This window comes from Aminobacter sp. J44, assembly GCF_007829415.1.
Taxonomy (GTDB): Bacteria; Pseudomonadota; Alphaproteobacteria; order Rhizobiales; family Rhizobiaceae; genus Aerobium.
On record NZ_VLJG01000015.1, the window covers coordinates 1 to 56,141 of the forward strand.

Annotated in this window: 57 protein-coding genes (1 of these 57 running past the window's edge); 32 read left to right on the top strand and 25 right to left on the bottom strand. The window is 63.9% G+C overall.

Going from position 1 to position 56,141, the window contains the following annotated elements; all coding sequences use genetic code 11:
- The 3 genes from L610_RS07635 to L610_RS07645 all read right to left on the bottom strand — a co-directional run.
- On the bottom strand, positions 1-449 hold a 449-nt coding region (locus tag L610_RS07635; RefSeq protein ID WP_246658960.1), incomplete at its 3' end, for an amidase.
- Between the two features lie 66 nt (positions 450-515).
- The gene (gatC, locus tag L610_RS07640) at positions 516-803 is read right to left on the bottom strand and encodes an Asp-tRNA(Asn)/Glu-tRNA(Gln) amidotransferase subunit GatC (RefSeq protein ID WP_024846933.1); all 288 of its coding nucleotides are present in this window, start codon (positions 801-803) and stop codon (positions 516-518) included.
- Positions 804-893: 90 nt separating this feature from the next.
- Positions 894-1,601, bottom strand: coding sequence for a metal-dependent hydrolase (locus tag L610_RS07645; protein ID WP_144703958.1), 708 nt, complete (start codon positions 1,599-1,601; stop codon positions 894-896).
- 74 nt (positions 1,602-1,675) lie between these two features.
- Here L610_RS07645 and ruvX point away from each other — a divergent pair, with 74 nt between their 5' ends.
- Positions 1,676-2,146 (top strand): Holliday junction resolvase RuvX, encoded by a 471-nt coding sequence (gene ruvX / locus L610_RS07650; protein ID WP_034329267.1) that lies wholly within the window; start codon positions 1,676-1,678, stop codon positions 2,144-2,146.
- Here the strand turns inward: ruvX and L610_RS07655 are convergent.
- A complete protein-coding gene (locus L610_RS07655; RefSeq protein WP_144703961.1) occupies positions 2,100-2,417 on the bottom strand; it encodes a DUF6105 family protein in 318 nt (105 codons plus the stop codon). The two genes, ruvX and L610_RS07655, sit on opposite strands and share 47 nt — an antisense overlap.
- A gap of 222 nt (positions 2,418-2,639) precedes the next feature.
- Here L610_RS07655 and L610_RS07660 point away from each other — a divergent pair, with 222 nt between their 5' ends.
- Positions 2,640-3,575: an AEC family transporter gene (locus L610_RS07660; RefSeq protein WP_144703964.1), complete on the top strand. Its 936-nt coding sequence runs from the start codon at positions 2,640-2,642 to the stop codon at positions 3,573-3,575.
- Here L610_RS07660 and L610_RS07665 read toward each other — a convergent pair.
- A complete protein-coding gene (locus tag L610_RS07665) occupies positions 3,560-5,176 on the bottom strand; it encodes an acyl-CoA dehydrogenase family protein (protein ID WP_144703967.1) in 1,617 nt (538 codons plus the stop codon). The two genes, L610_RS07660 and L610_RS07665, sit on opposite strands and share 16 nt — an antisense overlap.
- Before the next feature lie 137 nt (positions 5,177-5,313).
- Here L610_RS07665 and L610_RS07670 point away from each other — a divergent pair, with 137 nt between their 5' ends.
- The 10 genes from L610_RS07670 (at position 5,314) to rpmG (ending at position 17,335) form a co-directional block, all read left to right on the top strand.
- Positions 5,314-6,279, top strand: a complete 966-nt coding sequence (locus L610_RS07670) for an aspartate carbamoyltransferase catalytic subunit (protein WP_144703970.1) — start codon at positions 5,314-5,316, stop codon at positions 6,277-6,279.
- Positions 6,276-7,568 (top strand): dihydroorotase, encoded by a 1,293-nt coding sequence (locus L610_RS07675; protein ID WP_024846939.1) that lies wholly within the window; start codon positions 6,276-6,278, stop codon positions 7,566-7,568. The genes L610_RS07670 and L610_RS07675 overlap by 4 nt, the downstream gene beginning before the upstream one ends.
- A gap of 24 nt (positions 7,569-7,592) precedes the next feature.
- Positions 7,593-8,180, top strand: coding sequence for a glycerol-3-phosphate 1-O-acyltransferase PlsY (gene plsY, locus L610_RS07680; RefSeq protein ID WP_024846940.1), 588 nt, complete (start codon positions 7,593-7,595; stop codon positions 8,178-8,180).
- On the top strand, positions 8,177-9,319 hold the full coding sequence (dprA, locus tag L610_RS07685) for a DNA-processing protein DprA (RefSeq protein WP_144703973.1): 1,143 nt from the start codon (positions 8,177-8,179) through the stop codon (positions 9,317-9,319). The genes plsY and dprA overlap by 4 nt, the downstream gene beginning before the upstream one ends.
- Positions 9,320-9,731: 412 nt before the next feature.
- Complete coding sequence (gene topA, locus L610_RS07695; protein ID WP_144703979.1) at positions 9,732-12,356, top strand: type I DNA topoisomerase; 2,625 nt, start codon at positions 9,732-9,734, stop codon at positions 12,354-12,356.
- 6 nt (positions 12,357-12,362) lie between these two features.
- Complete coding sequence (gene rnr / locus L610_RS07700) at positions 12,363-14,645, top strand: ribonuclease R (RefSeq protein WP_024846943.1); 2,283 nt, start codon at positions 12,363-12,365, stop codon at positions 14,643-14,645.
- Positions 14,645-15,079, top strand: a complete 435-nt coding sequence (locus tag L610_RS07705) for a DUF983 domain-containing protein (protein WP_024846944.1) — start codon at positions 14,645-14,647, stop codon at positions 15,077-15,079. Before rnr ends, L610_RS07705 begins: the two co-directional genes overlap by 1 nt.
- A gap of 26 nt (positions 15,080-15,105) precedes the next feature.
- Positions 15,106-15,840 (top strand): NUDIX domain-containing protein, encoded by a 735-nt coding sequence (locus L610_RS07710; protein WP_144704094.1) that lies wholly within the window; start codon positions 15,106-15,108, stop codon positions 15,838-15,840.
- 27 nt (positions 15,841-15,867) lie between these two features.
- Positions 15,868-17,064 (top strand): MFS transporter, encoded by a 1,197-nt coding sequence (locus L610_RS07715; RefSeq protein ID WP_024846946.1) that lies wholly within the window; start codon positions 15,868-15,870, stop codon positions 17,062-17,064.
- 103 nt (positions 17,065-17,167) lie between these two features.
- On the top strand, positions 17,168-17,335 hold the full coding sequence (gene rpmG / locus L610_RS07720; protein WP_024846947.1) for a 50S ribosomal protein L33: 168 nt from the start codon (positions 17,168-17,170) through the stop codon (positions 17,333-17,335).
- A 346-nt stretch (positions 17,336-17,681) separates the two neighbouring features.
- Here the strand turns inward: rpmG and L610_RS07725 are convergent, their stop codons facing one another.
- The gene (locus tag L610_RS07725) at positions 17,682-19,052 is read right to left on the bottom strand and encodes a PleD family two-component system response regulator (protein WP_024846948.1); all 1,371 of its coding nucleotides are present in this window, start codon (positions 19,050-19,052) and stop codon (positions 17,682-17,684) included.
- Positions 19,052-19,423, bottom strand: a complete 372-nt coding sequence (locus L610_RS07730) for a response regulator (RefSeq protein ID WP_024846949.1) — start codon at positions 19,421-19,423, stop codon at positions 19,052-19,054. Before L610_RS07730 ends, L610_RS07725 begins: the two co-directional genes overlap by 1 nt.
- Positions 19,424-19,579: 156 nt before the next feature.
- Here L610_RS07730 and L610_RS07735 point away from each other — a divergent pair, with 156 nt between their 5' ends.
- Both L610_RS07735 and L610_RS07740 read left to right on the top strand, forming a co-directional pair.
- Positions 19,580-19,888, top strand: coding sequence for a DUF3572 domain-containing protein (locus L610_RS07735; protein ID WP_024846950.1), 309 nt, complete (start codon positions 19,580-19,582; stop codon positions 19,886-19,888).
- A 66-nt stretch (positions 19,889-19,954) separates the two neighbouring features.
- On the top strand, positions 19,955-21,271 hold the full coding sequence (locus tag L610_RS07740) for a DNA polymerase IV (protein WP_144703982.1): 1,317 nt from the start codon (positions 19,955-19,957) through the stop codon (positions 21,269-21,271).
- A 17-nt stretch (positions 21,272-21,288) separates the two neighbouring features.
- On the opposite strand, the gene L610_RS07745 is transcribed toward L610_RS07740, so the two are convergent.
- From L610_RS07745 to L610_RS20840, 5 genes are all read right to left on the bottom strand, one after another.
- On the bottom strand, positions 21,289-22,101 hold the full coding sequence (locus L610_RS07745; RefSeq protein ID WP_144704097.1) for a L,D-transpeptidase: 813 nt from the start codon (positions 22,099-22,101) through the stop codon (positions 21,289-21,291).
- A 218-nt stretch (positions 22,102-22,319) separates the two neighbouring features.
- Positions 22,320-22,607, bottom strand: a complete 288-nt coding sequence (locus tag L610_RS07750) for a hypothetical protein (RefSeq protein ID WP_144703985.1) — start codon at positions 22,605-22,607, stop codon at positions 22,320-22,322.
- Positions 22,608-22,710: 103 nt separating this feature from the next.
- A complete protein-coding gene (gene cckA / locus L610_RS07755; protein WP_144703988.1) occupies positions 22,711-25,317 on the bottom strand; it encodes a cell cycle histidine kinase CckA in 2,607 nt (868 codons plus the stop codon).
- 258 nt (positions 25,318-25,575) lie between these two features.
- Positions 25,576-25,866 carry a hypothetical protein gene (locus L610_RS20835; RefSeq protein ID WP_371712971.1) on the bottom strand — a complete coding sequence of 97 codons (291 nt, stop codon included), beginning with the start codon at positions 25,864-25,866 and terminating at the stop codon, positions 25,576-25,578.
- A 122-nt stretch (positions 25,867-25,988) separates the two neighbouring features.
- Positions 25,989-26,270: a hypothetical protein gene (locus tag L610_RS20840; RefSeq protein ID WP_371712972.1), complete on the bottom strand. Its 282-nt coding sequence runs from the start codon at positions 26,268-26,270 to the stop codon at positions 25,989-25,991.
- On the opposite strand from L610_RS20840, the gene L610_RS20845 reads away from it, so the two are divergent.
- The gene (locus L610_RS20845; RefSeq protein ID WP_371712973.1) at positions 26,257-26,466 is read left to right on the top strand and encodes a hypothetical protein; all 210 of its coding nucleotides are present in this window, start codon (positions 26,257-26,259) and stop codon (positions 26,464-26,466) included. The two genes, L610_RS20840 and L610_RS20845, sit on opposite strands and share 14 nt — an antisense overlap.
- A gap of 175 nt (positions 26,467-26,641) precedes the next feature.
- Here the strand turns inward: L610_RS20845 and dksA are convergent, their stop codons facing one another.
- Positions 26,642-27,058: an RNA polymerase-binding protein DksA gene (dksA, locus tag L610_RS07765; RefSeq protein ID WP_024846957.1), complete on the bottom strand. Its 417-nt coding sequence runs from the start codon at positions 27,056-27,058 to the stop codon at positions 26,642-26,644.
- 261 nt (positions 27,059-27,319) lie between these two features.
- Between dksA and L610_RS07770 the strand changes: the two genes are divergently transcribed.
- The 4 genes from L610_RS07770 to L610_RS07785 all read left to right on the top strand — a co-directional run bounded on the left by L610_RS07770 (position 27,320) and on the right by L610_RS07785 (position 31,086).
- Positions 27,320-27,823, top strand: coding sequence for a histidine phosphatase family protein (locus L610_RS07770; RefSeq protein ID WP_144703994.1), 504 nt, complete (start codon positions 27,320-27,322; stop codon positions 27,821-27,823).
- A 75-nt stretch (positions 27,824-27,898) separates the two neighbouring features.
- Positions 27,899-29,347 carry a YcjX family protein gene (locus L610_RS07775; protein ID WP_144703997.1) on the top strand — a complete coding sequence of 483 codons (1,449 nt, stop codon included), beginning with the start codon at positions 27,899-27,901 and terminating at the stop codon, positions 29,345-29,347.
- Positions 29,344-30,408, top strand: a complete 1,065-nt coding sequence (locus L610_RS07780; protein WP_144704000.1) for a YcjF family protein — start codon at positions 29,344-29,346, stop codon at positions 30,406-30,408. Before L610_RS07775 ends, L610_RS07780 begins: the two co-directional genes overlap by 4 nt.
- A 126-nt stretch (positions 30,409-30,534) precedes the next feature.
- Entirely contained in the window at positions 30,535-31,086 is a 552-nt protein-coding gene (locus L610_RS07785) for a hypothetical protein (RefSeq protein ID WP_034329317.1), read from the top strand.
- Positions 31,087-31,119: 33 nt separating this feature from the next.
- On the opposite strand, the gene L610_RS07790 is transcribed toward L610_RS07785, so the two are convergent.
- On the bottom strand, positions 31,120-31,554 hold the full coding sequence (locus tag L610_RS07790) for a pseudoazurin (RefSeq protein WP_246658961.1): 435 nt from the start codon (positions 31,552-31,554) through the stop codon (positions 31,120-31,122).
- Positions 31,555-31,635: 81 nt separating this feature from the next.
- Positions 31,636-32,100 (bottom strand): group III truncated hemoglobin, encoded by a 465-nt coding sequence (locus L610_RS07795; RefSeq protein ID WP_144704006.1) that lies wholly within the window; start codon positions 32,098-32,100, stop codon positions 31,636-31,638.
- A 229-nt stretch (positions 32,101-32,329) separates the two neighbouring features.
- Between L610_RS07795 and L610_RS07800 the strand changes: the two genes are divergently transcribed.
- The 4 genes from L610_RS07800 (at position 32,330) to hpaR (ending at position 38,187) form a co-directional block, all read left to right on the top strand.
- Complete coding sequence (locus L610_RS07800; protein WP_144704009.1) at positions 32,330-34,132, top strand: adenine deaminase; 1,803 nt, start codon at positions 32,330-32,332, stop codon at positions 34,130-34,132.
- Positions 34,133-34,246: 114 nt separating this feature from the next.
- Positions 34,247-35,275: a deoxyribose-phosphate aldolase gene (deoC, locus tag L610_RS07805; RefSeq protein ID WP_144704012.1), complete on the top strand. Its 1,029-nt coding sequence runs from the start codon at positions 34,247-34,249 to the stop codon at positions 35,273-35,275.
- Positions 35,276-35,289: 14 nt separating this feature from the next.
- Positions 35,290-37,662 (top strand): aldehyde dehydrogenase family protein, encoded by a 2,373-nt coding sequence (locus L610_RS07810; protein WP_144704015.1) that lies wholly within the window; start codon positions 35,290-35,292, stop codon positions 37,660-37,662.
- A gap of 42 nt (positions 37,663-37,704) precedes the next feature.
- Positions 37,705-38,187: a homoprotocatechuate degradation operon regulator HpaR gene (gene hpaR / locus L610_RS07815; protein WP_144704018.1), complete on the top strand. Its 483-nt coding sequence runs from the start codon at positions 37,705-37,707 to the stop codon at positions 38,185-38,187.
- A gap of 3 nt (positions 38,188-38,190) precedes the next feature.
- On the opposite strand, the gene L610_RS07820 is transcribed toward hpaR, so the two are convergent.
- Complete coding sequence (locus L610_RS07820; RefSeq protein ID WP_144704021.1) at positions 38,191-39,471, bottom strand: DUF445 domain-containing protein; 1,281 nt, start codon at positions 39,469-39,471, stop codon at positions 38,191-38,193.
- A 77-nt stretch (positions 39,472-39,548) separates the two neighbouring features.
- A complete protein-coding gene (locus tag L610_RS07825) occupies positions 39,549-40,094 on the bottom strand; it encodes a GNAT family N-acetyltransferase (RefSeq protein WP_024846969.1) in 546 nt (181 codons plus the stop codon).
- Between the two features lie 234 nt (positions 40,095-40,328).
- On the opposite strand from L610_RS07825, the gene rirA reads away from it, so the two are divergent.
- Positions 40,329-40,790: an iron-responsive transcriptional regulator RirA gene (gene rirA / locus L610_RS07830; RefSeq protein ID WP_144704024.1), complete on the top strand. Its 462-nt coding sequence runs from the start codon at positions 40,329-40,331 to the stop codon at positions 40,788-40,790.
- A 93-nt stretch (positions 40,791-40,883) separates the two neighbouring features.
- Here rirA and hemP read toward each other — a convergent pair whose 3' ends face one another.
- Together hemP and L610_RS20725 are read right to left on the bottom strand one after the other, a co-directional pair.
- A complete protein-coding gene (gene hemP / locus L610_RS07835) occupies positions 40,884-41,099 on the bottom strand; it encodes a hemin uptake protein HemP (protein WP_024846971.1) in 216 nt (71 codons plus the stop codon).
- A 58-nt stretch (positions 41,100-41,157) separates the two neighbouring features.
- Positions 41,158-41,286, bottom strand: coding sequence for a hypothetical protein (locus L610_RS20725; RefSeq protein ID WP_256366545.1), 129 nt, complete (start codon positions 41,284-41,286; stop codon positions 41,158-41,160).
- On the opposite strand from L610_RS20725, the gene L610_RS07840 reads away from it, so the two are divergent.
- Positions 41,273-41,587 carry an antibiotic biosynthesis monooxygenase gene (locus L610_RS07840; RefSeq protein WP_144704027.1) on the top strand — a complete coding sequence of 105 codons (315 nt, stop codon included), beginning with the start codon at positions 41,273-41,275 and terminating at the stop codon, positions 41,585-41,587. The genes L610_RS20725 and L610_RS07840 overlap by 14 nt on opposite strands.
- Before the next feature lie 21 nt (positions 41,588-41,608).
- Here L610_RS07840 and putA read toward each other — a convergent pair whose 3' ends face one another.
- The gene (gene putA / locus L610_RS07845; RefSeq protein WP_144704030.1) at positions 41,609-45,205 is read right to left on the bottom strand and encodes a bifunctional proline dehydrogenase/L-glutamate gamma-semialdehyde dehydrogenase PutA; all 3,597 of its coding nucleotides are present in this window, start codon (positions 45,203-45,205) and stop codon (positions 41,609-41,611) included.
- A 139-nt stretch (positions 45,206-45,344) separates the two neighbouring features.
- Between putA and L610_RS07850 the strand changes: the two genes are divergently transcribed.
- Complete coding sequence (locus L610_RS07850; RefSeq protein WP_034329277.1) at positions 45,345-45,797, top strand: Lrp/AsnC family transcriptional regulator; 453 nt, start codon at positions 45,345-45,347, stop codon at positions 45,795-45,797.
- A 4-nt stretch (positions 45,798-45,801) separates the two neighbouring features.
- On the opposite strand, the gene L610_RS07855 is transcribed toward L610_RS07850, so the two are convergent.
- Both L610_RS07855 and L610_RS07860 read right to left on the bottom strand, forming a co-directional pair.
- Positions 45,802-46,989, bottom strand: a complete 1,188-nt coding sequence (locus tag L610_RS07855; RefSeq protein WP_144704033.1) for a cytochrome-c peroxidase — start codon at positions 46,987-46,989, stop codon at positions 45,802-45,804.
- 9 nt (positions 46,990-46,998) lie between these two features.
- Positions 46,999-47,430, bottom strand: coding sequence for a FixH family protein (locus L610_RS07860; protein ID WP_144704036.1), 432 nt, complete (start codon positions 47,428-47,430; stop codon positions 46,999-47,001).
- 86 nt (positions 47,431-47,516) lie between these two features.
- Between L610_RS07860 and L610_RS07865 the strand changes: the two genes are divergently transcribed.
- The gene (locus L610_RS07865; RefSeq protein WP_144704039.1) at positions 47,517-48,437 is read left to right on the top strand and encodes a sugar kinase; all 921 of its coding nucleotides are present in this window, start codon (positions 47,517-47,519) and stop codon (positions 48,435-48,437) included.
- On the opposite strand, the gene L610_RS07870 is transcribed toward L610_RS07865, so the two are convergent.
- From L610_RS07870 to L610_RS07880, 3 genes are all read right to left on the bottom strand, one after another.
- Positions 48,438-49,457 (bottom strand): aldose epimerase family protein, encoded by a 1,020-nt coding sequence (locus L610_RS07870; protein WP_144704042.1) that lies wholly within the window; start codon positions 49,455-49,457, stop codon positions 48,438-48,440. It abuts the gene before it with no gap.
- A 1-nt stretch (position 49,458) separates the two neighbouring features.
- Positions 49,459-50,916, bottom strand: coding sequence for an NAD-dependent succinate-semialdehyde dehydrogenase (locus L610_RS07875; RefSeq protein ID WP_144704045.1), 1,458 nt, complete (start codon positions 50,914-50,916; stop codon positions 49,459-49,461).
- Positions 50,917-51,007: 91 nt separating this feature from the next.
- On the bottom strand, positions 51,008-51,958 hold the full coding sequence (locus L610_RS07880) for an AEC family transporter (RefSeq protein ID WP_144704048.1): 951 nt from the start codon (positions 51,956-51,958) through the stop codon (positions 51,008-51,010).
- 122 nt (positions 51,959-52,080) lie between these two features.
- Between L610_RS07880 and L610_RS07885 the strand changes: the two genes are divergently transcribed.
- From L610_RS07885 to L610_RS07905, 5 genes are all read left to right on the top strand, one after another.
- A complete protein-coding gene (locus L610_RS07885; RefSeq protein ID WP_144704051.1) occupies positions 52,081-52,641 on the top strand; it encodes a histidine phosphatase family protein in 561 nt (186 codons plus the stop codon).
- A gap of 137 nt (positions 52,642-52,778) precedes the next feature.
- Positions 52,779-53,060 carry an acyl carrier protein gene (locus tag L610_RS07890; protein ID WP_024846982.1) on the top strand — a complete coding sequence of 94 codons (282 nt, stop codon included), beginning with the start codon at positions 52,779-52,781 and terminating at the stop codon, positions 53,058-53,060.
- A 28-nt stretch (positions 53,061-53,088) separates the two neighbouring features.
- Positions 53,089-54,276, top strand: a complete 1,188-nt coding sequence (locus L610_RS07895) for a beta-ketoacyl-ACP synthase (protein WP_144704054.1) — start codon at positions 53,089-53,091, stop codon at positions 54,274-54,276.
- A 10-nt stretch (positions 54,277-54,286) separates the two neighbouring features.
- Positions 54,287-55,561 (top strand): beta-ketoacyl-ACP synthase, encoded by a 1,275-nt coding sequence (locus tag L610_RS07900; RefSeq protein WP_144704061.1) that lies wholly within the window; start codon positions 54,287-54,289, stop codon positions 55,559-55,561.
- Positions 55,562-55,688: 127 nt separating this feature from the next.
- A protein-coding gene (locus L610_RS07905) for a zinc-binding dehydrogenase (protein WP_144704064.1) crosses the window boundary here: on the top strand, positions 55,689-56,141 show its 5' portion. It continues 576 nt past the right edge of the window; 453 of the gene's 1,029 nt are visible here — the first part of the coding sequence; it begins with the start codon at positions 55,689-55,691; its stop codon lies off the right edge, out of view.

The following is a 56,141-nucleotide window of genomic DNA, read 5'->3' on the forward strand; positions in this document are numbered from 1 at the left end:
GAGCCATTGGCGCGCCACGGGTTCTTCACCGGGCCGTAGTAGCTGGTCTCGTTCGACGAGCCCATCGCGAACTCGTCCATGTTGAGTTTGCCGAGCATCACGGCGCCGTCGGCCCAGAGGTTTGCCGTGACGGTCGACTCATACGGCGGTTGGAAGCCGTCGAGGATGTGGCTGGCCGCCTGCGTGTGCACACCCTTGGTCGCGAACAGATCCTTGATGCCGAGGGGAATGCCCTCGAGCGCACCGCCCTTGCCCGCGGCAAGGCGTTCGTCCGAGGCCTTGGCCATCTCGCGCGCCTGATCGTGCGTCACTGCAACGTAGGCGTTGAACGTCTCGTTGTAGGCGTCGATGGCAGCCAGATAGGCTTCCGTGAGTTCTGTTGCGGTGATCTCCTTGGCCTGCAGCTTGGCGCGGGCTTCGGCGATTGTGAGTTGCGTCAGGTCGGTCATGAAACGTCCGTTGGGTAGGCCTGCGTGCGGCTCGGGTTCCGGTCGCGGATGGACCAGGGCGGTCGATTACTCAACCACCTTGGGCACGAGGAAGAAGTTCTCCTCGGACGCCGGCGCATTGGCGACGATGATGTCGGCGATGTTGCCGTCGGTCACTTCGTCCTGGCGCTTGCGCATCGCCTGAGGGATGACCGAGGTCATAGGCTCGACGCCCTCGACATCGACTTCACCAAGTTGTTCCACGAAACCCAGGATGGCGTTCAGCTCACCGGTCATCCGGTTGGCTTCTTCCTCGGTCACGGCGATGCGGGCGAGTCGCGCCACACGCTTGACGGTGTCGATGTCGACGGACATGCGATGCTCCGGCCAGTTGCAGGGAAAACCTTTGAAGGCGCTATAGCCGCGCCGCTCGCGCGGCGCAACATTGAACGGCCTGTTGTGGTGTCACACCTCGAAAGGTTTTCCGACTTCGGGAACCACGACCTCGGTTCCGGATCCCTCCATGCCTTCCACGAATTTGTCGGCGGTCGGGTCGACCTGCGGGAAGGTGGCGTAGTGGCACGGTACCACCTTGCTGAACTTGAAGAAACGGCGGCAGGCAAGTGCGGCCACGGCGCCACCCATGGTGAAGCGGTCGCCGATCGGCACGATGCCGACGGCAGGCTGATGCAGCTCGTTGATCAGCGCCATGTCCGAGAAAATGTCGGTATCGCCCATGTGATAGAGCGACTCGCCGTTCGGGAAGTGCAAGACAAGGCCGTGCGGGTTGCCGAGATAAACGTTGTTGCCGCCCTCGCCCGGCATCGACGACGAATGCAGCGCCTGGGTGAAGGTGACAGTGAAGCCGCCGCAGTCGACGGTGCCGCCGCTGTTGCCCGGATTAATCTTGCCCTGGTCGACGCCCTGACCAACGAGATAGCGGCAGATCTCGAAGTTCGACACGACCATCGCGCCAGTCTTCTTCAGGATCGCGACCGAGTCGCCGATGTGGTCGCTGTGGCCGTGCGTCAACAGCACGTGCGTCACGCCTTCGGCCACTTCCTCCCAGCCCCTGCCCCATGACGGATTGCCCGACAGGAACGGGTCGATCAGGATGGCGGCGTCACCGACTTCGACGCGAAACGCGGAATGACCGTACCAGGTGAGCTTCATCTTCAGCCTCCTCGCTTTATCATGATGTTCGGGTTAGAACCCGCGCAGATCAACGCCTGCGGATTGGACGAAACGTGCCTGTGATCGACATAGCAGAGGTGGCCGAACTGGCAACACCCGGCAGCAAGCTGGCCGGGATCGATCTCGGCACGAAAACCATTGGCCTTGCAATTTCCGATGCGGGTCTTTCCTTCGCGCATCCGCGCCCCGTCATCCTGCGCAAGAAGTTCACGCTCGACGCCCAGGCGTTGCTCTCGGTCGTCGAGAAGGAAAACGTCGTCGCCATCGTCATCGGCTTGCCCGTCAACATGGATGGAAGCGAGGGTCCGCGCGTGCAGGCCACCCGCGCTTTCGTGCGCAACATGGAGAAGCTGACGGCGATTCCCTTCGTCTACTGGGACGAGCGGCTGTCGACGGTCGCCGCTGAGCGGACGCTGATCGAGATGGATGTGTCGCGCCGCAAGCGCGAAGACCGCATCGATTCGGCCGCCGCGGCCTTCATTCTGCAGGGTGCACTGGACCGGGTTCGGTCACTGCGTTCATAGAACGCCTCCTCCACCACGCCAGAATATCTCGCCGGCGGCGGAACGCGTAGATCGAGAAGATCACGAGCGTATCAACGACACAGGCCCGCGCGACCATTGGCCCGATTTCTGCGGGGTCGATTCCGAGCAGATTGCCGTAAAACTCGAACGCGAAGTCGTGCAGCACGCGGGAGAAGAAAAGCAGGCCGAAGTTGATGTCGTTGTAGGAGAGGAAATACCAGCCCCAAAAGAAGGCCATCGGCAGTCCCCAGAAGATAAGGATGTATCGCATCGGCCTTTGGTCCGGCGCCGTCCAGCTGATCCGACGGGCGCATTGGTCTGGTTTCGGAAGTTGCAGCTCCGCCACTGTGGAACGGGTTAAGCTTAACGGCAATTTAAACCATTTATTAAGGTTAATTTTTACCACTGAGCTCCACTGGCCCAGCGCTAGCTGCTTTACTGGCGGCCCTCCTCAGCCTAGAGCCCGAGGGTATTCATCAGCCAGCGGCCACTCATGCTGACGATCTTCGAGAGCATCCTTCCGGTCTTCCTGCTGATCGGATCTGGCGTCGTCCTGCGCCGCCTTCCGGTCATCTCGAAGGATGTCTGGCCGGGCGTCGAGCAGCTGACCTATTGGTTCCTCTATCCGGCTCTTCTGTTCGTCACGATCTACGACGCGGACTTCTCGCCGCTGCGCCTCGATGCCCTGCTCCTGTCGCTGCTTCTCGCTGTCGCCGCGATGTGCGTGCTGCTGCTGGCCGCCTGGCCCATCTTCCAGAAGACCGGTTGGGTCGCCCACAGTGAATTCTCTTCGGTGTTCCAGACCTCGATCCGGTGGAACGGCTTCATCGCCCTTCCCGTCGCACAGGCAATCTTTCCCCCGCAGGGCGCTGCGGTCGTGGCGCTTGCGATGGCCTCGATCATCATTCCGATCAATATCGTTGTCGTGCTGGTCATCACGCGCTTTGCCGACCGCGACGCGAGCATCGGCATCCTGCTGCGCCGCATGGCGCTGAACCCCTTCATCATCTCGACCGGCGCCGCGGTTCTGGTTCGTATGCTGCCGTTCGAGATCTACGAGCCGGTCAGGGTGACGCTGAAGCTGGCCGGCACCTCGGCGCTCGGCATCGGACTGATGGCAATAGGCGCCGCGCTGCGAACCGAGCGCCTGTCGCTGAAGCGCAGCTCGATCTGGCCGCCCGTAATTGCCAAGCTGCTCGTCTACCCGGCGGTAATTGCCATCATCGCCTGGTGCATTGGTGTGTCGGGGCTGGAGATCCAGTACCTTGTCCTCTGCGCCGCCGTACCGACAGCGGCCAACGGCTACCTGCTCGCTCGCCTGCTCGGCGGCGACGCAGAGCTCTATGCCGAGGTCAAGACGCTGCAGACGGCACTGTCGTTCCTGACAATGCCGCTGGTGCTCTCAGTCGCGGCTCAGTCGCTCGGATAAAGCGTGTCGACGATCGCGCGGGCATCATGCCGCGCATCGAGCATGCCGTAGGTTGTGCGCCACTGGCCCGCGAGCCGCGTTTCCACGAAAGCATCGGCAATGCGCCCTGCCCCCATTCGCCGCAGCTCGGCAGCCGAAATCGCCAGCTGCTCGGTCAGAATGCGGGCCGAACCTTCGTCGGAACCAGCGACCTGTAGGGCGGCGCGGAGCACGCCAACAGTTCCCTTGCCGGCCGGGCCGAGATCGCGGCCGATCCCAGCCAGCACTTCCTCGAACAACTGCGGCGCGCGTCCCAGCACCCGCAGCACGTCGAGCGCCATCACATTGCCGGAACCTTCCCAGATCGCGTTGACCGGCGCCTCGCGGTAGTGGCGTGCAAGCGGGCCGTCCTCAACATAGCCGTTACCGCCGACGCACTCCATCGCCTCGTAGACGAGCGCCGGAGCGATTTTGCATGCCCAGTATTTCACGACAGCCGTCATCGCCCGCGCGAATGCGGCTTCGGCCGGGTTGTTGGCGGCCTCGTCGAACGAGCGGGCAAGGCGCATCGACAGAGCGGTAGCGCCGGCCACATCCAGTGCCATGTCGGCAAGCACGCGCGTCATCAGCCGCTGGTCGATCAGCGGCCGGCCGAAGACGTGCCGGTAGCGCGTGTGGTGCACCGCCTCAGCAAGAGCAGCGCGCATGATGCCGGAATTCGCCACGGCGCAGTCGAGCCGCGTCAGCGTCACCATGTCCATGATCGTGCGCACACCGGCGCCCGGCTCACCGACCATTTCCGCCAGCGCGCCCTCGAACTCGACCTCGGATGAGGCATTGGAGCGGTTGCCGAGCTTGTCCTTCAGCCGCTGGAAGCGAAGGCCGTTATCGACCCCGTCCTTCAGCAGGCGCGGGACTAGAAAACAGGACAAGCCCTCGTCCGCCTGCGCCAGCATCAGGAACGCGTCCGACATGGGCGCGGACATGAACCATTTGTGGCCGGTGAGGCGGTAAAAATTGCCTTCGCGCACCGCGCGGCTGGTGTTGGTGCGGACGTCCGTTCCGCCCTGCTTCTCGGTCATCCCCATGCCGAGGGTGAGGCCGGCCTTTTCGACCGGAGCCTTCTGCGCCGGGTCATACTTGCGCGTGGTGATGCGCGGTGCCCATTCGCGAAACAGCTGTGGGCTTGCCATCAGCGCGGCGAGCGACGCGCTGGTCATGGTGATGGGGCAGAGATGCCCGCACTCAAGCTGAGCGGTCAGATAAAAGCGTGCGGCGCGCACCTGGTGCCGCTTGCCGGCTTCGGCCGGATTGTTCTCCCAGATCGACGAATGCAGGCCGATCTGGATCGAGCGGCGCATCAGCGCGTGATAGGCCGGGTGGAATTCGACGAGGTCGATGCGTTTTCCCTGCCGATCGTGCGTGCGCAGCTTGGGCGTCTCGCTATTCGCAAGTCGCGCCAGATCCTGCGCTTCGGCCGAGCGAACGTAGCGGCCGAGCTGGTCGAGATCCTTGCGGACCGCATCGGAAAATTCGTCGGCGAGCTGCACGAGCAGGGGATCAGTGCGCCACGCGCTGGTGCCAGTAAGTGGCAGGCTCTGGTTCGTGACCTCGTGCGTCAAAGCAAAACTCCGTTTTCCGCCGAATCCGGCAGCCAAACTGTTACAGGCAAAGCACGCCGATTTGCGAGGAAAATCCCCCGAAATTCTCGCTGGCTCCTTGCAGGGAACCGGACGCTTCCCTATAGCACAGCTTTAACATGACTGAGCGCACCGCCCTTCCCCTATTTCCGCACCGGCATCTGCTCGGCATCAAGGGCCTTTCTCCGCTGGACATCGAAATGCTGCTCGACCGCGCCGACGCGGCCGTCGCCATTTCGCGCCAGTCCGAGAAGAAGACCTCGACGCTGCGCGGCCGTACCCAGATCAACCTCTTCTTTGAAGCGTCGACCCGCACGCAATCGTCGTTCGAGCTCGCAGGCAAACGCCTCGGCGCGGACGTGATGAACATGTCGGTCGCCTCGTCCTCCGTAAAGAAGGGCGAGACGCTGATCGATACGGCAATGACGCTGAATGCCATGCGGCCGGATATCCTGATCATCCGCCACTCGCAGGCCGGCGCGGCAGCCCTGCTCGCGCAGAAGGTCGGATGCTCGGCGGTGAATGCCGGCGACGGCGCGCATGAGCACCCGACGCAGGCGCTGCTTGATGCGCTTACCATCCGCCGCGCCAAGGGCCGCATCGCCGGCCTGACGGTCGCGATCTGCGGCGACATTTCCCACTCCCGCGTCGCGCGCTCCAACATCCTGCTTCTCAACGCCCTAGGCGCACGCGTCCGCGTCGTGGCACCTTGCACGCTCCTGCCGGCGGGCATCGCGCAGATGAGCGTCGAAGTCTTCAATACGATGAAGGAAGGCCTCGCTGGCGCCGACGTCGTCATGATGCTGCGCCTGCAGCGCGAGCGCATGGAAGGCGCAATGGTTCCGTCGGTCCGCGAGTACTTCCGCTACTGGGGCCTCGACGCCGAGAAGCTGAAAGTCGCAAAGGAAGACGCCCTGGTCATGCACCCAGGCCCGATGAATCGCGGCGTCGAGATTGCCTCGGAGATCGCCGACGGGCCGCAGAGCGTCATTCAGGAACAGGTTGAGATGGGCGTTGCCGTTCGCATGGCCGTGATGGAGGCGCTGCTGGATCCGCGCCGCAATCCGGAAGGAGCAGCGGCATGAGCATCACCGTCTTCCAGAACTCCCGCATCGTCGACCCTTCCCGCAGCATTGATGAAGTCGGCACCGTCATCGTCGACGCCGACAAGATCGTTGCGGCAGGCGCTGACGCACTAAATCAGGGCATCCCCGCCGGCGCAGAGGTCATCGACTGCTCTGGCAAGGCGATTTTCCCGGGTCTCGTCGACGCCCGTGTCCACATTGGTGAGCCAGGTGCCGAGCACCGCGAGACCATCGCCTCGGCCAGCATCGCCGCGGCCGCCGGCGGTATCACCACCCTTGTCATGATGCCGGACACCGATCCGGTCATCGACGACATCGCGCTCGTTGAGTTCGTCCTGCGCGCCGCGCGCGACACCGCCGTCGTCAATGTCCTGCCCGCCGCTGCGGTCACGCGCGGCCTCAGGGGCAGCGAGATGACCGAGTTCGGCCTGCTGCGTGAGGCGGGCGCCGTCTTCTTCAGCGAAGGTCGCCACACGCTGGTCAACTCGCTGGTTATGCGCCGCGCCCTCACCTACGCCCGCGACTTTGGCGCCGTCATTGACCACGCCGGCCAGGACCAGCATCTCGCGGCTACCGGCGTCATGAACGAAGGCCTCTACGCAAGCTGGCTCGGCCTTGCCGGCATCCCGCGCGAGGCGGAAGCCATTCCGCTGGAGCGCGACCTGATGCTCGCGCGACTGACGAAGGGCGTCTATCACGCCGGCAAGCTGTCGACCGAGCTTTCGGCCAACGCCATCCGCCGCGCCAAGGCAGATGGCGCGAACGTCACCGCGGGTGCCGCCATCGCCAATCTCTCACTCAACGAGAACGATGTCGGCGAGTACCGCACCTTCTTCCGCCTGACGCCGCCGCTGCGCGCCGAGGAAGATCGCCTTGCGATGATCGAAGCCCTGCGCGACGGCACCATCGACATCCTCGTCTCCTCGCACGATCCTCAGGACGTCGATACCAAGCGCCTGCCGTTCGGCGACGCCGCTTCCGGTGCGATCGGCCTCGAGACGCTGTTAGGCGCGGCCCTGCGCCTCTACCACAACGGCGAGGTCCCCCTGCTGCGCCTCATCGATGCGCTGTCGACTGCCCCGGCCAAACGTTTCAGCCTGCCCGGCGGGACGCTGAAGCCCGGTTCGGCTGCCGACCTTATCGTCGTGGACCTGAACGAGCCGTGGGTCGTTCGCGAGCAGGACATCCTTTCCCGCTCCAAGAACACCTGCTTCGAGGGCGCGCGCATGCAAGGCAAGGTCTTGCAAACGCTCGTCGCTGGACGCACAGTCTACCGGGCCGACAGCTAGGGCCATCGGGGGAGCAATCCGACTATGCCGACCGCAACCATCCTGGCGCTCGTGCTCGGCTATCTGCTGGGCTCGATCCCGTTCGGCCTCGTCATCACGCGCGCGGCCGGACTCGGCGACGTGCGCAAGATCGGCTCTGGCAACATCGGCGCGACCAACGTGCTGCGCACCGGCAACAAAAAGCTGGCTGCGCTCACCCTCCTCTGCGATGCGCTGAAGGGCACCGTCGCGGTTCTCATCGGCTACCAGTGGGGCACCGAAGCCGGCATCGCCGCTGGCTTTGCGGCCTTCCTCGGCCACCTGTTCCCGGTCTGGCTCGGCTTCAAGGGCGGCAAGGGTGTCGCCACCTATCTCGGTGTCCTGATCGCCTTTGCCTGGCAGGGTTTTCTCGCGTTTGCCGTGGCCTGGCTCGCGACCGCCTTCATCAGCCGCTACTCGTCCCTCTCGGCCCTCGTCGCCTGCGTCGTCTGCCCGATCGTCCTCTACTTCATCGGCCTGCCCACGCACGCACTGATCATCGCCGCGATGAGCGTGATCGTCTTCATCAAGCACCGGCCCAACATCCAGCGGCTGCTGGCAGGGACCGAGTCGAAGATAGGATCCAAGGGATGAACCGGTCGCCGGCGGAGAGCTTGCAGCTGACCGACCGGCAACGGCTCCACTGGCTCCGGCTGATCCGCAGCGAGAATGTCGGTCCCGCCACCTTTCGCGACCTCATCAACCGCTTCGGCTCTGCCGAAGCCGCGCTTGCGGAACTTCCCCGGCTTGCGGCAGCCGGTGGCGCCGGAAAATCCATCCGCGTCTGCACCGAGCAGGAAGCCGACGCCGAACTTGAAACGGGGGACCGCATCGGCGCACGGCTCATTGCCCATGGCGAGCGTCATTACCCGCCGATGCTGCGTCAGGCAGACCATCCGCCTCCCCTCGTCTGGATTCGTGGCAACCCGGAAATCTTCCAGCGGCCCGCCATCTCGATCGTCGGTGCGCGCAACGCATCCGTGAACGGCCTGGCCCTTGCCCGCCGGCTTGCCAGCGACCTTGGCAGCGAAGGGCACGTGATCGTGTCCGGCCTCGCCCGGGGCATCGACTCAGCTGCACACACGGGCAGCCTCGATAGCGGGACGATCGCCGTCTACGCAGGCGGCCTGAAAGAGCCCTACCCGCCTGAAAACGAGCAGTTGAGCGAAGCGATTGCGGAGAGGGGCGCGCTGATCTCCGAGATGCCGATCGACTGGGAGCCGCGCTCCCGCGATTTCCCGCGCCGCAACCGGCTGATCGCCGCGCTCGGCCTTGCACTTGTCGTCGTTGAAGCTGCACAGCGTTCCGGCTCACTAATTACAGCCCGCCTCGCTGCCGAGATGGGACGACTCGTCTTCGCCGTGCCCGGTTCGCCGCTAGACCCACATGCCAGCGGCACCAACGGCCTTATCCGCAATGGGGCGACTCTCGTCACCTGCGCAGCTGACGTCCTGGAAGATCTGACGCCTCTCGCGCAGGCCCAGAGACCACGGCGCGAGTTGGAGGTGCTTGAGGAGCCGCCCATCTCCTCAAGCACGCCCCCGCCTCTAGACAATGAAATGTCAGTAGTACTGGAAGCACTTGGGCCGGCACCGACCCAGATAGATGACGTTCTGCGACATACCGGAATACATCCGGCGCAACTCATGACGATTCTACTGGAACTTGACCTTGCGGGTCGTCTTGAACGCCACGGTGGTGGCGCTGTCTCGCTCATGGTCCCTGATGTTTAGCGGGCGCTCGCCGCGTATGATGTCGCTGACCTCGAGATAGGCCATCTCGATCAGGTACGCGAGCATGTCGCAACGCTCTGCCTTGGCCATCGTACGTATCTGGCCCAGCATTGCCTGCATGTAATCAAGGGCGTCCGTGCGTCAACGCCTAGTATGCGTATGCATGACTTGCCTCCGCCACGGTGGTTGTACCCATCTACTTTTGGACAACCAGTAATGGCATTAGTAATTACTTAACTTATAGGCAATTGCAATCCGGCTGCGTGCAATTTTTGGTTGTGCCCAATTTTGCAGAGATGCCAAAATCGCCTCTGCCTCTTGACCGTGAACGAAAGCGCGGCCATGTGACGGGCTGTTTTCCGAGATGCAACGGCGGCAAGGGGCTGCCGCACGAGGGGTAATTCACCGAGACATGGACGTCGTCGTCGTCGAGTCGCCTGCAAAGGCAAAGACAATCAACAAGTACCTTGGATCGGGCTACACGGTCCTGGCGTCGTTCGGCCATGTGCGCGATCTGCCGGCCAAGGACGGCTCCGTGCGTCCGGAAGAAGACTTTGCCATGTCGTGGGAAGTCGACGGGGCTTCCTCCAAGCGCCTGTCCGACATCGCCAAGGCGGTGAAGGATGCCGATACCCTCATCCTAGCAACCGACCCTGATCGCGAGGGTGAGGCCATCTCCTGGCACGTGCTCGACGTGTTGAAGCAGAAGAAGGTCCTGAAGGACAAGCCGGTTCGCCGCGTGGTCTTCAACGCGATCACCAAGCAGTCGGTGCTCGACGCGATGGCGAACCCACGCGACATCGACGCGGCACTGGTTGATGCCTATCTCGCGCGCCGTGCCCTCGACTATCTGGTCGGCTTCACCCTGTCGCCGGTCCTGTGGCGCAAGTTGCCGGGCGCGCGTTCCGCCGGCCGTGTGCAGTCGGTTGCGCTACGCCTCGTCTGCGACCGCGAAGCCGAGATCGAGCGTTTCGTTCGCGAAGATTACTGGCAGATCGCAGCGCTGATGGCGACGCCTCGCGCCGACGACTTTGAAGCTCGCCTCACAGCCTTCGACGGCAAGAAGCTACAGAAGCTCGACATCCGCAGCGCCGAACAGGCAGCCGACATCAAGACGATGCTTGAAGGTGCATCCTTCCGCGCCCTCTCGGTCGAGGCAAAGCCCACCAAGCGCAACCCTGCGCCGCCCTTCACCACCTCGACCCTGCAGCAGGCTGCCTCCTCGCAGCTTGGCTTCTCGGCTTCGCGCACGATGCAGGTCGCGCAGCGCCTTTATGAAGGTGTCGACATTGGCGGCGAGACCACCGGTCTCATCACCTACATGCGAACCGACGGCGTTCAGATGGCGCCTGAGGCGATCGCTGCTGCACGCTCGGCCATCGGGGCGGAGTTCGGCGACCGCTACCTGCCGGAAAAGCCGCGCTTCTATTCCACCAAGGCGAAGAACGCCCAGGAAGCGCACGAAGCTATCCGCCCGACCGACTTCCGCCGTACGCCGGCAAGCGTTCGCAAGTATCTTGATGCCGATCAGGCACGTCTCTACGAGCTCGTCTGGAAGCGCGCGATCGCCAGCCAGATGAACGCGGCCGAAATTGAACGAACCGCGGTAGAGATCGAGGCCGTCAATGGCTCCCGTACCGCCGGCCTGCGCGCCGTCGGCTCCGTTATCCGATTCGACGGCTATCTTGCCGCCTACACTGAACAGAAGGACGACGACGCGGACGACGAGGAGAGCCGCCGCCTGCCCGAGATCAAGGCCGGCGAGACGCTGACCCGCAAGAATATCGCCGTCACCCAGCACACGACCGAGCCGCCGCCGCGCTACTCGGAAGCCTCGCTCATCAAGAAAATGGAAGAGCTCGGCATCGGCCGTCCGTCCACCTACGCAGCGACGCTGAAGACGCTCGAGGACCGCGGCTACGTGACGATCGACAAGCGTCGGCTGAAGCCCGAGGCCAAGGGCCGGCTCGTCACCGCCTTCCTCGAAAACTTCTTCGAGCGTTATGTCGAGTTCGACTTCACGGCCGAGCTCGAGGAAAAGCTCGACGAGATCTCCGATGGCAAGCTCGCCTGGAAGGACGTGCTGCGCGACTTCTGGAAAGAGTTCTCGGCGCATGTCGACGAGACCAAAGAGCTTCGCGTAACCGACGTTCTCGACACGCTGAACGAGGAACTGGCGCCGCTGGTCTTCCCGGCACGCGAGGACGGCTCGAACCCGCGCATCTGCCCGCGCTGCGGCTCCGGCAACCTCTCGCTCAAGCTTGGCAAGTTCGGCGCCTTCGTTGGCTGCTCGAACTATCCGGAGTGCGGCTACACCCGCCAGCTCGGCGAGGGCCTCAACGGTGAGGCCGACGGCGGCGACAACGGCGACCGCGTTCTCGGCCAGGATCCGGAGACCGGCGAGGACATTACCCTTAAGAGCGGCCGCTTCGGTCCCTACATCCAGCGCGGCGATGGCAAGGAAGCCAAGCGCGCCAGCCTGCCGAAGGGCTGGACGCCGTCGATGATGGACTCCGAGAAGGCGTTGCAGCTGCTATCGCTGCCGCGTGACGTCGGCCTGCACCCCGAGACGGGGAAGATGATCTCCGCCGGCATCGGCCGCTACGGTCCGTTCCTGCTGCATGACGGCACCTATGCCAACCTCGAGTCGGTCGAGGACGTATTCACCGTCGGCCTCAACCGCGCTGTGACAGTCCTTGCCGAGAAGCAGACGCGCGGAGGACGCGGCGGAACCCGCTCCACGCCCGCCGCGCTCAAGGAGCTCGGGGAACATCCCGATGGCGGCGCCATTACGGTTCGTGACGGCCGCTACGGCCCATACGTGAACTGGGGCAAGGTGAACGCCACCCTGCCCAAGGGCAAGGATCCGGCGTCCGTGACGCTTGAGGAAGCCCTTGAACTGATCGCGACCAAGGCAGGTAAGTCGGGCACCGCCAAGAAGGCCGCGCCGAAGAAGGCGGCGGCCACCAAGACGACAGCGGCAAAAAAGCCTGCAGCCAAGAAGGCTCCGGCAAAGAAGGCGAAAAAAGAGGAATAATCCCCTTTGGCAAAACGGATTTCCGGGCGCAAGACTGGCGAAGAGACACGCGATTTCCGCCCCTCGCGCGACGAAATCCTCGCTTTCATCAAGGAAAATCCCGATCAGGCCGGGAAGCGCGAGCTCGCTCGCGCCTTCGGCCTGAAGGGCGCCGACCGCGCATGGCTGAAGGATCAGCTGCGCGAGATGCAGGAAGAGGGGCTGCTGAAGAAGCAGTCGAAGCGGTTTACCCGCGCCGATGCCCTGCCCCACGTCTCCGTCCTCGACGTCTTCTCACGTGACGATGACGGCAACCTGCTCGCCCGCCCGGCGGAATGGCCGGAAGAGAACGGCTCGGCTCCGCTCGTGTCGATCCGCCCCTCTCGCGATGCAGCCCGCACTCCCGGCATCGGCGAACGTGTGCTCGCCAAGGTTTTCCCGACCGACCTTGATGAAGGTCCGGCCTACACGGCCCGCGTCATCAAGGTGTTCGAGAAGCGCCGGGACGCGGTCCTCGGCGTTTTGCGCCAGCTGCGTGACGGCTCGTATCGCATCGAGCCGGTCGAGCGCCGGCAGTCAGAGCTGACGGTGGACCGCGACTATCTCGGCGGCGCCAAGCCCGGCGACCTGGTCGAGGTCGAGCAGGTCACTTCAGGCAGATACGGCCTGCCGAAGGGCAAGGTGCTCAACGTGTTGGGCTCGCTGAGCAGCGAGAAGGCGGTCTCGATGATCGCCATCCACGCCCACGACATTCCCTACATCTTCTCGCAATCCGTTCTCGCTGAGGCAGAAGCAGCTGCGCCGGCAAGCACGGAGGACCGCGAGGACTGGCGCTCGCTGCCGCTCATCACCATCGACCCGGCAGACGCCAAGGATCACGACGACGCCGTCTATGCCGAACCGGACACGGACGAGAAGAACCCGGGCGGCCACATCGTCACCGTCGCGATCGCCGACGTCGCCTATTACGTGCGGCCGGGCTCCGCGCTCGACCAGGAAGCGCTGAAGCGCGGCAACTCCGTCTATTTCCCGGACCGCGTCGTGCCGATGCTGCCGGAGCGGATCTCGAACGACCTCTGTTCGCTGCGCGAAGGCGAGGACCGCCCTGCCTTGGCCGTGCGGATGACGTTCACCGCGGACGGCCGCAAGATCCGCCATTCCTTCCACCGCATCATGATGCGCTCGGCAGGCAAGCTCGCCTACCCACAGGCGCAGGCGGCAGTCGACGGCAGGCCGGACGAAAAGACCGCACCGCTCCTCGAGCCGGTGCTGAAGCCGCTATGGGACGCATATCGAGCTCTCAAGCGCGGCCGCAACCATCGCGGACCGCTTGAGCTCGATCTGCCTGAACGCAAAATCCTGCTGAAGGAAGACGGCACCGTCGACCGGGTCATCGTCCCAGACCGGCTCGACGCGCACAAGCTCATCGAAGAATTCATGATCCAGGCGAACGTCTCGGCGGCGGAGACGCTGGAAGCCAAGCACAAGCGGCTCGTCTACCGCATCCACGACGCGCCGTCGCTCGCCAAACAGGAAGCATTGCGCGAATTCCTGCAGACCATCGGCCTGTCGCTGGCACGCGGCGCGCAGCTGCGGCCATCCTCCTTCAACGGGATCCTTTCGCAGGTTGCCGGCAGCGAGCATGAGGCGCTGGTCAACGAGGTGGTGCTGCGCACCCAGAGCCAGGCGGTCTATTCGCCTGAGAATCTCGGGCATTTTGGCCTCAACCTGCGCCGCTACGCGCACTTCACCTCGCCGATCCGCCGCTACGCCGACCTCATCGTCCATCGAGCGCTGATCAGCGCGCATGGTTTCGGCCCTGACGGCATCACCAACGAGCAGGAAGCGCGGCTCGAAGAAATCTCGGCATTGATTTCGACCGCCGAGCGCCGCGCGATGGCTGCCGAGCGCGAAACCGTCGATCGCCTCATAGCGGAACATCTTGCCTCTCGTCTTGAAGAGTCTTTCCAGGCGCGAATCTCTGGTGTCACCAAGGCGGGGCTGTTCGTTCAGCTGCCTCAATTTGGCGCAGATGGATTCATCCCTATTTCGTCCCTTGGGGACGACTACTATATCTTCGACGAATCGGCCCGGGCTCTGTTCGGTGAGCGAAGCAGGAGGGGATATCAGCTAGCTGACACGGTTGACGTGAAACTTGTCGAAGTGGCGCCGCTAGCGGGCGCCATGCGTTTTGAAATGCTTAGTGATCCGAAGCCCCTCCCGGGCTCGAAACAGTCCTACCACAAGGCCCGCCGTTCCAAGGAGCGCGCCCGGGCCAAGGCTCCACGCCGTGGAGCAAGGAGACGATGATGGAAACCCAAGTATTCGGCGCGGCTGCCGCTGCCGAGCGCCCGATCGGCCAGTCGATTTTCCGTGGCATGATGTGCCGCTGCCCCAACTGCAACGAAGGCAAGCTGTTCAACCGCTACCTCAAGGTAGCGGATCGCTGCGACAAGTGCGGCGAGGATTTTCACCACCATCGCGCTGACGACCTTCCAGCCTATCTCGTCGTGACCATCGTCGGCCACATCATGGTTGGCGTCTACATGGGCCTCGAGAAGATGTTTGATCTGGGCATCTGGACCCATCTCGCCTATCTCGGCCCACTGACCCTCGCCATGACCCTGGCGATGTTGCCGCCCGTAAAGGGCGGCGTCGTGGGTCTGCAGTGGGCCTGCCGCATGCACGGATTCTCCGGTGAGAAGGAAGCACTGGAGACACATCCGGAACTGCAGAACTCATGACGGAAGGCGGCGCAAGGCGCCTGTCCATGGCCGGCATGAGCCGCGCCGAAATTGATAAGACGGAACTGAAGGACGCAGCACTGGGTCCAGGGCCACTCCGCCCGAAGGACGCAGCTACGCTCATTCTCCTTGACCGGTCGGGCAGCGAAATCCGCGTTCTTCTCGGCCGGCGCCATATGCGCCATGCCTTCATGCCCGGCAAATTCGTCTTTCCGGGCGGCCGCACAGATCCCTCCGATGCGCGCGTACCTTTCGCTGCGCCGCTGCATCCGAGCGAAGAAGCCAAGCTCGTTAATTCGCGCACCAGCGCGACACGGGCGCGTGCGATCGCCATGTCCGCAATTCGCGAAACTTACGAGGAAGCGGGCATTCTGATCGGCAAACGCGGCTCGTTCGAGACCGCCAAGCCAGACTGGCAGGGTTTTGTCGAGAACGGCGTCTGCCCTTCTCTGGCACCGCTGCGCTTCATTGCCCGCGCCATTACCCCTCCCGGACGAGTCAGGCGCTACGACACCCGTTTTCTCGCCGCATTCCGGGACGATGTCGCCCTCGAATTGCCTGAAGGCGGACCTACGGACGAGCTTGAGAAAATCGTCTGGCTCCCATTGGCCGAAGCGTTGGAAGCCGATATTCCCGGCATCACCAGGACAGTTCTCGGCGATCTGCTGGAGCGGCTGAAGCAGGACCCCGGCCTGTCGCCGGGCGGCGCTGTGCCGTTCTATTACCTGCGCCACAATCGCTTCCAGCGCGACCTGATCTAACAGAACCACAATCGCAAGGCATTTCGCATGGCACCAGATTCGCTGGCCGCTCAAGAGGACGTGCTTACCCACGTACGGTGGCTTTCCGTCTCGGCGGCTGTCGCCTCCATCAGCGTTGTCGGCATCGCGATCGGCCTTGGCGTCCCGCTTCTGTCGGTGATTCTGGAATCGCGCGGTTTTTCTTCCACGATGATCGGCGCCAACACGGCAGTGGCCGGCATTGCCTCTATCGTCGCCGCGCCGTTCGTAACTCCGCTCGCGACCCGATTCGGCGTCGTGCCGATAATGATCGCGATGATTCTGCTCGGCGGCCTCTCCTTCGTCGGCTTTTACTTCGCGCCGGCGTTCTGGATGTGGTTCCCGCTGCGCGCCGCGCTTCATTTCGCGCTGACGACCCTGTTCATCCTATCCGAGTACTGGATCTCAACCTCGGCGCCGCCCAACAAGCGCGGGCTGGTGCTCGGCATCTACGCAACCGTCCTGTCGCTGGGATTCGCCTTCGGCCCGTTCCTGTTCTCAGTGGTTGGCTCCTCCGGCTTCCTGCCCTTCGGCATAGCCTTTGTGCTGGTCATCATCGCTGCCCTACCCGTGATGGCGGCGCGCAGGGAAGGGCCGGACATGCGTGCCGAGTGCGACCACACCTCCAGCGGCTTCGTCCGCTACATCTGGATGGTCCCGATGGCGACCGCTGCCGTGCTGGTGTTTGGCGCGGTTGAAACTGGCGGTTTCGCGCTATTTCCCGTCTACGGCACCCGCATCGGCTATTCGGAGGCCGACGCAGCGCTTCTCCTGACCGCCGTCGGCCTGGGCAACGTCCTCCTTCAGATCCCGCTTGGCATCGTCAGCGACCGCATGAAGGACCGCCGTGTCCTGCTGGTCATCTGCGCGGCTGTTGGTCTCGGCGGCGTACTGATTCTCCCCACAATCGCCGACAGCTGGCTCCTGAGCGCCGCAGTGCTGTTCGCTTGGGGTGGCGTTGTCGCCGGCCTCTACACGGTCGGCCTCGCCCATCTTGGCTCGCGACTCTCCGGCCGCGACCTCGCCTCGGCCAACGCCGCCTTCGTGTTTTGCTATGGAATCGGCATGCTCATCGGCCCGCAGGCGATCGGCGTCACAATGGATATTGCCGGACCGAACGGCTTTTCCTGGGGCCTTGCCATCTTTTTCGGTGCCTATCTGCTCTTGGCGCTGTTCAGGATGGGCGTAAGGGCTGCGCGGACTTGACATTTCCCCGGGGTCGTTTATGTCTCCGCGCGAGTTTTCCGCAGGCCGGGCCGCCGCCCGCACTGATGCGGCAACGAGACCCCGAGAAGAGCGGACCTAGAACATGGCCAAAGCTACGACGATCAAGATCAAGCTCCTGTCTACCGCGGACACCGGTTTCTTCTACGTTACCAAGAAGAACAGCCGCACCATGACCGAGAAGATGACCAAGCGTAAGTACGACCCGATTGCGCGCAAGCACGTCGAGTTCAAGGAAACGAAGATCAAGTAATCTTCGCTCCGGCGCTGAAAACGAAAACGCCGCCCTTCGGGGCGGCGTTTTTCGTTTGTGCGGCTATGGAGTTGGAACTGGGGGCCGACCAGCAGCTGACAGCGGTACGAGGAGGCCGCTATACGCCAGCGCCGGCCGGCCGACCCCACGGACCCAGGAGATGCGGCGGACCTGAGCATCATGGGGTGTTTGAAATCAGAACGTGATTGTTTCGCCCCGCCCTGACCCTGCGGAAGATTTGCGCAGCTTCGTGGCAAAATCAATCAATTCTTAACCACGCGACAATTTTTCCTTCCAACAAGGTAAATTCTGTGATCGCCAAGTGAAAAGTCGATTCGAAGGCGGCTCAGGCAGCTGCGGCGACCACCCGGTTGCGCCCGCCGTTCTTGGCCTCGTAGAGCGCCATATCCGCCCGTTTCAACATCGCGCTGACGCTGTCTGAAGGGCCCTGCAGGAAGGACACGCCGACGCTGACTGTGACGTCCAGCGTCCCCTGCCCCGGAATGTCGAACGGCGCCGCAGCAATCTGCCCGCGGATACGCTCGGCGACCTTCTGTGCGATCTCGCCGGGGGTTTCCGGCATCACGACCACGAATTCCTCGCCACCAAAGCGGCAGACGAGATCGATGCCGCGCACGCCCCGGCGCACCCGCTCCGCGAACTCCTTCAGCACCGCGTCGCCGGCGTCATGTCCCCAGCCATCATTGATGGACTTGAAGCGGTCGATGTCGGCGATCAACAGCGACAGCGGCGTTCCGCGGTTCTGTGCCCGCTCGAATAGGGTCTGCAGGTGCGTATCGAGATAGCGGCGGTTGTTGAGGCCGGTCAGAGGGTCCGTCACGGCCATCTCTATGGTCTGGGCCACGGAGGCCCGCAAATGGTCGTTGTAGCGCTTGCGACGCACCTGTGTGACCAGGCGGGCAATCATTTCGTGCTGGTCGAGAGGCCGCACGAGATAGTCATTGACGCCGAGTTCCAGTCCCCGCACGAGCCGCGCGTCCTCGCCCTGATCGGCAAGCAGCATGATTGGTACGAAGCGCGTGCGGTCGAGCGTGCGCAGCTGCGAGCAAAGGCGCAGCGGATCGAAATCCGTCAGAGCGGTGCTGATCAGCACGCAGTCGAAATCACCCTCCGCCGCCTTGAAGAAGGCGCCCTGCGGATCCGTCTCGCAAATAAGCGTACAGCGGCCGCGCAGCATCCGCTGGATTCGGTCGACCGAATGCTGTTTGTCATCGACCAGCAGCACCGTCGGCTGTGTCTCATCGATAGAGGCCCGGCGTGACAGCAACTCCTCGATGCCGATTGCGCGAGTGGTGGAGGCGCGCAGACGCAGCTCGTCGGTGAGGCTCTTAAGCCGCACCAGACTCTTCACGCGCGTCATCAGCTGGAGGTCGTTGGCCGGCTTAGTGAGAAAATCGTCGGCACCGGCCTCAAGGCCGCGTACGCGGTCGCTCACCTGGTCGAGTGCAGTCACCATCACGACCGGAATGTGCTGGGTCGCCGGATCGCTCTTGAGGCGCCGGCAAACCTCGAAACCGTCCATGCCCGGCATCATCACGTCGAGCAGAACGACGTCGACATTGCCGCGCTCGCAGATGTCCAGCGCATCCGCCCCATTGGAGGCGGTCAACACCTCGAAATATTCGGCGAGCAGCCGGGCTTCCAGAAGCTTGACGTTGGCAGGAACGTCATCGACGACGAGTATACGCGCCGTCATTACGCATCTCCCAGATAAGACTTGATGGTCTCGATGAACCTTGCGACTGAGATCGGCTTGGAAATGTAGGCCTCGCAGCCGCCCTGCCGGATACGCTCCTCATCTCCCTTCATCGCGAAAGCGGTGACCGCAATCACCGGGATCGTGTGGAGCTCGTCGTCCTCCTTGAGCCACTTGGTGACTTCGAGGCCGGAGACTTCCGGCAGCTGGATGTCCATCAAAATGAGATCGGGTTTGTGCGTACGGGCGAGGTCGAGCGCCTCCAGCCCGTTGCGCGTCCGGACGGTTTCGTAGCCCGACGCTTCGATCAGGTCGCGGAAGAGCTTCATGTTGAGCTCGTTATCCTCGACGATCATAACCTTCTTCGCCATTGCAACCCTGTCCGGTACTTGCGCACCACCCTCAAGAAGAATTCAGGTGATGCTACATCAATCAGATTGACGAATGGCAAACGAAATAGGCGGCTTGAGAGCTATCCGTTCGGATGAGGCTTGCTCAGCTTGAGCTGCCGGCGCTAAATTCTTCCCATGGCAACGCACCCGAAAGATTCCTCCGCACGCGAAGCTGCCGAGCAGATCGCGATCTCGGCCCTCGGCTTCATCGCCAGCGACCCGGCGCTGATGCCTCGCTTCCTCGCCATCAGCGGCATCGAGGCTTCGCAAATTCGCCAGGCAGCCGCTGAACCGGGCTTCTTTGCCGGGGTGATCCAGTTCATCATGGCGCATGAGCCGACGCTGCAGGCCTTCTGCGAGGCGACGAATACGCCTCCCGCCGACGTCGGTGCTGCTCTGCGCGCCCTGCCCTTCGGCGACGACCGCTTCGACATTTCTACCTGACACGGTCGGCTTGCTGGGCGCAATGGCTTCGCCTAATGTCGCCCTGTTCCTGAAATGTCCGGCGCCATGAGCGGTTCTGCAGCCCCTGTCCTGAAAGGCTTTTGCCGCGACTGCCTCGCGCAGCATGATTCGCCGCGTCCGCGCTGCAGCAAGTGCGGCAGCCCCAGGCTTGCCTCGCATCCTGAGCTTGGACGGCTGAGCATCGCCCACATCGACTGCGACGCCTTCTACGCAGCGGTGGAAAAGCGAGACCGGCCCGAACTGCGCGACAAGCCGGTCATCATCGGCGGCGGCAAGCGCGGCGTCGTGTCGACGGCGTGCTACATCGCCCGCATCCGCGGCGTGCGCTCGGCCATGCCGATGTTCAAGGCGCTGCAGGCGTGCCCAGAAGCCATCGTTATCAAGCCGAACATGGAGAGATATGCCGCCGTTGGCCGGCAGGTGCGCGACATGATGCTCGCGCTGACGCCGCTGATCGAACCCATCTCGATCGACGAGGCCTTCCTCGACCTGTCTGGGACCGAAAAGCTTCATGGCAGGCCGCCGGCCCTCGTCCTTTGCGACTTTGCGCGGCGAGTTGAGGCGGAGATCGGCATCACGGTGTCGGTCGGGCTTTCCTACTGCAAGTTCCTCGCCAAGATCGCATCGGACCTGCAGAAGCCACGCGGGTATTCGGTCATCGGTCAGGCCGAGGCGAAGGAATTTCTGGCCGACAAGCCGGTCACGCTGATCTGGGGTGTCGGCAAGGCGTCCGCGGCGGCCCTGGAACGCGACGGCATCCGGACGATCGGCCAACTTCAGGTGATGGAGCGTAATGAGCTCATCCGCCGCTACGGGACGATGGGCAACCGGCTCTACTACCTCGCCCGCGGCGAGGATGACCGCAAGGTGGAGCCGGAACACGAAGTTAAGAGCGTGTCGGCAGAGACCACCTTCGATGACGACCTTTCCTCGCTCGATGATCTGGTGCCGGTGCTGCGCGCATTATCAGAAACTGTCTCCGGACGGCTCAAGAAGGCCGGGCTTGCCGGGCGCACCGTCGTACTCAAGCTCAAGACCGCCGACTTCCGTATCCGCACCCGCAATCGTCAGCTGCCGGACGCCACGCGCCTAGCAGACAAGATCTTTGCCACCGGTATGGAACTGCTGCGCAAGGAAGCCGACGGCACGCAGTACCGCCTGCTCGGCATTGGCGTCAGCGACCTTTCCGACGACGAGCGCGCCGATCCTCCCGATCTCGTCGACCTGAATGCGAGAAAGCGCGCCATGGCGGAACTCGCCATAGACGCGCTTCGGGAAAAGTTCGGAGGCAAGGCCGTGGAGACCGGCTACACCTTCGGCAAGGGTGTAATAAGGGGCAGGCCGCAGCGCGACGCCGACTAGCCGCCCCCTTGACGCAATCAGATGCCGACCGTTGGGCGGCGGAAGAAGCCGCCAGAGCGGGGAGCCGAGACTTCCTGAACCGGACCTAGCTCGTCCGGTGCCGGCGGCTGAGGCTGCGGTTGCGGCTGCGGGTTGATCTGGCGGGCAACCCATTTCGGCAGCTGCTTCTGCGGGTACATCAGCGGCTCGTCCTGCAACACGACGACATTGGCGCCTACCGGAACGCGGCCGTAGAGGTCGATGATGTCTTGGTTGAACAGGCGAATGCAGCCCGATGAGACCGCGAGGCCGATCGACCACGGCTCGGTGGTGCCATGGATGCGGAACAGCGTGTCGCGCCCGTCCTTGTAGAGGTACAGCGCACGCGCGCCCAGCGGGTTCGTAAGACCCGGTTCCATGCCGTCGGCAAGGTGGCCGTAACGCTCTGGATCGCGCTCTATCATGGACCTGGTCGGCGTCCAGCGCGGCCATTCGGCCTTGCGGCCGATCTTGGCGGCGCCTTCGAAGGCGAGGCCATCCTTGCCGACGCCGATGCCGTAGCGCAGTGCCTTGCCGTTTTCCTGCACGAGGTAGAGGAAGCGGTTGGCGGTATCGATGACAATCGTCCCCGCAGGCTCGGAACGATGGTAATCGACCTGCTGGCGCAGGAAGCGCTCTTCGACCTTGGAAATGTCGGTCGCGGGAATCGGGAAGCGTTCGTCGGGAAGCGGGCCGTACATGGCCAGGTAATAGGGAGACGGACCGGGAGCAACCGCTTGGACAACCTTTCCGGTCGTCGTACATCCGGCCAGGAACACGGGTACGGAAGCAAGGAAAAAGCGCCGGGACATACCCGCGCGGGTCGAGCGGGTGTCCGGTTCACCGGCATCGGTCTTCACACACATAAGCGGACCTGAGACTAGTTCTTGTTGACACGCGCCAAGGGACGCAGGCGAGTGCACCACCCAGATGGTGCTTGATGCTCAATGCCCGCCAAACATGGCGACGAAGGGAGAATCTCGCGGCAGAAAAGTGGCAAGAAGCTCCCGTGGCGCAATTGCCACAGCTGCTAGTTACCCAGAACCTCGTCGTAGGCGCGGAGTGCGCCCGGAACGCCAACGCCAGACAGAATGGCGGCGTTCTCCGGGGTCGGCACGCTCATCGCGGTGAAGGTTCCCACTTCCAGGGAACGGATCGCCTGGTAGGCGGTCACGAGGGACCCGGGACTGATCGAGGAGATTTCCTTGCGGTACAGTCCTTCCGTGCCACCAAAATCTGTGTTTGCACCACCAGCCCTCGCCGTCTGCGACGATGGGAAGAGGTAAGCCACTACAGCAGAAGAAGAATCGACGTACATGGAGGAATCCATCCCGATGAATTGTCCGGGCTTCTAACCTCCATATGTCGCTGCGGGCTTAACCGCCACCTCGCAATTTGATTCAAATGCGAGGTTCCACACCTTACGCGTCGAGCATGTCCTTAACGGTTGTTGCCAGCTGCTTCAGCGTGAACGGCTTGGGCAGGAAGCCGAACTTCGCCTCCTGCGGCAGGTTTTTGGCGAAGGCATCCTCGGCATAGCCCGACACGAAGATGAACTTGATGTCCGGCTGGCGCTTGATCAACTCGCCGAGCAGCGTCGGGCCATCCATTTCCGGCATGACGACGTCGGAGACAACGATGTCCACCTTGCCGCCGAGTTCGTCGAAGATCTCCAGGGCCTCGATGCCGGAGGTCGCCTCGTGAACGGTGTAGCCGCGCGACACCAGCGCGCGCACGCTGCCCATGCGCACCGCATCTTCGTCCTCGACGAGGAGGACGGTCGCCGAGCCGGAGAGGTCCTTCGCCGCGGGCTTTTCCTGGGCTGGCGCCGCCGCTGCAGCAGTTGCGTCGCCATTGGCGGCTGCGGCCTGCGCTTCCTCGTGGACGTGCCTTTGCGCCTCGACGACATGGCGCGGCAGGAAGATGTGGAACGCCGTGCCCTTGCCCACCTCGGACGTGCAGAAGATGTAGCCGCCCGTTTGCTTGACGATGCCGTACACCATCGACAAGCCAAGGCCGGTGCCCTTGCCCACTTCCTTGGTGGTGAAGAACGGCTCGAAGATCTTTTCCAGCACTTCCGGCGGGATGCCGGTGCCGGTGTCTTCGACCTCGACCATCACATAGTCGCCCGGCACCAGTTCGCGGTAGCCGAAGCTCGCGCATTCGGACGCAAGCACGTTGCGCGTGCGGACCGCCAGCGCGCCACCATTCGGCATCGCATCGCGCGCATTGACCGTCAGGTTGACGATCACCTGTTCGAACTGGCCTATGTCGGCCTTGACCGGCCAGATGTCGCGGCCGTGCTCGACCGTGAGCTTGATCTCGTTGCCGACGAGACGCGACAAGAGCATGCGCAGATCGGCAAGCACGTCGGTGAGGTTGAGAACTTCCGGACGCAGCGTCTGCTTGCGCGAGAACGCCAGCAGCTGCCGCACGAGCGAGGCCGCGCGGTTCGCGTTCTGCTTGATGTTCATGATGTCCGGGAAGGACGGATCTGACGGACGGTGGTTCGCAAGCAGCAGGTCCGAGGCCATGATGATGGCGGTCAGGACATTGTTGAAGTCGTGCGCGATGCCGCCGGCGAGCTGGCCCACCGCCTGCATCTTCTGGCTCTGCGCCATCTGCGCCTCGAGCGCCTTCTGCTCGGTCGTCTCGACAGCGTAGACGATCGCCGCTTCCTCGGCGCCGTCGCCAGTGCCGCCATCGGCGACCGCGCTCACATAGAAGCGGATGTGCCGCTCCTCGTTCCCCGGAATCACCGAATCTATCGGCGCGATATCGGCCTGCCGCTGGCGCGCCTTGGCGAGCGCCGCCTCGAAGGCGTCGCGGTCGCGCGGGTGGATGACCGCCTCGAGCTTGACGCGCCGGTCGAGCATGTCGCGGTCAACGACCGCCGCAAACAGCGACAGGAACGGCGCGTTAGTCCGCAGGATGCGCCCCTCCCCATCGACGCCCGCGATCGCCATCGGCGTTGAGTTGAAGAAGCGGGTAAAGCGCACTTCTGATGCGCGCAGGTCTGCCGACGCGTCCTCGCCGTGGTTGCGGTTGAGCACGATCGTTCGCGATGGGCCGGGTGCTCCATCGCGGCTGGCGGTCACGCGGTGCATGAAGCGGACCGGAAGGATCGCCCCATTTACGGTCGACAGGTCGAGGTCGATCACCGCGTTGCGCGTCTGGCCCGGATCGGCCTTCACCGAGCGCACCAGCGCCATGCCGTCGCCGGCGACGATCTGTGAGAGCGTGGTGGAGCCTGGCGTGAAGCCGGCAAGGTCGATGCCCAGCCACTCGGCCAGCGTCGCATTGATATAGGTGATGCGGCCCGCGGCATCGGCGGCAAAAAAGCCGGCGGGCGCGTGGTCGAGATGATCGATCGCCTTCTGCAAGTCGAGGAAAAAGCGCTCCTGCTCCGCGCGCTCAACCGATATGTCGGCGATTTCCCACGCCGACAGCGGTTGCCGGTATCCCGGCACCTTGAAGGTGCGAGCGCGCAGCCGGTACCAGCGCGCGCCGGTGTCCCTCCCCGGACGAATAGCGGTATTGAGGCGAAATTCGCCGTCACCGGAAATTCCGTCGCGCAGGCCCGACGCCAGCCGGTAGACCACAGGCGACGCTTCCGGATTGTCAGAAAGCAATCCTTCGATGGTGCGCACATCAGCGGCGGACGTCGCGCCGATCATTTCGGCATAGGCGTTGTTGGCGTAGACGATGCGACCCTTGATGTCGGTGACGAGCAGCCCCTGCCGCATCGTGTCGACGAAGGAGCGCGCAAGCTCGTCGGCCGTGGAGCGCGGCGCAATCTGGATGAAGCCGATCGCAGCCGTGAACAGGAAGCCGACGCCGATCATCGCCAGCATACCAAGCAGGCCAAGGAGGAACGGATCACCAAACCAGTTGCGGAACAGCGTGAACGCCACCGCCGCAACGATCAGGACAACGATGAAGATGAAGAGGCGCGTGATCGTGCCGGGACGTGCGCTCTGGTCAACGATCGCTGCGGGACGGGTTTCGCCGCCGGTATCCTTCGCCATTCCTATCCTGCCTGACCTCGACGTTAACCTCGCATACATCATGCTTAACAGCGTCCGCAAGCGCGGCTTCGGGCTCGCAAAGCATGCTGGCAATGACCATGCCAGCTTCGCTCAAGCTTCGCGCGCGGCAGAGGCCGCAGACCGCTTGCCGTCTCGTAACGCGACGACTACTGTCCCAGTCATACTCCATAGCCTTAGAGGGAGCGGGCGATGCAGGCTTGGCTAGAGAGTGTTGCGCCGGGATATGGATCAGCGTTGTTATGGACGCTGGCCGCACTGATCGGACTGCTGATCCTTTTGATTGCGATCCGAATCGTTCGCGGTCTCACCTTCGGTACTTTCGTGGCAGGAGGGCGCAACCGCAAGACGCGACTTGCGGTCATGGATGCCACCGCAGTCGACAGCAACCGGCGACTGGTCCTTGTACGCCGCGATGATGTCGAACACCTGCTCCTCATCGGCGGCCCGACCGACGTGGTCGTCGAACAGAATATCCGCATGGTGCCACCGTCGCGGCGTCCCGCACCGGCCGAGGATCACGCCGAGCACCATACTCCCGCAGCAGCCCCGGCGCAGCCCGTACAGGCTCCTGTCTCCGCGCCGATGGCAGCGCCAGCAGCAGCACGCCCCGCGCCTCGGGTCGTTGCACCCGTTGCACCTGCGGCTCCGGCCTACCAGCCAACGGCGTCAACGGCTGGCCCCGCCGTCCCCATGCCGCCAGTGACGCCTCGTCCTGCCACGGTCACGCCGACCGTTTCCCCGTTGGCGACTCGCCCCGCACCGTCGCCGGCACCTGCACCTGCAGTTGCGTCGCCTGCGGCTCCCTCAACCATTGCCAGGGCCGAACCGAAGTTTGGCTCGGCAGCATCGGAACCGGCTCGTTCCCTACCTCCGGTGACGCCGGCGGCACCTGCGACGCCCACCACGGCGGTTCCGGCCGTGGAACCGGTCAAGCCAGTTCAAACAGCGCCGCGCCCGTCGCTCGACGAAAGCCTTCTTCAAGAACTGGAAGAATCGATCGGCAAGGAAGTGAACACGTCCGCAGCGCCTGCCTCGCCGGCTCCAGCGGGATCGCAGACCGACGCCGATCGCGCGCTCGACGATGAAATGAGCCGCCTGCTCGGGGACCTCGGTGCAGTGAGGCGCTGAGATTCTTCAGCCCCACCCGGAACAGATCAGGCCGAAGCTCGCCCCGGCCTTGTGCTTCGTTCACCAGTTCGCGTCGAGCAGTAGTCCGCAAAGAAAAACGGCGCCCGCTTGCGAGGGCGCCGTCTCTGGTTCTGAGAAGACCAAAAAAAATGCGGCCATAGGCCGCCGCAGAAATTTAGTCGTCCCTGTAAACCTTCTCGCGTCGCTCATGGCGCTCTTGCGCTTCGATGGAGAGCGTCGCAATCGGACGGGCATCCAGTCGCTTCAGAGAAATGGGCTCGCCCGTCTCTTCGCAATACCCGTAAGTCCCCTCGTCGATCCTCTGGAGCGCTGCGTCAATCTTTGCGATCAGCTTACGCTGACGATCGCGTGCACGCAGCTCGATCGAACGATCCGTCTCTGACGAAGCCCGGTCGGCCAGATCCGGCAGGTTGGCGTTTTCCTGCTGGAGGATCTCCAGCGTCTCGCGCGCCTCCCGAAGGATCTCGTTCTTCCAGGCGATCAGCTTTGCTCGGAAGTAGGCCTTCTGACGCTCGTTCATGAAGGGCTCGTCTTCGGAGGGAACGTAATCGTTAAGCACGATATCTGACATTCGACTCAATCCCAAAGCTGCGATCCGGCGCCTATATATTCCCCCTGACCAGCTGGCACAAGGTCAAAGACTTGATGAGTCACACACTTGTTAAAGCCTATTTATTAGACACTTAGCGCACCGCATGGGCATCTTTACCTTGCGCTACATCCTAATTGTGCATTGCAACCAACGTTTTACCTCATTGCTTCCCCCAATCGGTCCCGCTAAACATCCATCCCGCGCCGCCCGGGTGCGCGGCAGTCTAGCTGGGGGATCCGCATGCCTCGCCTCTATCTTCTGCGACACGCAAAGGCGCGATGGGCCGAGCCCGGGGTCAAGGACTACGACCGCGGACTGGATGCGTCGGGGAAGGCGGATGCGGAGCAACTGGGCATCGACATGCTCGAGGCGGGGTACCTCCCCAACCTCGTTTTGTGCTCCGGCGCAAAGCGCGCCCGTGACACCTGGAATGCAATTGCCCAGCATGTCGAAGCAGATGACGTCCGCTTTCTAGAAGGCCTCTACAGCTCCGATGCCGCCGGTTACCTCGACATCATTCGTGAGTCAGACAGTACCGGTTCGGTGCTGGTCGTCGGCCACAATCCGATGATGGAGGACCTCGCGGTTGCGCTCTCTCGCGAGGGCGAGGAGCAGGCACTGGCGGCGGTCAGGTGCGGCTTTCCGGCCTGCGGTCTTGCCGTGATCCGCTTCTCGACCGCGCTGGCGGAAATCGCACCGGAAGACGGCTATCTCGAAGCCTTCCTCAAGCCGCACAGCCTCTGAGCGTTCAGCCATCCTCTTTTGCGGATGCGGGCAACGTCCTATATCGGGCGCAGATGAAGCCGCGACGGGGACGACTTGGCCAGCCTCACGACATTTACCGACGACGCGCTGATCGCGCTCGACACGCTTGCTGGCCACGCGACGGGACTGGTCAATCCGACCCTCCGCCTGGGCGTGACGGGCCTCTCCCGCGCCGGTAAGACCGTCTTCATCACCGCGCTCGTCCACAATCTCATTCATGGCGGCCGGCTGCCGCTGTTCGAGGCGCAGAAAAGCGGGCGCGTCGTCCGCGCCTACATGGAGCACCAGCCGGACGACACGGTCCCGCGCTTCCTCTACGAGGATCATGTCGCCGCGCTGCTGGAGCGCCGCGAGTGGCCTGAGTCTACGCGCGCGATCTCGGAACTGCGCCTGACGATCGAATACGAGTCGGCGTCCGGCTGGGGCAGGCTGTTTTCCCGCGGCAGGCTTGCACTCGACATCGTCGACTATCCGGGCGAATGGCTGCTGGACCTTCCCCTGCTGGGCAAGGATTTTGCGCAGTTTTCGGGCGAGGCTTATGACCTGTCGCTGCTTCCGGTGCGCGCGGATCTGTCGGCCGAATGGCGCACCCTTGCAGGCAGCGTAGATCCGGATGCTCCGGCCGACGAAGTAACGGCCCGAAATCTCGCAGAGACCTTTGCCCGCTATCTGAAAGCCTGCAAGGACGACTCGCGCGCGCTCTCGACGCTGCCGCCCGGCCGCTTCCTGATGCCGGGCGATCTCGACGGCTCACCTGCCCTCACCTTCGCGCCGCTGCCGAACCTGCCGGAAGGCAGGGCCAAGCCGGGTTCGCTACGGGCGATGATGGAGCGCCGCTATGAGGCCTACAAGACGCACGTCGTAAAGCCGTTCTTCCGCGAGCATGTCGCGAAGCTTGATCGCCAGATCGTGCTGGTCGATGCCATGCAGGCGATCAATGCGGGACCGGAGGCGGTCGCCGACCTCGAGAGGGCGCTGACCGAAATCCTTGCCTGTTTCCGCCAGGGCCGCACCGGCCTGCTGACCGGCCTGATCTCGAAGAAGATCGACCGCATCCTGATCGCGGCCACCAAGGCCGACCACATTCACCATGAAAGCCACGACCGGCTGCAGGCGATCGTCCGCCGCCTTGCATCTCGTGCTGCCGAGCGTGCCAGCCTCTCCGGAGCCGAGGTCGAGGCGCTGGCGATGGCGGCGGTCCGCGCGACTCGCGAGGGCACGGTCACCCAGGGCAAGGATACGCTTCCGGTCATCATCGGCACTCCGCTCAAGGGCGAGACCATCGATGGCGAGACGTTTGACGGCGAGACGGAGACGGCGATCTTCCCGGGCGACCTGCCCGCCTCGCCCGACGCGATCCTGAAGCCCAACGGCAACCAGATCCGCTTCGTGCGCTTCCGCCCTCCGAAGCTCGAGCGCACCGCCGAGGGCGTCACGCTGTCGCTGCCGCACATCCGCCTAGACCGGGCGCTGCAATATCTGCTGGGGGACAGGCTCGCATGATGCCGCCGCGCAAACCCGCCGCTTTCAAGGTGACGCCGGTAGAGTCTGAGGCAGAGGACGCTGAGCGCCACAACCGCGCCCCGCGCGCGCTTTCCCCTGAACTGGTAACCCCGGTCGAGATCGACGTGTTCGATGAGGAAGAGCAGGCGCTGACCATTCCGCCGCCACCCGTTGCGCGGCGCCGCTCGAAGCTCGGTGCCATCTTCTTCGCTGCCATCGGTATCCTGATTTCGCTGGCACTGGGTCTGTGGGTCGACAGCCTGATCCGCGACCTGTTCTCGCGCTCGGACTGGCTCGGCTGGTTCGCCGCCGGCGTCGCTGCCATCGCGGCACTTGCCTTTATCGTTATCCTCGCCCGCGAGCTGGTTGGCCTTGCCCGCCTGGCCTCGGTCGAGAAGCTGCGCGCAGGCGGCCTCGACGCAATCGCCAGCAACGATGCCCGTCGCGCCCGCGCTTTCGTGCAGGAGCTGTCCGGGTTTGTTGCGCGTCGCCCTGAAACTGCAGCCGGCCGCCGCGCGCTGCAGGACCTCAAGGGCGAAATCATTGACGGCGCCGATCTGGTCCGTCTCGCCGAGGCGGAGCTGCTTGCCCCGCTCGACGCCCGCGCCCAGGAACTCATCCTCGACGCGGCCAAACGCGTATCTGTGGTGACAGCCGTCAGCCCTCGCGCGCTTTTCGACATCGCCTATGTGCTGTTCGAGGCCGGACGGCTGATCCGCCGCCTCGCCGAGCTTTACGGCGGCCGGCCCGGCACCATCGGCTTCATCCGCCTCACCCGCGACGTGCTGGCACATCTGGCCGTCACTGGTGTGGTTGCCGCTGGCGATGAGTTCGTCCACCAGATCCTCGGCCAGGGCCTTGCCGCCCGCGTCTCGGCTAAGCTAGGCGAAGGCGTGGTCAACGGCATGATGACGGCGCGCATAGGCGTTGCCGCGATGGAGACCTGTCGCCCGATGCATTTTGCCGCCGTGAAGCGGCCGGGCATGGGCGATTTCCTTGCTTCGCTAACGAAGTTTGCGAAGGACAAGGGTGCGACAGCGGCGACCGGTGAAAGACGGTGACCAGGCCGCACCTTTGCGTGACAACCCCAATCACAATCTGCTAGACGTCACCCGAAATAGACGAACCGTTAACCATTCTTCTACATGGTTTGGCAGCTGTTCTCAGTTCTGTTCTCGGGTGTTCCAATGATCGCACGCAAGGCTCTGTCCGCGCTTCTGCCAGTTGCAACGGCGGCCGCGATTCTCAGCTTGCCGGCACCCGCAGAGGCGTCCGAGCAGGACAAGAAGTTCTTCAACAAGGTCGAGGGTGCCTGGTCCGGTCCGGGCGAGATCGTCGCCGGCAAGTACAAGGGCACGCGCTTCACCTGCAACTTCACCGGCATGACGGCGAAGGACAAGGTCGGCATGACGCTGGACGGCGGCTGCCGCGTCGGCCTGTTCACGCAGAAGATGTCGGCAAATGTCGAGCTCGCGGGCCGCAAGGGCTATCGCGGCACGTTCATGGATGGCGCGGTCGGTGAAGGCCTTGATGTGATCGGAGGTCAGGTCAACGGCCGCAAGGTCACCCTGACCCTCAACCGCAATCAGCTCAACGGCGCAATGCTCGCGAGCCTCCCTGATGACGATACTCTGCATGTCACCGTCTCGGTGAAGGTCGACAAGCAGATGGTTCCGGTCATCGGCATGAACCTGAAGCGCGTCGACGCTTCGGCCATCGGGGCGATTGCCGGCAAGTAACCCCGCCGGCAATCCGGATCAGCGAAAAATCGCTTACTTCACGTTCTCGAATAGCTCGGCAAACTTGGTCTTTGCCTTGCCGGCGTGCTTCACGGCCTTCGCCTTCTCCAGGTTCGTCGGCTGACCGACCTGGACCAGCATGACCATGCCCATGCCGTAGTGCGGCGTGCACTTGATGCCGTAAACGCCCTCGGCGGTCACCGTGTAGGTGTAATCCTCGTTGATCTTGCCCTTAAACGCCTCGGCGCCCTCGGGAAGCATGGTGTTGATCGACTCGACGTTATGCGACTTGTCGGTGGCAACGAAATGGATGGTGTCGCCGGGCTGCACCTGGATGAAGTCCGGCTGGAACACCATGGCGCCCTTGTCGCCCTTGTTAAGCATCAGGACCTCGTGCTCCGCAGCCATTGCCGGCGCGGCAAACGCCGTCGCAGCGGCCAGTGCGATCGCTGCCATTGCCCTGTTCATTCTCATTTCCTTTCAAGCATCATGATGTGCCGGGCATGAGCCCGCCCGGCTGGGCTTCCGGACTCGTCATTCGGGGCGGTCCTAAAGGCTGCGTTCGGTTATCGGCAAAATCCCCACCGAGTCCTGATTGCGATGGAACGCGATCGACAGCCGGAACGAGTGCGCGACGCGCAGGGCGCGCTCCATGAAGAGATCGGCGACTTCCTGCGGGCAGATCGAGCGAACGGTGTCTCGGAACAGCGCCAGCCAGCGCCGGAAGTGCGGCTCCTCGAGTTGAGGGATCGAAAGATGTGGCGSCAGCGGCCGGCCGTCATAGCGGCTGGTGCGCAGCAGCACCGACGACCAGAAGTCGCACATTTTGGCGAGGTGCACAGGCCAGGCTTCCGGTGCGATCTTCGAGTTGAAGATCGGCCCGAGCAGGTCATCGTCGCGGATCTTGTCGTAGAAACCATGCACGACGGCCCGGATCATGTCCTCGTCGAGCACCTCCGGCAGCGGCTTGCCGTCGATGACTGGCGTTCGTGAGGGTGCTGGTCGTCCCTGCATCTTGAGTCCTTTCCGGCGGCGGCAACTGTATCCGCTTTGTTGAACATGGTGATCATATTATCAGACCGCCAGTTCCCGGCTGCGCGCAAAAGCGTCGCAGTGACGTTGGGTTAGACGAGACATTCCACTGAAATGCGCTGCTCCGAGCCCCTCTTCTCATCCCGCGGCATTCCCGCCTCCGCCGCTTGTTGGTACGATCCGCGCCGATCCTAATGAAGGAATCGAACACATGGGTTCACTCACACGTTTTTCCGTCGCCCCGCTCGCGACAATGACACGCAAGCTCGCCGCAGTCGCGTCAGGTCGCGCCGAGCCTGACCTTGTCATTCGCGGTGCGCGCGTCCTGTCTACCTATTCGGAACGCATCCTGCCGGACCGCGAGGTCTGGGTTGCCGGCGGACGCATCGCCGCCGTGAAGCCGAACGGCACCTACCAGGGCGGAAGCGCCAAGCTGTACGACGCCCGCGGCGGCATCATCGCCCCGGGTCTCGTTGACCCGCACATCCACATCGAGTCGAGCATGGTCACCGCTTGCGCTTATGCGGAAGCAGCCCTGCTCAACGGCACGACCACGATCTTCTGCGACAGCCACGAGATCGGCAACGTCATGGACGTCGCCGGCGTCGAGGCGATGCTCGAGGACGCACGTCAGGCGCCGCTGTCAATCTTCCTCACAGTTCCGAGCACAGTGCCGGCGACCTCGCCCGAGCTTGAGACCGCCGGTGGCGACCTGACGGCTGAAAAGATTGGCGCGCTGTTCGACAAGTGGCCGGAAGCCCTCGCGCTCGGCGAGAAGATGGACTTCGTGCAGGTCGCGATGGGCGACGAGCGCAGCCACGCGATCCTCGCAGCCGCACTGCAGCGCGGCCGCCCGGTCTCGGGGCACGTCTACGGCCGAGAGTTCGTTTCCGCCTATGCGGCGTCAGGTGTTACCGACACGCACGAGGCGATCGACCGCGGCATCGCCGATGACCTGCTCGAAGCCGGCATCTGGCTCTTCCTGCGCGGTGGTCCTCCGACGACGCCGTGGCACAGCCTGCCGCTCGCCATCAAGACGATCACCGAGCTCGGCGCCTCGCACAAGCGCATCGCTGTCTGCACCGATGACCGCGACGCCGACGACCTGCTGATGTTCGGCCTCGATTGGGTGGTACGCGAGGCGATAGCAAACGGCATGAGCCCGGAACAGGCCTGGGCGATGGGTTCGCTCCACGGTGCCACCCGCTTCGGCGTCGAGAACGACATCGGTGGCATGGGCGGCGGTCGCCGCGCGGACCTCGTGCTGCTCGACGACGCGATGAAGCCGGTCAACACCTGGTACGGTGGCGAGCTGGTCGTTGAGGATCGCAAGATCACGCCGCTGCTCGACAAGGAATTGTCGGACCGCTACCGCTACCCGGACGCGGCCTACAAGACCGTCAAGCTGCCGGAAAAGGTCAAGCTCACTCCGGACCTGCCGGCTGGCAAGGTCACCGTCAACGCGATCCGCACCGAACTGCCGGGCATTACCCTCGGCCACGAGAAGATCACGCTCGAGCCGGCCTCCAGCTGGGCCGAGCACTTCGACCGCCACAACCTCTGCTTCGTCACGGTTGTCGAACGCCATGGCAAGTCGCAGGGCAACGTCGCCCACGGCCTGCTCAGCAACTTCAACCTGAAGCGCGGCGCGGTTGCTTCGTCGGTCGGCCATGACAGCCACAACATCATTATTGCCGGCCGCAACGAGGAGGACATGCAGGTCGCCCTCAAGGCGATCGCCGACAAGCAGGGCGGCGTCTGCGTGGTCGTTGACGGCAAGGTCACTGCGATGGTCGAGCTGCCGATCGCGGGCCTGCTCTCCGACAAGCGCGTCACCGAGGTCGCCGAAGAGGTGAAGCTGCTCAAGAAGGAATGGGAGGCCGCCGGCTGCTCCATCCCCTACATGGGCTTCAACCTCATTCCGCTCTCGGTCATTCCGGAAATCCGCATTACCGACAAGGGCCTGGTGCTGGTCCCGGAGATGGAGATCGTCCCGCTCGTCGAGACGGCCTAACCCACGAAAATGCCTTCCGGCCTCCACGGCCGGAAGGTTCCCTTCGGTTCCGTTCGGCCGGATTTCGTGCGATAGCTAGCCTCACCTTCGACACCCGAAACAACGAGGCGCGCGATGTCTGGCATCCCGTCAAAATCAGCAGGCGCGAGCGTCCATCCGCTCCCGGTCGCCGCTGCAAATCCTTCTCCTGAAATTCCGCGCAATCCCGGCGTGGCGCTCGATCTCGGCTGGCTGGAGGAAATGCGCCACGTCAATCGCTCCGCCCTTGAGCGCCGCGCCGCGACCATCACCAAGCGCCGCTCCATCAAAGGCGACAACCAGGCCGCATGGCTGCTACGCGCCACCTCGCTGATGGACCTGACGACGCTGAACAGTGACGATACGGACGATCGCGTGCGCCGGCTTTGCGCCAAGGCAATCAATCCCTTGCGCGAGGATCTTCGCAAAGGACTGGATCTCGGCGACGAACTCATCCATCCTGCCGCCGTCTGCGTCTACCACCCGTTCGTTGCCACTGCCGTGAAGGCGCTGGAAGGCTCCGGTGTGCATGTCGCCGCCGTCTCGACCGCCTTCCCGCACGGCCTTGCGCCGCTCTCTTCGCGCCTCGAAGAAATCCGCGCCTCCGTCGCCGACGGCGCCAACGAGATCGACATCGTCATCCGCCGCGGCCTTGTCCTCGGAGGCCACTGGCAGGAACTCTACGACGAAGTGCGCCAGTTCCGCGAAGCCTGCGGCGAGGCGCACCTCAAGGTCATCCTTGGTACCGGCGACCTAACCACGCTGCGCAACGTCATGCTCGCCTCGATGGTGGCGATGATGGCGGGCGCCGACTTTATCAAGACCTCGACCGGCAAGGAAAGCGTCAACGCGACGCTGCCGGTCGGGCTGGTCATGACCCGCGCCATCCGCGCCTATGAGGAGCGCACCGGCTACAAGATCGGCTTCAAGCCCGCCGGCGGCATTTCCTCCGCCAAGGCTGCGCTCGACTGGCTGATCCTCATCCGGGAGGAGCTGGGCCGCCGCTGGCTTGAACCAGACCTCTTCCGCTTCGGCGCGTCGAGCCTGCTCACCGACATCGAGCGACAGCTCGAGCATCACGTCACCGGCCGTTACTCGGCCGCTTATCGCCACGCCATGGCCTGACGGGGATTTTTTTCATGAACATTCTCGACCGCTACCACGCCATGGAATACGGCCCTGCCCCTGAAAGCCGCGCGGAAGCCGATGCGTGGCTCGCTGCTCATGATTTTTCGAAGGCGCTGTTCATCGACGGCAAGTGGCGGAAGGCATCCGGCGGCGCCACCTTCGCCACCCACGAGCCCGCAACCGGGAAGCTGCTGGCGAATGTCGCCGAGGCCAATAACGCCGACGTCGATGCGGCCGTCGCCGCTGCGCGCCGCGCCCTGCCAAAATGGCGTGCGACCTCCGGCTACCAGCGCGCGCGCATCCTCTACGCCATTGGCCGCGCCATGCAGCGCCACTCGCGGCTATTTGCGGTTCTAGAGTCGCTCGACAACGGCAAGCCGATCCGCGAAAGCCGCGACATCGACGTACCGCTAGCCATCCGCCATTTCATCCACTATGCCGGCTGGGCGCAGTCGCTGGAGAAGGAATTTCCGGGTGAGCAGGGCGTCGGCGTCTGCGGCCAGATCATTCCCTGGAATTTCCCGCTGCTGATGCTGGCGTGGAAGGTGGCGCCGGCGCTTGCCACCGGCTGCACGATTGTCCTGAAGCCGGCCGAGTTCACGCCGCTCACGTCGATCCTGTTCGCCGAGATCTGCGAGAAGGCCGGCGTGCCGCGCGGCGTGGTCAACATCGTTCAGGGCGGGCCGGAGACCGGCGCTGCCATCGTCAATCACCCCGGCATCGACAAGATCGCATTCACCGGCTCGTCCGAGGTCGGCAAGATCATCCGCAAGGCAACCGCGGGCTCCGGCAAGAAGCTGTCGCTCGAACTTGGCGGCAAGTCGGCCTTCATCGTCTTTGAGGACGCGGATCTCGACTCCGCTGTCGAGGGACTGGTCGACGGCATCTGGTTCAACCAGGGGCAGGTTTGCTGCGCCGGCTCGCGCCTCCTGGTGCAGGAAGGGATTGCCGAGGCCTTCCTCGCCCGGGTCCGCGCCCGCATGGCAAAGCTTCGACTGGGCGACCCGCTCGACAAGAACACCGACATAGGCCCGCTGGTCGACCGCACACAGCTCGACCGTGTCCGGAGCCTGATCGCCGAGGGTGAACGCCAAGGTGCGTCCTGCTGGCGGCCTGACGCTGACGTTCCGGCGAACGGCTGGTATCACCTGCCTGTGCTGGCCACCAAGGTCGCTCCTGCCAATGTGCTGGCTCAGGAGGAAGTGTTCGGCCCCGTACTAGCGGCAATGACGTTCCGCGACCATGCGGAGGCTGTGGAGCTTGCCAATAACACCCGCTACGGCCTCGCCGCCTCGGTCTGGAGCGAGAACATCAACGTGGCGCTGCATGTCGCGCCGCAGCTGAAGGCCGGTGTCGTCTGGATCAACGCCACCAACATGTTCGATGCCGCCTGCGGCTTCGGCGGTTATCGCGAAAGCGGCTTTGGCCGCGAAGGCGGCCGCGAGGGCCTGCGCGAGTATCTGGCGCCCGTCGTCAAGCCGAAGCCCGGGAGGATCGAGCCGTTCAAGCTTCCGAAGCCCCGCGAAGCGGCAGCACAAGACTTCATCGACCGCACCCCAAAACTGTTCATTGGCGGCAAGCAGGTGCGGCCCGATAGCGGCTATTCCTTCCCGGTGCCCGATCGCAAGGACAACCAGATCGGCGAGGTCGGCCTCGGCAGCCGCAAGGACATCCGCGACGCGGTGAGCGCCGCCCGAGCCGCCAAGGGTTGGGCTAGTGCCACGCCCTATAACCGCGCACAGGTTCTCTATTTCCTCGCCGAGAACCTCTCGGTCCGTGGCGAAGAGTTCGCGGCGCGCATCTCGGCACTGACGGGAGCATCCGGCAGGGTTGCGCAGGCGGAGGTTGACGCCTCGATCGAGCGGATCTTCGCCGCCGCCGGCATGGCCGACAAGTTCGAGGGCCGCGTCCACCAGCCGCCATCGCGCGCGGTGACGCTCGCGTTGCATGAACCGGTCGGCGTGCTCGGCGTCGTCGCGCCCGATCAGCAACCTTTGCTGGGGCTCGTCGCGATGATTGCCCCAGCCCTCGCCATAGGCAACGCGGTCATCGCGATTCCTTCAGCGCGGTATCCCCTGATCGCAACCGACCTCTATCAGGTGTTCGAGACGTCTGATCTTCCGGCCGGCGCGATCAACATTGTAACCGGCAAGCCGGGAGAGCTCGCGACCGTGCTGGCGAAGCACGACGACGTCGATGGACTTTGGGTCGTGGCGGATGCTGAAACCTGCCGCGTGGCCGAGGCGGAATCAGCCGGCAACCTCAAGCGCGTCTGGACCTCGCAGGGTTATGCTGTCGACTGGAATTCGGAACAGGGTTCTCTGGAGACCTTCCTTAGCAGAGCAGTCGAGGTAAAGAACGTCTGGGTCCCCTATGGCGATTGATGGCGGCTTGCCCGACCCGGCAATTTCAGCCAAATCTTTCAAATGAAGGAAAACCGAAAGCTCCCCGACGACGCCCTGCTGCCGCGCGACACGCGCCGTTCTCTGCCGATCGCATTGCTGCGCGCACGCGAAGCGGTGATGGCCCGCTTCCGCCCCGTACTGCAGTCGCAGGACGTGACGGAGCAGCAATGGCGGGTCATCCGTGTGCTGGCGGAACAGAGCCCGCTGGATGCGACGGAACTCGCCGACCGCGCCTGCATTCTTGCACCGAGTCTTACGCGCATCATCAGGTCGCTGGAGGAGCGCGGGCTGATCTTGCGCGAACGAGACCAGGGTGACGGCCGGCGCATCCTCCTCTCCCTCTCCGACAAAGGCCTGGAGATCATCTACAACGTCAGCCCCGCCAGCCGTGCTGTCTATGCCGATCTCGAAGAGCGCTACGGACGCGACCGGATCGAAGCGCTGCTCGAGATGCTCAGCGACCTCGCGGCGCTGAAGCACGAAGAGACGAAGGCCGGCGAATAGGCCTCAGCCAAAAATGAGCCGCTCGCCAATGTGAAGGCAAAGGCCCGCCAGGCCGCCGACGATCATGCCGTTGAAGCGGATGTATTGCAGGTCGCGACCGATGTTCAGCTCAATCAGCCGGGTCAGCTGGACGATGTCCCAGCCGCGCACCTGCTCGGAAATGAATGTCGCGACGCCGCTCTTCTGGCTTTCGACGAAGGCGCCAAGCGAGGTGACGAAGCCATGGTTCATTTCGGCACGCAGCTGCGGATCGTCCGCCAGGCGCTTGCCGATTTCGACCAGCATCGCCGTCAGCTGATTTCGCAGCATCGAATTGGGGCTCGCCATGTCCTGCTCGACGAAGCTGCGCAGCCCTGCCCAAAAGTGGCCTGCGAGGTCCGCGAGCTCCGGCCTCGCCAGCAGCGAGCGCTTCAGCCTTTCGGCCCGGTCGGCGTAGTCCGGCGAGACCCGAAGGTCATTCACGAACCGCTCGACAAACCGGTCGAACTCGCGCCGCATCGGATGGTCGAGGTCGTTCTGCACCTCGTCGATCAGCGCGCCGGCCGAGGCGACGATCTTCCTCAGAAGGTAAGCATCTGCCTTGAACATGTTGGCAAGGCTCGGCAATTCGGTGCGGATCTTGTCCCGCACGCTCGCCAGCGCCGCTTCGTCGTTTAGCATGCCGCCGAACACGCGAAGCAGTTCATCGAAAAGCCGCTGGTGGTGCCGGTCGGCCGTAATCGCCTTCAGCATGTCGGCAGCAAGAGGCGCCACCTGCACCTTTTCCAGTTGAGCGTAGACTCGGCCCGCGACCAGCTTGCGCAGCTGGTCATTGTGCTCGAGTGCTGCCAGCGCTTCGGGCGCAATGCGCGTGGCAAAGTTGGAAAGCGTGGCCGACCGATGCGGCGCTGAAAGCCAGTCGGCAACCATCATCGCGAAGTCCACTTCCTTCAGCTTGGCGCGCACGGCGCCAGGCGACAGGAAATTGCGCTCGATGAAACGGCCGAGATTGTCAGCGATGCGGTCCTTGTTTTCAGGAATGATCGCCGTGTGCGGCACGGGAAGCCCGAGCGGCCGCCGGAACAGCGCAACCACGGCATACCAGTCGGCGAGGCCGCCAATTGCCGCCGCCTCGGCAAAGGCCGCAACGAAGGAAAGGAACGGAAAATCATCCTGGAAAGCCCGCGCCGTGAGAAACACGATCACGCACAGGGCAAGAGACGCGGTAGCGATCGCCTTGGTGCGGTTGAGCGCCTGACGCTTGGCAAGTTCGTCGTTGCGGATCGTCGTCGAATCAGCGGCCATGTCGGTTCCTGACGGTCTGGTCACGGAACCCTATGTGGGAAGATCCGGCCGGAACGTCACCTTCCGAAGAGAAGAAATTACGCGGCGTGACGAGCAAACATGCCGGCGCCGGGGCGCGCGGGCAGCGGCGGAGCCGGCTCAAGTTCGATGATGCCGACCGTCTCGCCATCCTCGAACCGCAGCGACGCGTTGAACCGGCGCGCCAGCCGTTTCATTGCCTGGTTCTGCGGGTGAGTGGTGACGAGCAGGCGTTCGTAGCCAAAGGCACGTGCGCTCTCGATCAGGCGTTCGAACAGGAGCGCGCCAAGTCCGCGATGCTGCAGCTCACGCTCCACGCTGAACGCAATCTCGCCGGTCGGCGTCGGGTCTTCCGGACGCTCGTGCAGCTCTGCAGCGCCGAGGACCTTGCCGTCCTCGACATAGCCGATCACCAGCGCTCCGTTCTGGAAGCTGCGTTCGGCGTAGGAGATCACGAAGGCGTCGCTGGTCGGGCCGTTGAAGCGGTCGCGGCGGCTGATATCGTCGAGGCGCAGGAGGTGGTCGCGAAATTGCGGGAGTTCCGAACGGCGAAGCAGCCGGATTGTCCCTTGAAGGGGCCTCTCGACTTTTGCGGTTCCGTTCATCACTCTGTTCCCTGCTCTTGTCCTCCGCGATATTCCTCAAATCGCTCCGGAGCTGATATTGTGCAGCGCAACATAAAATTCAACCCGGATACCGTTGCGTGCGACGCATGTCTGCCTTGCGTCCGCCACTAAATCCTGAAATCCGGTGTCAGGTTTTTTGACATCGATCTAGAACTATTCTAAGTTACGATTCATTAAGGCGGAGGCGCTCTCCGTCAACTTGAAAGGCTTGCCATGCGGCTGACCCGTCAGACCAACTATGCAATCCGCCTGCTCATGTACTGCGCAGCCAATGAAGGCAGACTGAGCCGGGTTTCGGAAATCGCGGCCGCCTATTCGGTATCTGAACTGTTCCTGTTCAAGATCTTGCAGCCGCTGGTTGAGGCCAAGATCGTCGGGACTGTCCGCGGTCGCAACGGTGGTGTCCGCCTCGCCCGTCCCGCCAGTGACATCACGCTGTTCGATGTCGTGCGCGTGACGGAAGAAAACTTCGCGATGGCCGAATGCTTTGAAACCGACGCCACCGAATGCCCGCTCATCGATTCCTGCGGCCTCAACGCGGCGTTGCGCAAGGCGCTGGGTGCATTCTTCGAAGTTCTCGAGGGATATTCCATCGACGATCTCGTAAAGGCCCGCCCTTCGATGCGAGACCTGCTCGGCATTCCGGACATCACACAAGCGGTTGCCAACGCCTGAGCCTTGCCCGGGTTCCTCTGCAGCTATTCCGTTAGACAAAGCGGGCGCGAAACTGGTTTCGCGCCCGTTCTGCGATCTGGAGGGGTCAGAAGGTTACTTGTTGAGGATCAGCTTGCCCTGGCGGGTGATCTTGAGACGATACATTGCGCCGTCGTGCTCGATGCCGATCTCCTTGGTGCCGCGGAACAGATTGTCGCTGGAGACGACCCGAACAACCGATTGGACCTGGCGCTGAACGAAGCGCGGGCTTGCTTCAACGGGGGACGAACGACGGAAGGACGGATGATTCGACGGGGTGAAGCTGTTCACGGGACCGTGCCTTTCTTGCCGGTTGCTCTGTCTCGCGGCGCTGCGCCGCTGGTTCAAATTACTTGACTGAAATTATCATGTTTTTGCGCGCGCGCAATACCGGAGCTTCTTTCTCATCTTTTTCCGCGGGCCAGCCCGCACGTTTTCCGCCGTTGATATGAAAGGATGCAGCCATGTTCTTTGCCATGAACCGCTTCAAGGTCCGCACCGGAGCGGAACAGGAGTTCGAGGCCGTCTGGAAGAACCGCGATTCGCGGCTTAACGAGACGCCGGGCTTCCGCGAGTTCCGATTGCTGCGCGGGGCGGCGAACGAGAAGGAAGGCTACACGCTCTACGTCTCCCATTCGATCTGGGAGAACGAGGACGCCTTCCTCGCCTGGACGCGTTCGCAGAACTTTCGCGACTCGCACCGCCAGGCCGGCGACAAGAAGCCCCTTTATCTCGAGCCGCCGGTCTTCGAGGGCTTCAAAGTGGTGGAAGGGGCCTGAGCCCCTTCCCTGTGTTCCAGGTTATTCCCCGGCCGCCAGCAGGCTCGCATTGCCGCCCGCGGCCGTGGTGTCGACGCAAACCGCACGCTCTACCGTGTAGGCTGCGGGATCGATCACTTCGGTGAGCAGCCGCACGATTGGCCCTTCACGCGACGCCAGCGCCTGGCGCGTCGCCTTCAGCGTGGCGGTATCGGCCACCTGCGCGACCAGCTGGATGTCGAGGCCCTTCAGCGACTCGCCCGCCACGACACCATCCAGCACTTCTAGCGGCAGACCCTTGCCCGTCAGGGTGTCGAGCGCCTTGCGCGCCTCCGGCGCTACCGCCAGCGCCGCATTGCCAACCGCCAGCGCCTGGATCACCTGCGCCAGCAGCACGTCCGGGTCGGCACCAAGGCAGAGCACACGCCCGCGCGGATAGAGCCGCAGCATGTTGCCCTCGCCCGTCGGACCCGGCAGGTCAATGGGGCCCGTGTCGAGTGCCGCCGCGGCCGCTACCGCCTCGGCGCCCTTGCCACGCAAATGCCTACGGAGCACGGCGATACGGTCCTGTCGCTCGGCCCAGCCGCTCATGCTTGCATCGGGCAGATGATCCTGCAGCGTGCGCAGCGGGATTTCCACTCCTGCCGACGCAGGCCCCGCCGGCACCGCCTTTTGCTTGCGGAAGCGGCGCAGATAGTGCGGCCCGCCAGCTTTCGGACCGGTGCCGGAAAGCCCCTCGCCTCCAAACGGCTGGGAACCCACCACAGCGCCGATCTGGTTGCGATTGACATAGATGTTGCCGGCGTGGATGCCATCAACGATGTGCTGGACGCGCGCGTCGATGCGCGTGTGAAGCCCGAAGGTCAGCCCGTAACCCTTTGCATTAATGTCGCAAATTACCTCATTGAGTCTGTCGGCTTCGAAGGCCGCAACATGCAGGACCGGGCCAAACATCTCGCGTTCGAGTTCGGCGATGCCGCTGACGCGGAAAATGTGCGGCGGAACGAGCCGCCCGCCCTCGTTGGTGTCGAGCTTCGCGATCAGCCGGCCCGCGCCTTCCATCTTGCGGCAGTAGGCGAGCAGCGCATCGCGCGCCTCATCGTCGATCACCGGGCCGACGTCGGTGGAAAGCTTCCACGGATCGCCAAGCTTCAGCGCCGCCATCGCCCCCTTCAGCATTTCGATTACCTTCGTCTCGACATCCTTCTGGACGTAGAGAATGCGCAGCGCCGAGCAGCGCTGGCCGGCGCTCTGGAAAGCTGAAGCCAGGATGTCGCGCACCGCCTGCTCTGGCAAAGCGGTCGAGTCGACGATCATGGCGTTGAGGCCGCCGGTTTCGGCAATCAGCATCGCGTCCGGTGCGGCGGTCTGCGCCAGCTGGCGCTCAATGATGCGCGCGACCTCGGTCGACCCGGTGAAGCAGACGCCGGAAATGCGCGGATCCGCCGTCAGCGGCGCACCGACCGACGGGCCATCACCCGGCAGCAAATGCAGTACCTCCTGCGGCACGCCTGCCTCATGCAGCAGCGCCACCGCGCGTTCGGCAATCAGCGGCGTCTGCTCGGCGGGCTTAGCCACCACCGCATTCCCGGTGACGAGTGCAGCTGCGATCTGGCCGGTGAAGATCGCGAGCGGGAAATTCCAGGGCGATATGCAGGCAATCACGCCGCGCGCCTCGGTGCCCGCTTCGTACCTTGCGGCCTCGTTTGCGTAGTAGCGGAGGAAGTCGACAGCCTCTCGCACTTCGGCCACCGCGTCCGCCAGCGTCTTGCCGGCCTCGCGGCCACACAGGGCAAAGAACTCCGCCGCATTCTCCTCATAGAGGTCGGCAGCCCAGCGCAGAATGTCGGCGCGCTCCGCCGCACTGCGTGCAGCCCAGGCGGGCTGGGCCTCATGCGCTGCGCCGACTGCCTCCTCCACGGCCTCGGCGTCTGCTTCAAAGACTTCACCGACGATGTCATCCGGGTTGGCGGGATTGACGATGGTGCGCGCGGACCTGCCCCTCCCCGCGGTCCAGCGATGCGGGTCGGCGAACGAGCTGCGCTTCGCCTCGATCGCGGCCAGCGTCGTCGTGTCGGTCAGGTCGAAGCCCTTCGAATTCACCCGTCCAGCGCCAAAGAGGTCGCGCGCGCGCGGGATCGCGGGATTGGTCGCAGGGCCATCGGCAATTGCAACGAATGGATCCTGCGCGATCGTCTCCGGCGCCACCGACTTGTCGACGATTTGGTGTACGAAAGAGGAATTGGCGCCGTTCTCCAGCAAACGGCGCACGAGATAGGCGAGCAGATCAGAGTGCGCGCCGACCGGCGCGTAGATGCGGCAACGCGTACCTTCTGCCTGACGAACGACCTCGTGAAGCGCTTCACCCATCCCGTGCAAGCGCTGGAATTCAAAAGTATTCTTGTCAGACGCCATCGACAGGATGGCGGATACGGTGTGCGCATTGTGGGTCGCAAATTGCGGATAGATGCGATCGGTCATGCCGAGCAGCTTGCGCGCATTGGCGATGTAGGAGACATCCGTGTTCCGCTTGCGCGTGAATACCGGGTAGCTCTCCAGCCCCATGACCTGCGCGCGCTTGATCTCGGTGTCCCAGTAGGCGCCCTTGACGAGGCGGACCATGATGCGACGGTCCAGCTTCTGCGCCAGCGCATAGAGCCAGTCGATGACCTGGCTCGCGCGCAGGCCATAGGCCTGGACGACGACGCCAAAACCGTCCCAGCCGGCCAGCGCCGGGTTGGTCAGCACCCGCTCGATGACGTCCAGCGAGAGATCGAGGCGATCCGCCTCCTCCGCGTCAATGTTGAGGCCCATGCGCGCCTCGCGCGCAGCAACGCACAGCGACAGCAGCCGGTCGGCAAGGACGGGCAGCATCGTTTCCTTCTGCGCCACCTCGTAGCGCGGGTGCAGCGCCGAGAGCTTCACCGAGATGCCGTGGTTGCGTGCGATGTCCGGCGCGGTAGCTCCGGGCTTCAGGGCCGCGATGGCATCCGCATAGGCGCGGTGATAGCGCAGCGCATCGGATTCCGTGCGCGCCGCCTCGCCCAGCATGTCGAACGAGTAGGTATAACCCTTGCGGGAAAACTCCTTGCCGCGCTGAACCGCCTCGTCGATCGTGCGGCCGAGGACAAATTGCTCGCCCATCTCGCGCATAACTGCGGAGACCGCCTTGCGGATCACCGGCTCGCCCAGCCGTCGCACCATCGCGCGTAGCGTGCCTTCAATACCGCCCTGGTCCTCTTCCAGCACCTTGCCGGTCAGCATCAGCGCCCAGGTCGAAGCATTGACGAAGATCGAAGCCGACGAGCCGGAGCGTACCGACCAGTCATGCGGCGCGATCTTGTCGCGGATCAGGTCGTCGATCGTGTCGGCATCCGGCACGCGAAGCAGTGCTTCCGCCATGCACATCAGCGCCACACCCTCGCGCGTCGACAGGCCGTACTCGGCGAGAAAAACCTCCATCAGCTCCGGCTTGGTCTGGTTGCGAACCGCCCGCACCAGCTCGGCACCGCGGCGCGAGATCGCTGCGCGTTCCTCGGCGGTCAGATTCGCCTGCGCAACCAGCCGCGCTAGCACTTCGGCCTCGTCGGCCAGGTAGTTGTCGCGGATGCGGTAACGGATGTGGTCGAGTGGTGACATTTCAGCCCCTGGCGTTGCTTGTGCGAGACGCGCCAATTTACCACGAGGCTGCGCATCGGCTTTCCTGTTCAGCTCGACACCGCAGGTCGATCGATCTATTCAGATCACCAATAGATGGGCACGTGAACCAGGTATTCCCATGGCTGAAGACCAGTTGGATCGTATCGACCGCAACATCCTGGCCGCACTTTCTGCAAACGGCCGGCTTTCCGCGGCCGAGCTCGGCGCGAAGGTGGGATTGTCAAAGACTCCAGTACAGGCGCGCGTGAAGCGACTCGAGCGCGAGGGCTACATTCGCGGCTATGCGGCAATCGTCGACCGCGAGCGGATGGGCGAGGGCCACGTCGCCTTCGTGCAGGTGAAGCTGTCAGACACGCGCTCGGCAGCGCTCGATGCGTTCAACAAGGCGGTGCTGACGATTCCCGAAGTCGAGCAATGCCACATGATTGCGTCGAGCTTCGACTACCTGCTCAAGGTGCGCACCAAGGACATCGCCGCCTACCGCCGCGTCCTTGGCGAGCGGATCTCGGCGCTGCCGCATGTGGCGCAAACGTCGACCTATGTCGCGATGGAGACGGTGAAGGATCACTAGCGGCTCAGTCGAGCGTCTTGAGAAAGGCGATTAGTGCCGCCCTGCCCCGGTCGGTAAAGGCGACCGGTCCGATCTCGCTGGTCCCAACGGGCGCGGCCGGCGCCGTCGAGTAGTGGTCGATGACCTCGCCAAGAGTCGAAAACTGTCCGGCGTGCATGTACGGCGCGCGGCTGGCGGCCCCACGCAGCGACGGCGTCTTAAAGGCGCCAACGAGCGCCGCATCATCCCGGGCGATGAAGCGCAGCTCGCGGCAGTCGTCAGGTGAGGCGTCGCTGTATTTGCCTAAGCAGTTGAAAGGGTCGGCCAGTACCTCGTCTATCGCATCGATCCGTCCGCGATTGACCGGCAGCCCCTCCGGGGTAAGCACCCCCGTGTTATGGAAAAAATCGTCGGTGAAGCGCGGGCCGTTGTGGCAGTTGATGCAGCCCGCCTTGCCGATGAACAGCTTCAGTCCTTCGATCTCGAGCGAGTTAAAGGCATCCCCGGCGGCAGGTTCCCGCCCGCTGACGATCGCTTCCGCGTAGCGATCGAAGCGGGTTTCCTCATGGGCGATAGTGCGCTGGAACGCAGCCAGCGCCTTGCCGGCATTGGCGAAGACGATGTTGACCGCCTCCTGTTCTTCCGGCCCAAGCGCCTTCCAGGCCGCCTGTTCTTCCTCATTGCCGAGCGGCGAGGCCCCGTGCACCTCGACATCCGGCACCGGACCAAAGACGGCTTCATACTGCTCGCGATACGCCTCCGCGATCACGGCAGCCACGGCAGCGCGGGTAAAGCCATGCTCACGCGGATCCTCGATCGGCGTCAGCGCCTGCGCCCACGGGCTGTCGCTCCGTCCGTCCCAGAAGAACCACTGGCCATGCGCGACGCCCGCGAGCGGCATGGTGCGGCGGTCGCTGACGCCAATGCCGTGCCCACGAGGCAGATCGTCCTGGAACTGCCGGTCCGGCAGGTGGCAGGTGGCGCAAGCGACCGTGCCATCGCGCGACAGCCTCGTGTCGAAGAAAAGTGCCTCGCCCAGCGCCGCGGCAGCCGGATCGTCGGCAAAGCGGTTGCTCGGATCGGGCTTTAGCGGCGCAAGTTGGGAAAGACGCAACTGCGCGATGGCCTGCATTTCCTCCTCCGAGAATGGCTCGCGCGAGCACGCGGAGAGCAGCCCGGCGGCGAGGACGACAAGGAGGAACCGCTTCGACATGTGTGAGCGTCAGAAGGTCAGGTTGAACGTCACGTTGTCGCTGCCGGCGGACGCGTCGATCGTGAATTTCAGTTCCCACCAGCCGCCCATGTTGAAGCGTACACCCTCAACTATATAACGCCCCTCACCGAGCTGCTTGGTTACCTGTGGCGCCGTTGGCAGGCCGTGGCCATGCTGCGGCATGCCGCCAGCGACGGAAATCTTCGCGTCCACGACCGGTTCGCCGTCCGACAGCAGCACGGTGACGATCCAATTGTGCAGCGTACCGATCGCCGGCGGATCGAGTTCCGGCTGGATCGAGACTCGGTAGAGTTGGTTCGCGGAGGGCTTATCCCTCGCAAGGTCGAGCTCTTCTGGCGGCTGCGCCATCATCCGCATGCCGAACACGGCCGCAGCGGCCAGCGCGGCAACGACCACCAGACCTGCGATCCACCTCTTCATCGTCCCCCTCCGGAAGCGTGCAGCACCCTTTGCCTCATATCCAATGCGGTGTAGACAAGCACGCGAACCAGTCAAGGAAAGACAAAATGAAGGGTACGGCGTCGATCGGCGAATGCATGCTGGAACTGTCGGGGACCGGCACCGGCGACTGGAAGCTGAACCACGCCGGCGACACGTTCAACGTCATGTGGGCTCTGCGGGCGCTGCTCCCCGAAGAACAGGCGACAGACTACGTTAGCGCTTTCGGCGACGACCCCTTCTCACAGCAGCAGCTCGACTTTTTTGCGCAGAACGGCATCGGCACGGCAGCCAGCCCGCGCATTCCCGGCGCGCGGCCCGGCCTCTATGCCATCACGCTGACGGGTGCCGAGCGCTCCTTCACCTACTGGCGCGCCGATTCCGCCGCCCGCAAGCTGGCCGACGAACCGGGACTTTTGAAGAAAAGCCTTGAGAACAAGGCACTTATCTACTTTTCCGGAATCACGCTCGCAATTCTTGAGCCCGGCGCGCGGGAAAACCTCTTCGCCGCGATCACGGGCGCTCGCGCCGCCGGCAGCCTGGTCGCCTTCGACCCAAACTACCGCCCGCGCCTGTGGCCCTCGCTCGAAGAGGCCCGTGAGGCGATCTCGACTGCAAGCAAGCTCGCCGACATCTGCCTGCCGACCTTCCCGGACGAGCAGGCGCTGTTCGGTGATGCAAACCTTGAAGCGACGGCAAACCGCCTCGCGTCGCTCGGCGTGAAGGAAATCGTCGTCAAGAACGGCGAGGAGCCGGCGCTGGTCGTTGCCGACGGTACGCGCCAGACAGTCGCTGCGCAGCACGTCATCAACCCGGTCGACACCACCGGTGCGGGCGACTCGTTTAACGGCGGCTATCTCGCCGCCCGGCTGCAGGGAAAAGATCCTGTCGAGGCAGCCCGGCACGGCCACCGCGTGGCCGCCGCCGTCGTCCAGGTGCGCGGTGCCCTGGCGCCGTTCGAGACCCTGCGCGCGGCCTTCGCCGGCTGATCAGGCCTCGTCCGGACCACGGAAGCGATATTCGGTGAGCTGGCGATAGACTTCGCCGGGGCGCAGCACAGCCTGCGGGAAGTAAGGCCGGTTCGGCGAGTCGGGCCATATCTGCGGTTCCAAACAGAAGCCGGCATGGGTGCGGTAATGCATGCCGCCCAGCCCCGGAACCTCGACATCCGGAAACTGCCCGGCGAAGAACTGCAGGCCGGGCTCCGTCGACCACACCTCCATCTCGACGCCAGATTTGCTGCCTTGCGCCCACGCCACGCGCCGCAGCGATCCGCGAGCGGAAGAAACGCAAAAATTATGGTCGTAAGCGACACGGTTTTCCTCGCGTAGACGGATTGCTCGCGGCAGCAGGAAATCGGAATCGGTCCCGGCAACCGGCAGCACCTCGCCTGTCGGGATGCACGCCGTGTCGGTCGGCGTATACGCCATCGCCGCAATGCTGAGCCGATGGTCGAGGATGCTGCCCTCTCCGCCATCATCAAGATTGAAGTAGGAGTGGTGCGCGAGATTGACGAGCGTTGCCCGGTCGGTCTTCGCCTTCATTTCGATCGCAAGCTTGCCGCCCTTCTTCAGCGAGAATGTGCAGGATATCTCTACGCTGCCCGGAAAGCCCATCGTGCCGGACGGGTCGGCAATCTTCAGGGTGAGAAAATCCTTCCCAAGGTCGGCCACCTGCCAGACGCGGCGGTCGAGGCCCTTCGAGCCACCATGCAGCGTGTTCGGGCCGTCGTTTCGGTCGGTCTGGTAAAGCTGGCCGTCGAGGCGGAAACTGCCGCCCGCAATGCGGTTGGCATAGCGCCCGACGGTCGCGCCGAAATAGTAGGTCTGCGAAACGTAGTGCTCGAGCTTCTCGAAGCCGAGCACCAGCGGCGCATCATGTCCCGCAAGGCGCAGATCCTGCAGGGTCGCGCCGTAGGTGAGGAAGCGGGCAGTCAGCCCGCCTCCCTCAATAGTGATGCGCTCGACAACCTCGCCTTCAAGGGTAATGCCGAACGCTTCGCGCTGCATGTCAGAGCCCAAGGCCGCCGATGCAGACATACTTGGTGTCGAGATAGTCATCGATGCCCTGATGACCGCCCTCGCGACCAAGGCCCGATTCCTTGACGCCGCCGAACGGTGCCTCCGGTGTGGTGATGAGGCCTTCGTTGACTCCGACCATGCCGTACTTCAGGCCTTCCATGACGCGGAAGGCGCGGCCGAGGTCGCCGGTGTAGAAATAGCAGGCAAGGCCGAATTCAGTGTCGTTGGCGAGGCTGATCGCTTCCTCTTCGGTCTCGAACTTGAAGACCGGGGCCACCGGGCCGAAGATCTCGTCCTTCATGAAATTCATCTCGGGGGTTGCGTTCGCGATCACCGTCGGCTGGAAGAACGATCCGCCCAGCTCGTGGCGGTTGCCGCCCGCAACGATCTTGCCGCCCTTGGCCTTGGCGTCGGCGATCAGTTCCTCGACTTTCTCGACCGCGCGCTCATCGATCAACGGTCCCTGCTGCACGCCTTCCTCCAGGCCCGGGCCGACCTTGAGCTTGTTCGACGCAGCAGCAAGGCGCTCGACGAACTCGTCATAGATGCCCGCCTGGACGAAGAAGCGGTTGGTACAGACGCAGGTCTGGCCGGAGTTGCGGTACTTGGCAACGATGGCGCCCTCGACCGCGCGGTCGAGATCAGCATCGTCGAAGACAATGAACGGCGCATTGCCGCCAAGCTCCATCGATACCTTCTTCACGGTCGAGGCGGACTTGGCGATCAGGAGCTTGCCGACCTCGGTCGAACCGGTGAAGGTGATCTTCTTGACGATCGGGTTCTCGCAAAGCTCGTCGCCGATCTCACCGGCCGAGCCGGTAACGATGTTGATCCCCCCCTTCGGGATGCCGACTTCCTCGCACAGCGCGCCCCAGGCAAGGCCGGAATACGGTGTCTGCGAGGCCGGCTTCACCACCGCCGTGCAGCCAGCCGCGATTGCCGGAGCAATCTTGCGCGACAGCATCGACGACGGGAAATTCCACGGCGTGATGGCGGCGATGACGCCGACCGGCTCACGGGTAACGAGGATGCGACGGTCAGCCCAAGGGCTCGGCACCACGTCGCCATAGGCCCGACGCGCTTCCTCGGCGAACCACAGCACATAGGCAGCCGACGAGCCGATCTCGCCCTTGGCCTCGGTCAGCGACTTGCCCTGCTCCATGGTGAGCAGTTCCGCCAGCGCATCCTGATTGTCCATGATGGCGTCGTGCAGCTTGCGTAGCAGCTTCGAGCGCTCCAGGGCCGACGTCTTTTTGAACGTCTGGAACGCGCGCTCGGCAGCCTCGATCGCGCGGCGGGTTTCCGCGCGGCCAGCCTTCGGCACGGTCCCGAGCTTGAGGCCGGTCGCCGGATTGATCACGTCGATGGTAGCGCCAGAATCGGCCTGCACCCATTCGCCGTCGATCAGGTTCGCCTGGCGCATGAAGTGGCTCGTTTTCTGAAGCATGAATTCCTCCTGAATTGCGGCGCGTCGCGCCGTCGGGATGTCGGTGAATTGAACCGTAGAATAGGGTCTGCTGCGCGCAAGCCAAGGCGGATCAGGTAAAAACCGCTTGTGCCACCGCCAGCCAGAACACGGTGGTTACGACTGCGCCCGCCGTCGAGATCGTCATCGTATTGGACGCAAGCATCTGCCCGGTGCCGAACCGCGAGGCGATCAGATAGGGGTTCACCCCGGTAGGCATCGCCGCAACCACGACAACCACCTGCGCGGCGACTACTGGCAGCCCGGCAAGATAGGCCGAGACCAGCGCCAGCGCTGGCATGAGAAACAACTTCAGCAGCGCCAGCACGATTGCCGGCTTCACATTGCCGCCGATGCCGTACTTGCGCAGCCCGAGCCCCATCGCGAACAGCGCGATGATCCCTGCAATGCCAGCAAAGGCGTCAATGAAACGCATTGCGAGCGACGGCACCGGCCAGCCTGTCACTCTCCAGGCGAGGCCACAGAGGATGCCAATGATCAGCGGATTGGAGAACAGCTTCCCGAAGAAGTCCTTCGCTATCCTCGCTGGCGATATGGAGCCGCCCTGCCCGCTTCGCGCCCATTCGAAAGTGACGATCGATGCAGCCAGCATCACCGGCAGGTGGATGGAGATCAGCAGCGACAGGACGTCGAGCCCCGGCTGGCCGTAGACGCTGGTCAGTAGCGGAAAGCCGAGCAGAAGCATGTTGGAGAAGGATGAGGCAACGCCGCCGACGACACCAGCGGGCCGCTCCCGGCCGAACAAGCCGGTGATTATGAGGTGCCCGGCAGTCCAGACGCAAGGTATCACCGAAAAATAGGCGAGCCATAGCCGCCAGGGTGTGGCCCCATGCAGGTCGATCTGCACCATGGTCCGGAAGAGAAGCGCGGGCAACGCCACAGCAACGGCAAACTCGGTCAGCGCATCGCCGCTCGCAGATCGCACCAGTCCGGTCCAGCCGGCAATGTAGCCGAGCGCCACAACCCCAAAAACGAACGCGATCGTCTCGCCCAGCTCGAACATGACCTGCGCGTAACCTAATCACTCCGCGCCTGCAAGCAGGCCGGTTCACGGCGGTTTGTAATGCTTGCTTGCCTTTCGCTGCGCGATCCCTTCCCTATATGACCCAGGAAACGGGATTCTGAATGCGTCGAACAGCAGTTCTCCTCATTAGCTTGTTGATTGCGGCGGTTGCGCCGGCAGAGGCTACCGAAGCTGGCTGGGCGCTTCTTCGCGAGGGCGGGCAGGTCGTGCTGCTGGTTCACGCCAATGCGCCAGGCACTGGCGACCCTGCCAATTTCGAGCTTGGCAACTGCCACACCCAGCGCAATCTTTCCGAGCGCGGCCGCCAGCAGGCCCGGAAGCTCGGGGCGCTGATCGCCGCGCGCGCCGAGCCGGTAGAGAAGGTTTATGCAAGCCGCTACTGCCGCACGCTGGACACGGCGAAGATTGCCTTCGGACCGGGCCTCGTAGAGGAGCTGCCGGCGCTCGACTCGGTCGAACGCGAACCAGAACTCGCTGAGAAAGGCCACCAGATCGTGCTCGACATGATTCGGAACTATTCCGGCTCCGGAAACCTCGTCTTGGTCACGCACCGGGAAAACGTCGCGGCCTGGACGGGCGTGAAGCCTCGGGAGGCGGAAGCGGTCATTGTCGCACCCGAGGGCGACAGCCTGAAGGCGATCGGGCGGATCGTTTTCAACTAGTTGCGCGGGCTACCGCATCTGGCGGACGCGGCGGAGAAGGCGGCATTTTTGCCCCGCTGCCCTTTCCCTGCCATAGAAAACGGATTAGACAGCCGCGATAGTAATATGATCAGCCCCGGTTGTCAGAGGGAAGCACAGTGACATCGACATTCGACAAGGTCGCCGACATCATCGCCGAGACCAGCGAGATTGATCGCGAGACGATCACGCCGAAGAGCCACACCATTGACGATCTCGGCATCGACAGCCTGGACTTCCTCGACATCGTGTTCGCGATCGACAAGGAGTTCGGCATCAAGATCCCGCTCGAGAAGTGGACGCAGGAAGTGAATGACGGCAAGGCTTCCACCGAGGAGTACTTCGTCATGGAGAACCTCTGCGCCAAAATCGACGCGCTGGTCGCGGCGAAGAACGCCTGATAACGCATTAAAGACAGAAGAGTCCGGCATGAGCGAGCGCGACGTCGTCATCACCGGCATCGGGCTGGTGTCGTCCCTTGGCGAAGGGGCAGACAGCCATTGGCAGGTACTTTCGACGCCGGGCCAGGCTCCCCGGATCGATGCTGAGCGCTTTGCGCCCTACACCATCCATCCGCTGCCGCCGATCGACTGGGGCCAGCAGATCCCCAAGCGTGGCGACCAGCGCCAGATGGAAACCTGGCAGCGCCTTGGCACCTACACGGCTGGCCTTGCGCTGGACGATGCCGGGATGAAGGGCGACGACGCTCTCGTCACGACCATGGACATGATCGTGGCGGCAGGCGGCGGCGAACGCGACGAAGCGGTCGACCAGAGCATCCTCGACGCCGGGCTCAAGCGCAACGACCGCGAGGTCCTGCTCAACGAGAAGCTCACCACGGAGCTTCGCCCGACACTGTTTCTTGCGCAGCTTTCCAACCTGCTCGCTGGCAACATCTCCATCGTCCACAAAGTGACGGGTTCTTCCCGCACCTTCATGGGCGAGGAAGGTGCAGGCGTTGCGGCCGTCGAGACAGCTGCGGCGCGCATCCGTGCCGGGCAGTCGACGCACGCCCTCGTCGGTGGTGCCTTCCAGACCGAGCATCCCGACATGCTGCTGACGTATGAGCTGGGTGCCTTCCTGCACCGTAAGCGATGGAAGCCTGTGTGGTCGCGTGCGAGCAACGACGGCGGGGGTGTGATTTCCGGCTCGGGCGCTGCATTCCTGGTTCTGGAATCGCGCGCGCATGCCGAAGCGCGCAGCGCAAAGATCTACGCCGTCATCAAGGACGTCGCATCGGGCCGCGCCCGCCGTTCCGAGGGCAACCTCGACGAGGCGATTTCTGGCCTTGTCCGCGGCTTCGACCTGCCGGCAGAAAAGATGCTGGCGGTTTCCGGTGCATCCGGAGCGCATGTCGCGACCGGCGCCGAGCGCCGGGCCTTGCAGTCCGCCGGCAATTTCGCGCTTCGCGGCTTCTCTTCGCTTACCGGACATCTGCGCGAAGCGCAGTTCCCCTTCGCGGTCGCCCTTGCCGCTCTCGCGGTAAAGAACGGCGCGTCGTATCCGGCATTCGACGCTGAGAACGAGGCGGAACTTGACGGCGCGCCGAAGGCTGCGCTTGCCACCGCCATTGGACATCATCGTTTCGAGGGCGCTGCCCTCGTCGTCGCGGCTTAGGAGACGGCCGATGACCAAGACCACCGACCACCTCGGCCGCCCTATCGTTGCCATCACCGGCATCGGCGTCGTCACGTCGCTCGGACAGGGCGTTGAGGATAACTGGGCTGCGCTGACCGCGGGGCGTTCGGGCATCCACCCGATCACGCGCTTCCCGACGGACCACCTCAACACGACGATCTGCGGTACCGTCGACTTCCTGCCGTCGAGCAACAAGGGCGCCAGCGCCCTTACCTACGAGCTCGCGGAACTGTCGGCGCTGGAAGCCATCTCCGGCTCGGGCCTCTCGACCCATGATTTCGGCGGCCCGCTTTTCCTGGCCTCGCCTCCCGTCGAGCTCGACTGGCGCGACCGCTTCTCGCTCTATGACAGCGCCAACCACGATCTGCCACCCTACGAGCGGCTCTTGGCCGTAGCGCGCGAGCAGCTGCGCAGTGAAACCTTCGAGAGCACCCAGTTCGGCGCGATCGCTGACCGCCTCTCCGACCGTTTTGGCGCGCGCGGCCTGCCGATCACGCTTTCGACCGCTTGCGCATCGGGCGCCACCGCGATCCAGCTCGGCGTCGAGGCGATCCGCCGTGGCGAAGCTGACCGGGCGCTGTCCATCGGCGCCGATGGCTCGGCGACCGCCGAGGCGCTGATCCGCTTCTCGCTGCTGTCTGCCCTATCCACCCAGAACGAGTTCCCCGAGAAGGCATCGAAGCCGTTCTCCAAGGACCGCGACGGCTTCGTGCTGGCGGAAGGCTCGGCTGCTCTGGTGCTCGAGTCGCTCGAAAGCGCGCTCGCCCGTGGGGCAAAGGTCCTTGGCATCATGGCCGGCTGCGGCGAAAAGGCGGATGACTTCCACCGCACGCGCTCAAAGCCCGATGCCTCGCCGGCGATCGCTACGGTCAATGCGGCGCTTGCCGATGCCGGAATTTCGGCCGACGACATCGATTACATCAACGCCCACGGCACCTCGACGCCGGAAAACGACAAGATGGAGCATCTGTCGCTGTCGACCGTGTTCGGCGAGCGGATGAAGAGACTGCCGATCTCGTCGAACAAGTCGATGATCGGCCACACGCTGTCGGCTGCGGGCGCCGTCGAGGCGGTGTTCTCCGTGCTGACGATGCAGAACGGCGTCGTCCCGCCGACCATCAACTACGATAATCCGGACCCGGCCATAGAGCTCGACGTCGTGCCAAATGTGAAGCGCGAGGCCGCGGTTCGCACGGTGCTGTCGAACTCCTTCGGCTTCGGCGGCCAGAACGCGTGCCTTGTCATGGCACGCGAACCCGGCTAGGCCCTTGCAATCACCCGGCTGGAGCGATCGCGCCCCATTAGAGGCGCCGTCGCCTCCTGCCTTGATCATCGCAATTCCGGATGCTGACCTGTTCGGCGTCGGCGGAGCTGCTTGAGGACGAAAGAACATGCGCGCATTGCAACTCGTAGAGGACCGGCGTCTCGAAGCCGTTGACCTGCCCCCACCCCCGCCGCCGGCACGCGGCGAAGTCACTGTGCGGATCAAGGCGGTGGCGCTCAACCACATTGACGTGTGGGGCTGGCGGGGCATGGCATTTGCCAAGCGCAAGATGCCGCTGGTTGTGGGTGCCGAGGCGTCAGGCGTGATCGAGGCAATTGGTGACGGCGTCGCCAACCTCCTGCCCGGCCAGCTGGTGTCGATCTACGGCGCGCGCACCTGCGGCCACTGCCGTGCTTGCCGCGAGAAGCGCGACAATCTCTGCGAGCATGTAGGGGGGGTACACGGCTTCCACCTCGACGGATTTGCGCAGGAGTTGGTGAACCTGCCTGCCCGCCTGCTGGTCGTCGCTCCTCCGGGAGTGGACGAGATCGGCGCCGCCGTTGCTCCCGTCACCTTCGGC

Bases quoted from the DNA above. Each gene is read 5' to 3' on its own strand.
- L610_RS07870 (WP_144704042.1), bottom strand. From the start codon at position 49,457: ATGCAGCGCGAAGCGTTCGGCATTACCCTTGAAGGCGAGGTTGTCGAG.
- L610_RS07850 (WP_034329277.1), top strand. From the start codon at position 45,345: ATGGCTGAAGACCAGTTGGATCGTATCGACCGCAACATCCTGGCCGCA.
- L610_RS07880 (WP_144704048.1), bottom strand. From the start codon at position 51,958: ATGTTCGAGCTGGGCGAGACGATCGCGTTCGTTTTTGGGGTTGTGGCG.
- L610_RS07785 (WP_034329317.1), top strand. From the start codon at position 30,535: ATGATCGCACGCAAGGCTCTGTCCGCGCTTCTGCCAGTTGCAACGGCG.
- L610_RS20725 (WP_256366545.1), bottom strand. From the start codon at position 41,286: ATGGCAAAGAACATGGCTGCATCCTTTCATATCAACGGCGGAAAACGT.
- L610_RS07660 (WP_144703964.1), top strand. From the start codon at position 2,640: ATGCTGACGATCTTCGAGAGCATCCTTCCGGTCTTCCTGCTGATCGGA.
- topA (WP_144703979.1), top strand. From the start codon at position 9,732: ATGGACGTCGTCGTCGTCGAGTCGCCTGCAAAGGCAAAGACAATCAAC.
- rirA (WP_144704024.1), top strand. From the start codon at position 40,329: ATGCGGCTGACCCGTCAGACCAACTATGCAATCCGCCTGCTCATGTAC.
- hpaR (WP_144704018.1), top strand. From the start codon at position 37,705: ATGAAGGAAAACCGAAAGCTCCCCGACGACGCCCTGCTGCCGCGCGAC.
- L610_RS07670 (WP_144703970.1), top strand. From the start codon at position 5,314: ATGACTGAGCGCACCGCCCTTCCCCTATTTCCGCACCGGCATCTGCTC.
- L610_RS07750 (WP_144703985.1), bottom strand. From the start codon at position 22,607: ATGTACGTCGATTCTTCTTCTGCTGTAGTGGCTTACCTCTTCCCATCG.
- L610_RS07675 (WP_024846939.1), top strand. From the start codon at position 6,276: ATGAGCATCACCGTCTTCCAGAACTCCCGCATCGTCGACCCTTCCCGC.
- L610_RS07710 (WP_144704094.1), top strand. From the start codon at position 15,106: ATGGCCGGCATGAGCCGCGCCGAAATTGATAAGACGGAACTGAAGGAC.
- L610_RS07740 (WP_144703982.1), top strand. From the start codon at position 19,955: ATGAGCGGTTCTGCAGCCCCTGTCCTGAAAGGCTTTTGCCGCGACTGC.
- deoC (WP_144704012.1), top strand. From the start codon at position 34,247: ATGTCTGGCATCCCGTCAAAATCAGCAGGCGCGAGCGTCCATCCGCTC.
- L610_RS07730 (WP_024846949.1), bottom strand. From the start codon at position 19,423: ATGGCGAAGAAGGTTATGATCGTCGAGGATAACGAGCTCAACATGAAG.
- L610_RS07705 (WP_024846944.1), top strand. From the start codon at position 14,645: ATGGAAACCCAAGTATTCGGCGCGGCTGCCGCTGCCGAGCGCCCGATC.
- L610_RS07865 (WP_144704039.1), top strand. From the start codon at position 47,517: ATGAAGGGTACGGCGTCGATCGGCGAATGCATGCTGGAACTGTCGGGG.
- L610_RS07885 (WP_144704051.1), top strand. From the start codon at position 52,081: ATGCGTCGAACAGCAGTTCTCCTCATTAGCTTGTTGATTGCGGCGGTT.
- L610_RS07820 (WP_144704021.1), bottom strand. From the start codon at position 39,471: ATGGCCGCTGATTCGACGACGATCCGCAACGACGAACTTGCCAAGCGT.
- L610_RS07895 (WP_144704054.1), top strand. From the start codon at position 53,089: ATGAGCGAGCGCGACGTCGTCATCACCGGCATCGGGCTGGTGTCGTCC.
- L610_RS07655 (WP_144703961.1), bottom strand. From the start codon at position 2,417: ATGCGATACATCCTTATCTTCTGGGGACTGCCGATGGCCTTCTTTTGG.
- L610_RS07770 (WP_144703994.1), top strand. From the start codon at position 27,320: ATGCCTCGCCTCTATCTTCTGCGACACGCAAAGGCGCGATGGGCCGAG.
- L610_RS07645 (WP_144703958.1), bottom strand. From the start codon at position 1,601: ATGAAGCTCACCTGGTACGGTCATTCCGCGTTTCGCGTCGAAGTCGGT.
- L610_RS07875 (WP_144704045.1), bottom strand. From the start codon at position 50,916: ATGCTTCAGAAAACGAGCCACTTCATGCGCCAGGCGAACCTGATCGAC.
- L610_RS07840 (WP_144704027.1), top strand. From the start codon at position 41,273: ATGTTCTTTGCCATGAACCGCTTCAAGGTCCGCACCGGAGCGGAACAG.
- L610_RS07745 (WP_144704097.1), bottom strand. From the start codon at position 22,101: ATGTCCCGGCGCTTTTTCCTTGCTTCCGTACCCGTGTTCCTGGCCGGA.
- L610_RS07855 (WP_144704033.1), bottom strand. From the start codon at position 46,989: ATGTCGAAGCGGTTCCTCCTTGTCGTCCTCGCCGCCGGGCTGCTCTCC.
- L610_RS07780 (WP_144704000.1), top strand. From the start codon at position 29,344: ATGATGCCGCCGCGCAAACCCGCCGCTTTCAAGGTGACGCCGGTAGAG.
- dprA (WP_144703973.1), top strand. From the start codon at position 8,177: ATGAACCGGTCGCCGGCGGAGAGCTTGCAGCTGACCGACCGGCAACGG.
- dksA (WP_024846957.1), bottom strand. From the start codon at position 27,058: ATGTCAGATATCGTGCTTAACGATTACGTTCCCTCCGAAGACGAGCCC.
- plsY (WP_024846940.1), top strand. From the start codon at position 7,593: ATGCCGACCGCAACCATCCTGGCGCTCGTGCTCGGCTATCTGCTGGGC.
- L610_RS07860 (WP_144704036.1), bottom strand. From the start codon at position 47,430: ATGAAGAGGTGGATCGCAGGTCTGGTGGTCGTTGCCGCGCTGGCCGCT.
- cckA (WP_144703988.1), bottom strand. From the start codon at position 25,317: ATGGCGAAGGATACCGGCGGCGAAACCCGTCCCGCAGCGATCGTTGAC.
- L610_RS07810 (WP_144704015.1), top strand. From the start codon at position 35,290: ATGAACATTCTCGACCGCTACCACGCCATGGAATACGGCCCTGCCCCT.
- L610_RS07800 (WP_144704009.1), top strand. From the start codon at position 32,330: ATGGGTTCACTCACACGTTTTTCCGTCGCCCCGCTCGCGACAATGACA.
- gatC (WP_024846933.1), bottom strand. From the start codon at position 803: ATGTCCGTCGACATCGACACCGTCAAGCGTGTGGCGCGACTCGCCCGC.
- L610_RS07735 (WP_024846950.1), top strand. From the start codon at position 19,580: ATGGCAACGCACCCGAAAGATTCCTCCGCACGCGAAGCTGCCGAGCAG.
- rpmG (WP_024846947.1), top strand. From the start codon at position 17,168: ATGGCCAAAGCTACGACGATCAAGATCAAGCTCCTGTCTACCGCGGAC.
- putA (WP_144704030.1), bottom strand. From the start codon at position 45,205: ATGTCACCACTCGACCACATCCGTTACCGCATCCGCGACAACTACCTG.
- L610_RS07900 (WP_144704061.1), top strand. From the start codon at position 54,287: ATGACCAAGACCACCGACCACCTCGGCCGCCCTATCGTTGCCATCACC.
- L610_RS07715 (WP_024846946.1), top strand. From the start codon at position 15,868: ATGGCACCAGATTCGCTGGCCGCTCAAGAGGACGTGCTTACCCACGTA.
- L610_RS07825 (WP_024846969.1), bottom strand. From the start codon at position 40,094: ATGAACGGAACCGCAAAAGTCGAGAGGCCCCTTCAAGGGACAATCCGG.
- L610_RS07790 (WP_246658961.1), bottom strand. From the start codon at position 31,554: ATGAACAGGGCAATGGCAGCGATCGCACTGGCCGCTGCGACGGCGTTT.
- L610_RS07725 (WP_024846948.1), bottom strand. From the start codon at position 19,052: ATGACGGCGCGTATACTCGTCGTCGATGACGTTCCTGCCAACGTCAAG.